Origin of the sequence: Cystobacter fuscus DSM 2262, assembly GCF_000335475.2 — a bacterium.
GTDB lineage: Bacteria > Myxococcota > Myxococcia > Myxococcales > Myxococcaceae > Cystobacter > Cystobacter fuscus.
Genome location: NZ_ANAH02000011.1, coordinates 57,672 through 115,342, shown reverse-complemented (window position 1 = coordinate 115,342; position 57,671 = coordinate 57,672). Strand labels below are relative to the sequence as shown.

The 57,671-nt window shown below is 69.1% G+C and carries 48 protein-coding genes and 2 pseudogenes (2 of these 50 cut by a window edge); 25 read left to right on the top strand and 25 right to left on the bottom strand.

The genetic code is table 11. From position 1 onward, the window contains the following. From D187_RS20860 to D187_RS20850, 3 genes are all read right to left on the bottom strand, one after another. On the bottom strand, positions 1–387 hold the beginning of the coding sequence (locus D187_RS20860; protein WP_002626537.1) for a radical SAM/SPASM domain-containing protein. The gene continues 891 nt to the left of window position 1, outside the view; the window shows 387 of its 1,278 coding nt (coding positions 1–387); the start codon lies at positions 385–387; its stop codon lies off the left edge, out of view. Between the two features lie 15 nt (positions 388–402). Continuing rightward, complete coding sequence (locus D187_RS20855) at positions 403–591, bottom strand: hypothetical protein (RefSeq protein WP_002626536.1); 189 nt, start codon at positions 589–591, stop codon at positions 403–405. Between the two features lie 226 nt (positions 592–817). Continuing rightward, positions 818–2,596: a M20/M25/M40 family metallo-hydrolase gene (locus tag D187_RS20850; RefSeq protein ID WP_043430892.1), complete on the bottom strand. Its 1,779-nt coding sequence runs from the start codon at positions 2,594–2,596 to the stop codon at positions 818–820. Positions 2,597–2,913: 317 nt separating this feature from the next. Here D187_RS20850 and D187_RS20845 point away from each other — a divergent pair, with 317 nt between their 5' ends. The 7 genes from D187_RS20845 (at position 2,914) to D187_RS20815 (ending at position 12,204) form a co-directional block, all read left to right on the top strand. Beyond that, positions 2,914–3,267: an SET domain-containing protein-lysine N-methyltransferase gene (locus D187_RS20845; protein WP_002626533.1), complete on the top strand. Its 354-nt coding sequence runs from the start codon at positions 2,914–2,916 to the stop codon at positions 3,265–3,267. A gap of 244 nt (positions 3,268–3,511) precedes the next feature. Then, positions 3,512–6,475 (top strand): serine/threonine-protein kinase, encoded by a 2,964-nt coding sequence (locus tag D187_RS20840; protein ID WP_002626532.1) that lies wholly within the window; start codon positions 3,512–3,514, stop codon positions 6,473–6,475. An 8-nt stretch (positions 6,476–6,483) separates the two neighbouring features. Further along, the gene (locus tag D187_RS20835; RefSeq protein ID WP_155893477.1) at positions 6,484–7,686 is read left to right on the top strand and encodes a peptidase associated/transthyretin-like domain-containing protein; all 1,203 of its coding nucleotides are present in this window, start codon (positions 6,484–6,486) and stop codon (positions 7,684–7,686) included. A gap of 12 nt (positions 7,687–7,698) precedes the next feature. Beyond that, entirely contained in the window at positions 7,699–10,095 is a 2,397-nt protein-coding gene (locus D187_RS20830; RefSeq protein ID WP_051256451.1) for a DUF4215 domain-containing protein, read from the top strand. A gap of 162 nt (positions 10,096–10,257) precedes the next feature. Continuing rightward, entirely contained in the window at positions 10,258–10,962 is a 705-nt protein-coding gene (locus tag D187_RS20825) for a MotA/TolQ/ExbB proton channel family protein (RefSeq protein ID WP_002626529.1), read from the top strand. A gap of 3 nt (positions 10,963–10,965) precedes the next feature. Beyond that, positions 10,966–11,400 (top strand): ExbD/TolR family protein, encoded by a 435-nt coding sequence (locus D187_RS20820; RefSeq protein WP_002626527.1) that lies wholly within the window; start codon positions 10,966–10,968, stop codon positions 11,398–11,400. A 15-nt stretch (positions 11,401–11,415) separates the two neighbouring features. Then, positions 11,416–12,204: an energy transducer TonB gene (locus D187_RS20815; RefSeq protein WP_002626526.1), complete on the top strand. Its 789-nt coding sequence runs from the start codon at positions 11,416–11,418 to the stop codon at positions 12,202–12,204. A 28-nt stretch (positions 12,205–12,232) separates the two neighbouring features. Here the strand turns inward: D187_RS20815 and D187_RS20810 are convergent, their stop codons facing one another. After that, the gene (locus tag D187_RS20810; RefSeq protein ID WP_002626524.1) at positions 12,233–12,652 is read right to left on the bottom strand and encodes a hypothetical protein; all 420 of its coding nucleotides are present in this window, start codon (positions 12,650–12,652) and stop codon (positions 12,233–12,235) included. 154 nt (positions 12,653–12,806) lie between these two features. Beyond that, positions 12,807–13,625, bottom strand: a pseudogene (locus D187_RS20805) (endonuclease/exonuclease/phosphatase family protein); the annotation flags it as partial. A gap of 257 nt (positions 13,626–13,882) precedes the next feature. Here D187_RS20805 and D187_RS20800 point away from each other — a divergent pair. Both D187_RS20800 and D187_RS20795 read left to right on the top strand, forming a co-directional pair. Next, positions 13,883–14,254 (top strand): DUF4398 domain-containing protein, encoded by a 372-nt coding sequence (locus D187_RS20800; protein WP_043430887.1) that lies wholly within the window; start codon positions 13,883–13,885, stop codon positions 14,252–14,254. A gap of 26 nt (positions 14,255–14,280) precedes the next feature. After that, complete coding sequence (locus tag D187_RS20795; protein ID WP_043430885.1) at positions 14,281–15,369, top strand: OmpA family protein; 1,089 nt, start codon at positions 14,281–14,283, stop codon at positions 15,367–15,369. A gap of 71 nt (positions 15,370–15,440) precedes the next feature. Here D187_RS20795 and D187_RS20790 read toward each other — a convergent pair whose 3' ends face one another. The 4 genes from D187_RS20790 to D187_RS20775 all read right to left on the bottom strand — a co-directional run bounded on the left by D187_RS20790 (position 15,441) and on the right by D187_RS20775 (position 20,889). Then, a complete protein-coding gene (locus D187_RS20790; protein ID WP_002626515.1) occupies positions 15,441–16,640 on the bottom strand; it encodes a BMP family lipoprotein in 1,200 nt (399 codons plus the stop codon). Between the two features lie 63 nt (positions 16,641–16,703). Continuing rightward, positions 16,704–17,636 (bottom strand): ROK family protein, encoded by a 933-nt coding sequence (locus D187_RS20785; protein ID WP_002626513.1) that lies wholly within the window; start codon positions 17,634–17,636, stop codon positions 16,704–16,706. Positions 17,637–17,702: 66 nt separating this feature from the next. Next, on the bottom strand, positions 17,703–19,073 hold the full coding sequence (locus tag D187_RS20780) for a phosphomannomutase/phosphoglucomutase (protein WP_002626511.1): 1,371 nt from the start codon (positions 19,071–19,073) through the stop codon (positions 17,703–17,705). A 205-nt stretch (positions 19,074–19,278) separates the two neighbouring features. After that, on the bottom strand, positions 19,279–20,889 hold the full coding sequence (locus D187_RS20775; protein WP_002626510.1) for a Na+/H+ antiporter: 1,611 nt from the start codon (positions 20,887–20,889) through the stop codon (positions 19,279–19,281). 144 nt (positions 20,890–21,033) lie between these two features. Here D187_RS20775 and D187_RS50160 point away from each other — a divergent pair, with 144 nt between their 5' ends. The 5 genes from D187_RS50160 (at position 21,034) to D187_RS20750 (ending at position 26,205) form a co-directional block, all read left to right on the top strand. After that, entirely contained in the window at positions 21,034–22,662 is a 1,629-nt protein-coding gene (locus tag D187_RS50160) for a sensor histidine kinase (protein WP_002626508.1), read from the top strand. Next, a complete protein-coding gene (locus D187_RS20765) occupies positions 22,662–24,212 on the top strand; it encodes a hybrid sensor histidine kinase/response regulator (RefSeq protein WP_002626507.1) in 1,551 nt (516 codons plus the stop codon). Before D187_RS50160 ends, D187_RS20765 begins: the two co-directional genes overlap by 1 nt. Positions 24,213–24,361: 149 nt before the next feature. After that, positions 24,362–24,829: an ABA4-like family protein gene (locus D187_RS20760; protein WP_002626506.1), complete on the top strand. Its 468-nt coding sequence runs from the start codon at positions 24,362–24,364 to the stop codon at positions 24,827–24,829. A gap of 16 nt (positions 24,830–24,845) precedes the next feature. Then, positions 24,846–25,829, top strand: coding sequence for a hypothetical protein (locus D187_RS20755; RefSeq protein ID WP_002626505.1), 984 nt, complete (start codon positions 24,846–24,848; stop codon positions 25,827–25,829). 19 nt (positions 25,830–25,848) lie between these two features. Beyond that, positions 25,849–26,205, top strand: coding sequence for an RpnC/YadD family protein (locus tag D187_RS20750; RefSeq protein WP_002626504.1), 357 nt, complete (start codon positions 25,849–25,851; stop codon positions 26,203–26,205). 2 nt (positions 26,206–26,207) lie between these two features. Here the strand turns inward: D187_RS20750 and D187_RS57970 are convergent, their stop codons facing one another. The 3 genes from D187_RS57970 to D187_RS20735 all read right to left on the bottom strand — a co-directional run bounded on the left by D187_RS57970 (position 26,208) and on the right by D187_RS20735 (position 30,488). Then, positions 26,208–27,326, bottom strand: coding sequence for a leucine-rich repeat domain-containing protein (locus tag D187_RS57970; protein WP_245591774.1), 1,119 nt, complete (start codon positions 27,324–27,326; stop codon positions 26,208–26,210). A gap of 81 nt (positions 27,327–27,407) precedes the next feature. Continuing rightward, positions 27,408–29,231 (bottom strand): serine/threonine-protein kinase, encoded by a 1,824-nt coding sequence (locus D187_RS20740; protein WP_002626502.1) that lies wholly within the window; start codon positions 29,229–29,231, stop codon positions 27,408–27,410. Positions 29,232–29,423: 192 nt separating this feature from the next. Continuing rightward, positions 29,424–30,488, bottom strand: coding sequence for a mannose-1-phosphate guanylyltransferase (locus tag D187_RS20735; RefSeq protein WP_002626500.1), 1,065 nt, complete (start codon positions 30,486–30,488; stop codon positions 29,424–29,426). 107 nt (positions 30,489–30,595) lie between these two features. Here D187_RS20735 and D187_RS20730 point away from each other — a divergent pair, with 107 nt between their 5' ends. The 4 genes from D187_RS20730 (at position 30,596) to D187_RS55315 (ending at position 37,752) form a co-directional block, all read left to right on the top strand. After that, entirely contained in the window at positions 30,596–33,343 is a 2,748-nt protein-coding gene (locus tag D187_RS20730) for a GDSL-type esterase/lipase family protein (RefSeq protein WP_002626499.1), read from the top strand. Position 33,344: 1 nt separating this feature from the next. After that, positions 33,345–34,769, top strand: coding sequence for an MBOAT family O-acyltransferase (locus D187_RS20725; RefSeq protein ID WP_002626498.1), 1,425 nt, complete (start codon positions 33,345–33,347; stop codon positions 34,767–34,769). Positions 34,770–35,080: 311 nt separating this feature from the next. Continuing rightward, entirely contained in the window at positions 35,081–37,441 is a 2,361-nt protein-coding gene (locus tag D187_RS20720; RefSeq protein ID WP_043430883.1) for a hypothetical protein, read from the top strand. Between the two features lie 128 nt (positions 37,442–37,569). After that, on the top strand, positions 37,570–37,752 hold the full coding sequence (locus D187_RS55315) for a hypothetical protein (RefSeq protein ID WP_002626496.1): 183 nt from the start codon (positions 37,570–37,572) through the stop codon (positions 37,750–37,752). 95 nt (positions 37,753–37,847) lie between these two features. On the opposite strand, the gene D187_RS20710 is transcribed toward D187_RS55315, so the two are convergent. Further along, positions 37,848–38,405, bottom strand: coding sequence for an imm11 family protein (locus D187_RS20710; RefSeq protein ID WP_043430881.1), 558 nt, complete (start codon positions 38,403–38,405; stop codon positions 37,848–37,850). Further along, positions 38,387–38,731 (bottom strand): hypothetical protein, encoded by a 345-nt coding sequence (locus D187_RS20705; protein ID WP_043430879.1) that lies wholly within the window; start codon positions 38,729–38,731, stop codon positions 38,387–38,389. The genes D187_RS20710 and D187_RS20705 overlap by 19 nt, the downstream gene beginning before the upstream one ends. A gap of 155 nt (positions 38,732–38,886) precedes the next feature. On the opposite strand from D187_RS20705, the gene D187_RS50155 reads away from it, so the two are divergent. Beyond that, positions 38,887–39,654, top strand: coding sequence for a hypothetical protein (locus tag D187_RS50155; RefSeq protein ID WP_002626493.1), 768 nt, complete (start codon positions 38,887–38,889; stop codon positions 39,652–39,654). A gap of 55 nt (positions 39,655–39,709) precedes the next feature. Here the strand turns inward: D187_RS50155 and D187_RS20695 are convergent, their stop codons facing one another. After that, positions 39,710–39,886: a hypothetical protein gene (locus tag D187_RS20695; protein ID WP_002626491.1), complete on the bottom strand. Its 177-nt coding sequence runs from the start codon at positions 39,884–39,886 to the stop codon at positions 39,710–39,712. 167 nt (positions 39,887–40,053) lie between these two features. On the opposite strand from D187_RS20695, the gene D187_RS20690 reads away from it, so the two are divergent. Further along, positions 40,054–41,136 carry an SMI1/KNR4 family protein gene (locus tag D187_RS20690; RefSeq protein WP_002626490.1) on the top strand — a complete coding sequence of 361 codons (1,083 nt, stop codon included), beginning with the start codon at positions 40,054–40,056 and terminating at the stop codon, positions 41,134–41,136. A gap of 178 nt (positions 41,137–41,314) precedes the next feature. Further along, a complete protein-coding gene (lepB, locus tag D187_RS58795) occupies positions 41,315–42,163 on the top strand; it encodes a signal peptidase I (protein WP_002626489.1) in 849 nt (282 codons plus the stop codon). 68 nt (positions 42,164–42,231) lie between these two features. On the opposite strand, the gene sitI6 is transcribed toward lepB, so the two are convergent. From sitI6 to D187_RS20670, 3 genes are all read right to left on the bottom strand, one after another. Next, on the bottom strand, positions 42,232–42,951 hold the full coding sequence (gene sitI6, locus D187_RS20680) for a SitI6 family double-CXXCG motif immunity protein (RefSeq protein ID WP_043430994.1): 720 nt from the start codon (positions 42,949–42,951) through the stop codon (positions 42,232–42,234). 16 nt (positions 42,952–42,967) lie between these two features. Beyond that, complete coding sequence (gene sitA6, locus D187_RS50150) at positions 42,968–43,699, bottom strand: SitA6 family polymorphic toxin lipoprotein (RefSeq protein ID WP_051256449.1); 732 nt, start codon at positions 43,697–43,699, stop codon at positions 42,968–42,970. Between the two features lie 171 nt (positions 43,700–43,870). Beyond that, positions 43,871–44,215 carry a hypothetical protein gene (locus tag D187_RS20670; protein ID WP_155893476.1) on the bottom strand — a complete coding sequence of 115 codons (345 nt, stop codon included), beginning with the start codon at positions 44,213–44,215 and terminating at the stop codon, positions 43,871–43,873. A gap of 113 nt (positions 44,216–44,328) precedes the next feature. Between D187_RS20670 and D187_RS20665 the strand changes: the two genes are divergently transcribed. Both D187_RS20665 and D187_RS20660 read left to right on the top strand, forming a co-directional pair. Further along, positions 44,329–44,592, top strand: coding sequence for a hypothetical protein (locus D187_RS20665; protein ID WP_002626481.1), 264 nt, complete (start codon positions 44,329–44,331; stop codon positions 44,590–44,592). Positions 44,593–44,685: 93 nt separating this feature from the next. After that, positions 44,686–45,477, top strand: coding sequence for an SDR family NAD(P)-dependent oxidoreductase (locus tag D187_RS20660; protein WP_002626479.1), 792 nt, complete (start codon positions 44,686–44,688; stop codon positions 45,475–45,477). 91 nt (positions 45,478–45,568) lie between these two features. Here D187_RS20660 and D187_RS20655 read toward each other — a convergent pair whose 3' ends face one another. Together D187_RS20655 and D187_RS20650 are read right to left on the bottom strand one after the other, a co-directional pair. Then, positions 45,569–46,003, bottom strand: coding sequence for a hypothetical protein (locus tag D187_RS20655; protein ID WP_002626477.1), 435 nt, complete (start codon positions 46,001–46,003; stop codon positions 45,569–45,571). Between the two features lie 292 nt (positions 46,004–46,295). Further along, the gene (locus tag D187_RS20650) at positions 46,296–47,981 is read right to left on the bottom strand and encodes a toxin-antitoxin system YwqK family antitoxin (RefSeq protein WP_155893475.1); all 1,686 of its coding nucleotides are present in this window, start codon (positions 47,979–47,981) and stop codon (positions 46,296–46,298) included. A 226-nt stretch (positions 47,982–48,207) separates the two neighbouring features. On the opposite strand from D187_RS20650, the gene D187_RS20645 reads away from it, so the two are divergent. Both D187_RS20645 and D187_RS20640 read left to right on the top strand, forming a co-directional pair. Continuing rightward, positions 48,208–49,479, top strand: coding sequence for a M16 family metallopeptidase (locus tag D187_RS20645; RefSeq protein WP_043430867.1), 1,272 nt, complete (start codon positions 48,208–48,210; stop codon positions 49,477–49,479). Beyond that, the gene (locus D187_RS20640) at positions 49,476–50,786 is read left to right on the top strand and encodes a M16 family metallopeptidase (RefSeq protein ID WP_002626471.1); all 1,311 of its coding nucleotides are present in this window, start codon (positions 49,476–49,478) and stop codon (positions 50,784–50,786) included. Before D187_RS20645 ends, D187_RS20640 begins: the two co-directional genes overlap by 4 nt. Positions 50,787–51,027: 241 nt before the next feature. Here the strand turns inward: D187_RS20640 and D187_RS59720 are convergent. The 5 genes and pseudogenes from D187_RS59720 to D187_RS20620 all read right to left on the bottom strand — a co-directional run. Next, positions 51,028–51,162 (bottom strand): annotated as a pseudogene (locus D187_RS59720) (carboxypeptidase-like regulatory domain-containing protein); the annotation flags it as partial. A 19-nt stretch (positions 51,163–51,181) separates the two neighbouring features. Continuing rightward, entirely contained in the window at positions 51,182–52,519 is a 1,338-nt protein-coding gene (locus D187_RS20635) for a PI-PLC domain-containing protein (protein WP_002626470.1), read from the bottom strand. Between the two features lie 347 nt (positions 52,520–52,866). Continuing rightward, a complete protein-coding gene (locus D187_RS20630) occupies positions 52,867–54,924 on the bottom strand; it encodes a membrane dipeptidase (protein ID WP_002626468.1) in 2,058 nt (685 codons plus the stop codon). Positions 54,925–54,952: 28 nt separating this feature from the next. Then, complete coding sequence (locus tag D187_RS20625; RefSeq protein ID WP_002626467.1) at positions 54,953–55,723, bottom strand: hypothetical protein; 771 nt, start codon at positions 55,721–55,723, stop codon at positions 54,953–54,955. A gap of 27 nt (positions 55,724–55,750) precedes the next feature. Then, on the bottom strand, positions 55,751–57,671 hold the 3' portion of the coding sequence (locus D187_RS20620; RefSeq protein ID WP_043430864.1) for a TonB-dependent receptor. The gene runs 1,268 nt beyond the window's last position; only the last 1,921 of its 3,189 coding nucleotides appear in the window; the start codon falls outside the window, past its right edge; its stop codon occupies positions 55,751–55,753.

Below are 57,671 nucleotides of genomic sequence, written 5' to 3'. Positions count from 1 at the left end.
CTTGCCACGGATGCGATCATGCGTGGCCGCCAGCCCATCCACGGACACGGAGACGTGCGCGATGCCCACCTCCTTCATCTTGCGCGCCGTCTCGCGCGAGAGGCCGTAGCCTCCCGTCACCATGGTGCAGCGCATGCCGTGGGCGGAGATGGCCCGCGCGATGTCGAGCCAGTCCGGGCGCAGGAACGCCTCGCCGCCCTCGATGGTCACCTCCTGGATGCCGGACTCGGCGAGCTGGCGCACCAGGTCCAGCGCCTCCTCGGCCGACAGTTCATCCTCGCGTTTGCTCCCCGCGCGCGAGCCGCAGTGGCCGCAAGCGAGGTTGCATTTCAGGGTGAGCTCCCACACGGCGAGCGCCGTGCGGGGTTGGATGACCGGGGGCGGCATGACGCGAGCAGAAGCCTAGAGCGAGTCCTTGCTCAGGTCCGTGGGGGGAGGCGTGGGCGGAGGCGGGGGCAGCGCGTAGCGGGCGCTGCCGCCGCGCACGGTGTCCAGCGAGCCCTCCTCGATCTCCAGCACCTCGCGGGTGCGCTCCTTCTGGCGCTCGATGACCTGCGTGCGGGGCAGCTTCTTCTCGACCTTCGTCGTCATGGCGGACCCTCTCACTGATGGTGGAGACGGGAATTCTAGGGAAAACCCAAGCCCTGGGTCAAATCCCGGCCCGGAAGACGGACGCGCGCCCGGAAGAGCCCATCGACAGGCGGCGCGAAACACGACGCCCCGGACCGTGGCTCGAAAAGGCCAGGGTACCGGGGCGTCGTGCTTCCACCAGCGGACGAGCGGCTCCCTCGAGGAGGAGGGAGCCGCCCGGACGGCGTCACTGCACCGCGAAGATCAGGTCGTCGCGGTCATCGTAGGCGCCGCTGCTGCAGGCGGACGCGCTGCCCTGGTAGCGGAAGTTGGCGCGGATGGCCTGCACGCTGCCCGCGGGCAGGGTGTACGTGGCGGAGATGGTGGTGGTGCCGGTGGAGCTCGGGCTGTACGTGCCGATGAGCGTCCAGGTGGGGCTCGCCACGTTCGTCGTGTAGTAGAGGTCCAGCTTGTCCGAGGACGTGGAGTAGGCATACACGGTGGCGTCGATCTTCACCGTCTTGCCCGCGGCCAGGTTCGTGCCGTCCGTGGTGCTCACCTTGAGGGCGTCGTTGGACTCATCCGAGTGGTAGGTGCCCGAGGAGCCGTCCGCGCAGCTCGAGTTGATGGTGTTGGGCGCGTTCGACTCGGGGCCCCGGCTACCACGGCCGTTGAGCAGCGTGCCCGAGTCGCAGCCGATGCCCGCCGCGGCGCAGCGGGGCGCCTTGTACGTCGCGTCGTAGGTCGCGGTCGGGATCGTCCCACCGCCACCGCCATCGCCGCCCGTCGGAGGAGGCGTGACGCCCGTGGTGGCGCCCTTGGCCACCTCGGCCACGAACGAGGCGCCCAGCTTGGCGAACTTCACCGAGTTGGCCGCCGTGCCGCCCATGTACGCCAGCGTGTCACCCGTGGTGTGGATCTTCGGGTTGCTCGTGCTCATCGACGCCTCGAAGGGCATCGAGGCCGGGTAGCCCGCGCTGGTCCACGAGGCGTGGTCCGAGCAGCCGTAGCCACAGGTGATGTTGGTGTAGGTGAGCCCCGGCTGGTACTTGGTGATGAGGCTGGTGGTGAACGCGTTGAGCGTGGCGTTGGTGTTGTCCGTCACCATGCTGAAGTCGTAGCTGGAGCCCTTGTAGTTGGTCATGTCCAGCTGCAGCACGCCCACCACGTTCACGCTGCTCGCCTTGAACGAGTTGGCGATGGCCTTGGAGCCGTACAGGCCCACCTCCTCGCCCGCGTACGCCATGAACTTCACCGTGCGCGCCGGCTTGTAGCCATTGAGCACCGCCACGCGCAGCACCTCGGTCACCGAGGCCACGCCCGACGCGTCGTCATCCGCGCCCGGCGCCGTGCCCGTGGAGGGGCTGCTCTGGTTGATGGAGTCCAGGTGGCCGCCAATCACCACCACCTCGTTGGGCAGCGTGGTGCCCTGGATGGTGGCGATGACGGAGGGCTGCTTCCAGGTGTGCGCGAACTGCTCCACCGTGATGTCCGAGCGCCCGGCGGCGATCGTCGTCCACTTGTTCTTGAGCCAGGTGGACGCGTCCACGCCGTTCTGCACGTTGTAGTAGCGGTTGGGCCAGTTGGTGGACAGCGAGTTGATGGTGCCGCGGATCTCCGTCTCCGTCACCGAGCCCAGCAGCGCGCTCACCGACTCGGGGTTGTTGATGTTGTAGCTGATGAGCGAGGCGGCCAGCGTCGGGGGAGCGTTGGCGGCCTCCATCGCCGCGAGCGCCTCCTCCTGGGAGTCATGGGCGATGAAGCCCGCGCAGCGGTTGAGCTTGTCGTGCACCGCCAGCGCCAGCTGCTCCACGTGGGACTCGCTCACGCGCAGCACCGCCACGCCGCCCTTCTGGACCGTGGGCGCGGCCAGCTTCAGCCCCTTGCCCTGGAAGACACCCCGCACGGGCTCCAGCGCGTCCGTGCCGATGGTGATCCACACCTGCTTCTCCCGCGGGGCCTCCGCCAACGCGGGCGTGGCACACGCGAGCCATACGGCGACAGAACCGAACTTGCTCATTCCCATGGACTTCTCCTCGGGTGCTTCTTCAGGGGGGTAGTGCAAACCGGAGCAGTCCGGTTCTCACTAAAGGTGGACTTATCCACCAATGCAGGAACTTATTGCACCCACGGCCCTCCTGGGAAGATTTCGAATCGTGAAGTCTCCGACGAAGGTCGGCGGACGTTGGAGGTCAGAGCATCAAGCCCCCCGGGAGGGAGGGGTGCGCGGAGGCGGCGCTCCCGGGTGGGGCCATTCGTGATAGCAACCCCCGAATGCAGCCAGGCGAGCCGCTCTTCGTTCATCCAGGATTGAAGGTCAGACCGTGTGAGTGGGGGTACGGGGTGTTCTCGGACGAGGCCATCCCCGAGGGGACCATCCTGGAGGAGTGCCACTATCTCAAGGCGCCCTTCCGCACGGTGCGCACCTCACCGATGTCGGACTACGTGTTCAACATCGAGTGGGGCCCCCACGAGGAGGACCAGGGCGGCGAGTGGGTGGCGATCGTGTTCGGCTTCGGGATGATCTACAACCACTCGCAGGAGCCCAACGTGTCGTACTACCGGGGCTACCAGCGCGGCCCCTCGCCCAAGGACGTGTTCACCTTCTACGCGCTGCGTGACATCGAGCCGGGGGAGCAGTTGTGCATCAGCTACGGGGAGAACTGGTGGAACACGCGCGGCCAGCAGATGCCCTGAGCCCGGGCCGCTCGCCCGCCTGAGTGCTCCCCCCGTGAACGGCCACCGGACGGCGCGCGCGTCCCGGAAGAGGCGCCGGGAGGGGAGGCATGGGTGCTTCCGTACGCCCGTCCGTGTATGATTCCAGCGCGTCTGGATCAACACGGGGGGTGGCTCCACGGGCTTCGTGCTCCGCGACAATGGACGGCGCCTCCCCTTCTCAACCCCCCGGTTCGGGAACGCGTCGCAGGGAACGTCGCCGGACATGAAGAACAACGAAGCCATCGCCCAGAGCAGGTCGCTGCCGCCGCGCCCCAGGGCCGTGGCGGGAGCACTGGACGAGCGGAGGGTGGCCGCGGAGCTGGAGGCGCTCTACCCACCGGCGCCCGCCGTGCCGGAGCCGCCCCCGGGCCCGCCCGCCCCCGCGTCCTTCGACGACACGCGCCCCGGCAAGCGGGTGCACAAGCTGCGCCCCGGCGTGAACCTGCAGCACTACGAGCTCATCCGCGAGCTGGGCAGCGGCGGCATGGGCACCGTCTTCCTCGCACGCGACGTGCGGCTCGGCCGGCGCGTGGCCATCAAGTTCCTGCACACCCAGGACCCCGAGCTCACCCAGCGCTTCATCCTCGAGGCGCGCGCCACCGCGCGCTGCAGCCACGAGAACATCGTCATCATCCATGAGGTGGGCGAGTACGAGAACAGCCCCTTCATGGTGTTGGAGTACCTCCAGGGCCAGCCCCTCACCAAGGCGATCGGCACGGCCCAGCTGCCACCCACACGCGCCGTCGAATTGATGGTGCCGGTGGTCAAGGCGCTCGCGTGTGCCCACGAGCAGGGCATCGTCCACCGCGACCTCAAGCCGGAGAACATCATCGTCACCGACTCGGGCGCCATCAAGGTGCTCGACTTCGGCATCGCCAAGACGCTCCAGGGCGCGGAGACGTCCGACTCCGCCGCGTTCCCCGGTCCGCTCCGGGTGCCCTCCGGCGGCCCCCAGGAGCAGGGCGAGCTCACCCACTTCGGTGCCCTCATGGGCACCATGGCGTACATGTCCCCGGAGCAGTGGGGCATCGGCGTGCCGGTGGATCACCGCACGGACATCTGGGCGGTGGGCATCCTGCTCTTCCAGATGCTCGCCGGGAAGCACCCGTTGGAGCCGCTGCGCGGCCCGCAGCTCATGGTCACCGGCGTGCTCGACGATCCCATGCCGCGCCTGCGGCAGATGGCGCCCCGGGTGCCCGCGGAGCTGGCGGCCGTCGTCGACCGCTGCCTGCGCAAACACAAGGAGGAGCGCTTCGCGGACGCGCACTCGCTCTTGCGCGCCCTGGAGCCCTTCCTGCCGGGGCGCGTCGGCCGCGAGCTGAGGCTCGACGAGAGCCCCTACGCGGGCCTGTCCTCCTTCCAGGAGGCCGACGCGGACCGCTTCTTCGGCCGCACGCGGGAGATCGCCGCGCTCGTCAACCGCATCCAGGACCGGCCGCTGCTCGCGGTGGTGGGCCCCTCGGGCACGGGCAAGTCCTCCTTCGTGCGCGCGGGCCTGGTGCCCGTGCTCAAGCGCTCGGGCACCGCCTGGGACGCGATCGTCATCCGCCCCGGCCGCCACCCCCTGTCCGCCCTGGCGAGCACCGTGGTGCCCCTGATGAGCTCCACCACCACCGTGGAGGAGGACATCCAGGAGCAGGAGCGGCTCATGGAGCGGCTGTACGCCGAGCCCGGCTACGTGGGCAGCGTGCTGCGCAGCCGCGCCCGGCGCCAGAAGCGGAGGATCCTCGTCTTCGTCGACCAGTTCGAGGAGCTCTACACGCTGGTGCCCGACGCGCGCGAGCGCCTGGCCTTCACCGCGTGTCTGACGGGCATCGCGGACGACGCGACGAGCCCCATCCGCCTCGTCGTCTCCCTGCGCTCGGACTTCCTGGACCGGGTGCCCGAGGACGAGCAGTTCATGGCGGAGCTGGCCCAGGGGCTCTTCTTCCTCACCTCGCCCTCGCGCGAGGGCCTGCGCGACGCGCTGGTGCAGCCCGCGGAGATGGCCGGCTACCAGTTCGAGACGCCCGCCCTGGTGGACAACATGCTGGAGCACCTGGAGGCCACCCAGGGCGCGCTGCCCCTGCTCCAGTTCGCCGCCACGCAGTTGTGGGAGGAGCGGGACAAGAAGAAGCAGCAGCTCACCGTGGACGCCTACAAGTCGATGGGCGGCATCGTCGGCGCGCTCGCCAGCCACGCGGACAGCGTGCTCGCGGGCATGTCCGCCCCGGAGCGCGCGCTGGTGCGGGCGCTGTGTCTGCGCCTGGTGACGCCCGAGCGCACCCGCGCCCTGGTGGCGGTGGACGAGCTGCGCGAGCTGACGAAGGACACCGCGGAGATGCAGCGGCTCATCGACCACCTGGTGCAGGCGCGTCTGCTCGTCGTGCAGACGGGAGGCGGCGCGACGGGGGCCACGGTGGAGATGGTCCACGAGTCGCTCATCCACAGCTGGCCCACGCTCAAGCGCTGGCTGGACGAGGGCCAGGAGGACTCGGCGTTCCTCGAGCAGCTGCGCCACGCGGCCCGGCAGTGGCAGGCGAACAACCAGGACTCCAACCTCTTGTGGCGCGGCGAGCTGGTGGACGAGGCCGCGCACTTCCAGCGGCGCTTCCGCGGGGAGCTGCCGAAGCAGCAGCGCGACTTCCTCGCGGCCGTGTCCGCGCAGGCCAGGAAGCGCCGGCGGCTCAGGAGCGTGATGGTGGCCGGCAGCACGACGTTCCTGGTGCTGCTGGTCATCGCGGCGGCGGTGGCGCTGGTGGTCATCCGCAACTCGCAGCGCGAGGCCCAGCGGCAGGCGGCGGCGGCCCAGGCGGCCGAGGCGGTGGCGCGCGGGGCGGAGACGGCGGCGCGCGCGGCGGAGGCCGAGGCCCGCCAGCGGCTCGCCGAGGTGCAGGCCAAGGAGCTGGAGCGACAGAAGGCCCAGAAGGCGGCGGAAGAGGCCAACGAGCGGGTGGAGCTGTCCAACGCCGAGCTGCTGCGCAAGAACGACGAGCTGATCCTCGCGCTGCAACGCGCCCAGGTGGCGCGGCTGCGCGCGAAGACGGCCCGCAAGCGCGCCGAGCACAGCGCCGTCACCGCGCGCGACGCCCAGGAGGACGCCATCCGCGCGGCGAGCGAGCTGTCCAGCCTGCTGCACCGCGAGCAGCAGCGCGCGCAGCGTCTGCAATCCCAGCTCGGCGGCCCCGTCATCGAGGTGTTGAAGTGAGGCACGCCGTGACAAGGGGGCGCGTGGCCCTGGCCATGTCGGTGGCGCTGCTGTCCCCGTGGGCCCCGCCGCCACTGGCGGCGCCACGCTCCCGCGCTCCCCAGCAGACCCTCTCCGCGCCCGAGGGGAGCCGGGGAAAGCAGACGGGCTCCCGGAAGGCCCGCGACAAGCGGTCGCCGAAGGCGCCTGCCGCCCCCGGGCCGTCCTCGTCCGAGCCCCCGCCCTCCGCCCTCGCGCCCGACGCCCCCACGCAGCCCCGTCCGGAGGCGACTCCGCCCGCGCCGCCCCCGAGCCCCGCCCCCGAGCGCCCCTGGGCCCAGGGCGTGCCGCTCGAGAATCAGCAGCGGGCGCTCGAGCTGTTCCAGGCGGGCAATGCCCTGCTCAAGGACGCCGTCTTCGTGAAGGCCAGCGAGAAGTACCGCGAGGCCCTCGGGCTGTGGAGCCACCCGGCCATCCACTACAACCTCGCGCTGGCGTTGATGAACCTGGACCAGCCCCTCGAGGTGCACGAGCACCTGGAGGCCGCGCTGCGCTTTGGCGTCGAGCCGCTGGAGGCGGAGAAGTTCGAGTACGCGCGCAACTACAAGCTGCTGCTCGAGAAGCAGCTCGCGCGTCTGGACGTCACCTGCGACACGCCCGGCGCCACCGTGCTGCTGGATGGCAAGCCCCTGTTCCAGGCCCCCGGGAACTACTCGGGCCTGGTGCGTCCGGGCGCGCACACCCTCACGGCGACGCGCCAGGGCCACCTGCCCCAGAACCTGAACCGCACCCTGCTGCCCGGCGAGACGGCCCACGTCGCGCTGCGGCTGTACACCACCGAGGAGCTCACGCGCTACCGACGCCGGTTCCCCGTCGCCATGCCCTGGCTGGTGATGGGCGCGGGGGCGGCGCTCGCCGGAGGCAGCGCCTGGATGCACGTGCGGGGCCGCAGCCACTTCCGCTCCTTCGACGAGGGCATCGCCGCGTGCGGCGGCTGCGTGCCGCCCCTCTCCCTCGCCACCCAGCTCGAGCGGGGCTACCTGCTACAGACCTCGGCCATCGTCGGCTATACCGTCGGGGGCGCGGCCTTCATCACGGGCGCGGTCCTCACCGCGCTCAACCAACCCCAGGCCTACCGCATCGACCCGGCCCAGCTCGCCCAGCCCCAGGTGAGCATCAGCCCGCTGCTGGGTGGCGGCTCGGGCGGAGTCCAGGCCCTGGTGCGCTTCTAAGAGAAGACTCCCATGAACCGAGTGCATTCCTCCGCCCTCCCCACCCGCCGCGACCGCCCGTGGCCCTGGGCCGTGCTGCTCGGGGCGCCCTTCCTCGTGCTCTTCTTCACCGCCTGCTTCGAGCCCACGAGCGTCATCTGCGCCACCGGGCTGGTGTGCCCCGCGGGCCAGCAGTGCGCCGCGAACCAGGACGTGTGCCTCAAGACGGACTGCGGCGATGGCCGCCTCCAGCCGGGCGAGGCCTGTGACGACGGCAACCTGCTCGAGGGCGATGGGTGCAACCGGGACTGCCGCTCCATCGAGGTGTGCGGCAACGGCATCGTGGACGTGAGCCAGGGCGAGAAGTGCGATGACGGCAACACCCGGGACGGCGACAAGTGCGGCGCCGACTGCAAGTCCAACGAGGCGTGTGGCAACGGCATCACCGACACCCAGGTGGGCGAGCAGTGCGACGACGGCAACAACGACAACGGCGATGGGTGCAGCGCCGACTGTCTGTCGCTGGAGGTGTGCGGCAACGGCTACACGGACGGCTCGCGGGACGAGCAGTGCGACGACGGCAACACCGAGGGGGGCGACGGGTGCAGCGCCGACTGCAAGTCCAACGAGATCTGCGGCAATGGCATCGTGGACCAGGCGCGCGGCGAGGTGTGTGACGACGGCAACACCGAGGAGGGCGACGGGTGCAGCGTGGACTGCAAGTCCGACGAGACGTGTGGCAACGGCATCGTGGACCGGGCCGTCGGCGAGCTGTGTGACGACGGCAACACCCTGCCCAACGACGAGTGCAGCTTCGACTGCCGCTCGGGCAAGGGCTGCGGCAACGGCATCCGCGACGATGACGAGGAGTGCGACGACGGCAACACGTCCAACAACGACAACTGCCTGAACTCCTGCCTGCTGGCGATCTGCGGCGATGCCGTCGTGGATCGGCAGCAGCCGCGCCTGGAGGACTGCGACGACGGCAAGGAGACGAAGCAGTGCAACCACAACTGCACCTGGCGCGTGTGCGGCGATGGGCTGGTGAACGCCACCGCCGGGGAGCACTGCGACAACCCGGGCGCCGTCGACAGCCTCGGCTGTGACAGCGACTGCACCATCGCCGTGTGCGGAGACAACCACGTCAACACCGTGCGCGGCGAGCAGTGCGACACGGGAGGCAACTCCCCGACCTGCGACGCCGATTGCACCCCGGCCGTCTGCGGTGACCGGTTCCTCAACCCGGCGGCGGGCGAGCAGTGCGACACCGGCGGCTTCTCCGCCTGGTGCGACAACGACTGCACGCCCGCGGCCTGTGGCGATGGCCTCGCCAACCTCCAGGCGAACGAGCAGTGTGACGACGGCAACCGGAGCGACGAGGACGACTGCCTCGGCACGTGCCGGCCCAACGTCTGCGGCGACGGGCGGTTGAACCGCAACGGCCCCAAGCGCGTCGAGGTCTGCGACGACGGCAACGCCATCACCGAGACCGAGTGCCCCTACGGCACCCTCCAATGCACGGCGTGCAACGCCACCTGCTCGGAGAGCCGCACCCTGAAGGGCCGGGCCTGTGGCGATGGCGTCGTGAACGACGCGCGCGAGAAGTGCGACGACGGCAACACCACCACCGAGACCGCCTGTCCCTATGGCGTGCCCCAGTGCACGGCCTGTGACGCGGTGTGCTCGGCCGTCCTCACCCTCACCGGCCCCCGCTGCGGCGATGGCGTCGTGAATGGCCCGAACGAGAAGTGCGACGACGGCAACACCCTCACCGAGACCACCTGCGACGACGGCACCGCCCAGTGCACCCGGTGCGACGCCACGTGCTCGGCCATCCTCACCCTCACCGGCCCCGTCTGTGGAGACGGCGTCACGAACGGCCCGAGCGAGAAGTGCGACGACGGCAACACCCTGGCCTGTGGCACCTGCGACAACACGTGCACCCGCGCCCAGCTCTCCCAGGCCAGTGGCCTGCTCACCATCCAGAACCGCGGCGTCTTCTTCCGGGAGGGGGACACCTTCACCCTCGACGACGGCCTCCACCCTCCGGTGGTGTTCGAGTTCGACCGCGATGGCTCCGTCGCCCCGGGCCACCAGAAAGTGCCCGTCACCAACGGCCTCCCCACCGACCAGGTGGCCCAGTCCATCTACTCCGCCATCAACGGCGTGGGTGGTGACTTCCAGATCTCCGCTTCGTCCGTCGAGGGCAACTACGTCTTCCTCACCCACGACCAGCACGGCGCCTTCGGCAACAGGCCCATCCTCGAGAGCACCGACAGCACCGGCGACGTGAAGGACGCCCTCATCGCCACCGGCATGGCGGGCGGCAAGGGCTTCGACTGTCCACAGGCCACCGGCTGCGCGCGCAACGAGGACTGCGCGCCCTCCCTCTCCTGCTCCCCCACCACCCACACCTGCGTGCCTCCCTGAATCCCCGGGCAGGTGGGAGTCCTACACCTCGCACCTGAGCGCACGTGAAGACTGATTCATTTGACTTTCCAACCAGGGCGAAGAATGAACGCGGCGCGTTGATGTTACACGCGGCATGTTTTCTCCCGGCACGCTCCTCCCTCGTCATTCCTCGGGTCTCGCATGATGTCCTTCGTCCTCCTGGCCCAGACGGGCAATGAGCAGGTTGGCTGGCTGAGCCGCAAGCTGCTCGGCGTCACCCTCACCAGCGCCGAGTGGGTGCTGTGGGTGCTGGTGGTGCTCTCGGTGTTCTCCATCGGGCTGATGCTCGAGCGCACGGTGTACTTCGCCACGCACCGGCTGCCGGACTCCGAGGCGCTCGCGGTGCGGCTGGCCCGGGGCGAGCTGGAGGCGGTGCGCGCCGCGGTGGGTGAGCGCAAGGGAATGGAGGCCGCGGTGCTGCGCGAGGCGCTGGCCTCGGTGGAGCAGGGCCCGGACACGGTGGAGCAGGTGATCGCCTCCACGGTGGCGCGCGAGCGTCCCCAGTACGAGCGCTACCTGTCCTTCCTGGGCACGCTGGGCAACAACGCGCCCTTCATCGGGCTGTTCGGCACGGTGCTCGGCATCATCAAGGCCTTCCACGACCTGGGCAACATGGGCGCCAAGGGCGCCGCCATCCAGCAGACGGTGATGGCGGGCATCTCCGAGGCGCTCGTCGCCACGGCGGTGGGTCTGGCGGTGGCCATCCCCGCGGTGGTCGCCTTCAACGTCTTCAACCGCCAGCTCAAGACACTCACCTCGCGCACCAACGCGCTGGGCCATGCGCTCGTGGGCAGCCTCAAGGCCCGCAACGGCTCGCGCCCCGGTGCCTCCACGGAGGCTCGCTAGTCCATGGCCGGCGGCGCGCAGGACAACGACGAGGAGATCACCGGCATCAACGTCACCCCGCTGGTGGACGTGGTGCTCGTGCTGCTCATCATCTTCATGGTGACGGCCAACTTCATCGTGCGCGAGACGGTGGAGGTGGACCTGCCCCGGGCCGCCAACGGTGGCGAGACGGTGCAGGGGCTCGTCAACGTGGTGGTCGACAAGCAGGGCAAGCTCTTCTTCGACGGCGCGGAGGTGAGCGAGGACGAGATGCGCCGCCGCGTCACCGAGGCGCTGGCCAAGGACAAGGAGACGCGCGCCATCATCAGCGCGGATCAGAGCCTGCCGTATGGCCGGGTGATGCGGCTCATCGACGTGGTGAAGGGCCAGGGCATCGCCAAGTTCGCGCTCAACATCGAGAAGGACGTGGCGCCCACGGCCTCTCCCGCCACGCCCTGAGGAGGGCCCCCGGACATGAGCCAGGCCACCCTCTCCGCCCTGCCCCCTCGCCGCTCCCGCGACTGGGTGCCCATGTTCCTGCTCGTGTCGCTGGGCGCCCACGGGGTGGGCTTCGCCCTGCTCTCGAACGTGGCGGAGCGCCCGGCGCCCGACATGCAGCGGCCCGTGGAGATACAAATGGTGGAGGTCATCAAGCCGCCTCCCCCTCCGCCACCTCCGCCCGAGCAGGAGCCGCCCAAGCCGCCCCCGCCCAAGCCGAAGGCGCCGCCCCCGGTGAAGGTGGCCCGGGCCGAGAAGCCGCCTCCGCCGCCTCCGCCAGACGCGCCGCCCCCGCCCCCCAACGACGCGCCTCCGCCCGAGCCATCCGCCAAGCCGGTGCCGCTGGTGGTGGGCCTGTCGCTGTCCTCCACCACGGCCGCGGGCGGCTTCGCCGCGCCGGTGGGCAACACCGTCTATGGCAAGACGGGCAACACGGCGGCGGATCCCAAGGACGTGAAGGGGTACTCGGCGCCCAAGTACGTGCCCGTGTACCAGGTGGATACCCAGCCCACGGTCGCCTCGGAGGTGAAGATTCCCTACCCCGACGAGGCCCGGCGCGCGGGCGTCGAGGGCTCGGTCACCATGTCCATCACCATCGACGCCGAGGGGCGCGTGGTGAAGGTCGTCGTCGTCAAGGGGCTCGGCTACGGGCTCGACGAGGCGGCGCGCGGCGCCCTCCTGCGCTTCCGCTTCAAGCCCGCCATCAAGAACGGCGAGCCGGTGTCCACGGAGATGAAGTACTCCTACACCTTCGTGCTGGACTGACGGGCCCGCGCCGGGCCCGCTCGGGGCCTCAGCTCACCGCGGGCTTCGTGCCCGGCGCCAGGTGCACGTTGATGCTCTTGCTGCCCGACACCGACAGGTACGTCTCCACGTTGCCCTTGCCGCCCGGCTCGAAGGAGATGACCTGCTCGTGGGAGCCGAACTTCGCCTCGATGCTCAGCTTGCTGCCCGCGGTGGTGTAGGTCGCCTGGGCGGCCCTGGAGCCATTGAGGTTGATCTCCGCCTTGCCGCCCTCGAGCAGCTTGAGCGTGAGCGACAGCTCGCCCTTGTAGAAGGGGGTGTCGATCTTCCCCTTGAAGGCCGCCTGCTGGGGACCGAGGTCCACGAACTCGCCGCCGCCCACGTTCACGAAGAAGACCACCTGCGCGAAGATGTTCAGCGGCGTGCCCGAGGCGGTGCCTTTGCCAATGAAGTTGCGAAAGTCGACCATGCTGTCTCCCGCCGGAGTGGAAGGGGAGCGGCGTGCCGCCCCACTGGAGAGTCCACATCGTATGCACGCCAGTGCCTCGCGCCCGACAGGCTTTTGACGCGCGGGGAGCGGGTGTCAGGGGGCCAACGGGCCGACCCGGCGCGCGCTACGGCGCGGGGACGAGGAAGTCCTTGATGACGGCCATGTGCTGCATGTTGGTGGCGCCGCTGTCCGCGCTCTGTGCCGGGGAGATGTCCGACAAGGGCGAGTACACGCGCGTGTCCACCACGAGGCCCCCGCTGAAGGAGCTCGCGCCGATGACGGTGGACGTCTGGTAGGCGCGCAGGTTGCTGCTCACCAGCACATGGTCATACGGCTTGGCGCGCGTGGCGTTGGTGTTGCCATTGCCATTCCTGTCCGCCGGGTAGGGGCTCGCGGTGGAGACCACGGAGGAGAAGGTGGAGAAGAGCGCCTCGCTCCGGGAGTCGGAGTTGAAGTCGCCGCCGATGGCGATGAAGGAGCCCGCGGGCACCTTGGACTTGATGAAGTTGACGAGGTTGGTCGCCTCGGTGTTGCGCACGGAGCTGCTCGTGGTGAGCAGGTGCACGCTCACCACCCAGAGGTCCGTGGGGCCCGGGATGTCGATGCGCGCCCAGGCGAAGTCGCGGTTGGTGACCTGCGTGTCGTCCCACTCGCCCGAGGCGACGATGGGGTAGCGGCTGATGACGCCGTTGGGGATCTGCGCGCCGGCCTCGCGGTAGTAATAGAAGCTCGAGCCGAAGGCGGTGTTGACGAAGGAGCGGATGGCGGTGGCGGAGTTGTCGCCGTAGTTGAACTCCTGGATCATCACCACGTCGGGCTTCGTTCCCTGGAAGATGCGCGTGCCGTTGCCCGGGTCGTAGCTCTGGTAGTTGCCGCTGGAGATGTTGGCGGCCATCAGCCGCACCCGGGTGCTGGCGAGCGGCGCGCTCTGGGAGACGGCGTCCGAGGCCATCGGAGCGTCCGACCCGATGTCTCCTCCGCAAGCGGAGAGCGAGAGGGAGAGAAGGGAGAAGAGCAGACGCGAGCCAACACGGCTCTGCTTCGAGGCGAGGGAGCTGAGGGGCATGAAGTTGTCCGGTGGGAGGGCGAGGAGGCAAGCCCATCAGACAAGGAAGGAGGGCAAGCCAGCAAGGGGGCCCCTGGGTTGTACCGCTGCTCACCCATGCACATCTCCACGAGCGTTGGCCTCGAAGCCAGGGAGCGACAGCGATGCGAAAGGCAATGGCCGGCGCGGCGGTGTGCGTGCTGGGACTGACAGGCTGTATGGGCGCCCCCTTGCGGTACGGTCCGTCCGAGCCGCTCGTGGACACCCAGGTGCCCATCCAGCAGGCGGAGGAGGCGGGTGCCGCCCAGCATCCCGATGCGGCGCAACACCTGGAGTGGGCACGGCAGCAAACGCAGGGTGCGCGCCGGCTGATCGAACAGAACCGGCGGGATGAAGCGGCGCTGTTCCTGAAGCGGGCGGCGGCGGACGCGGAGCTGGCCCTGGCGCTGGCACGCGAGGCCCCGGCCCGCGCCGAGGCTGATCAGGTGCTCCAGCAGGTGCGTGAGCTCCAGCAGACCACGGTGCCAGCGCAATGACGACGGGAATGCCCAGGGAGAGAGCCATGCGGGGATGGAAGGCATTGACATGGGGAGTGCTTGGGACCGTGGCGCTCTCGGGGTGCGCGGCCATGACACCGCGCGAGCTGGTGGATGCGCGCGGTGCCTATCAAGAGGCCTCCGCGGGCCCGGCGGTGCAGTACGCCCCGGACGCCCTCGGACAGGCCCGGGAAGCGCTCGACGAGGCCAACCGCTCCTATGATCGCGAGAAGAACACGGAGCGCACGCGCACGCTCGCCTACGTGGCGCTGCGCCGGGCGCAGATCGCCGAGTCCCTCGCCCGCACTGCGGTGGCCCTGCATGAGCGGCAAGAGGCGGAGCAACAGCTCGCCCTGATTCGGACAGAGGACGCCGAGCGCGTGCGGCGGGAGCTGGCGCAGTCGCGCCAGGAGCTCGCCGAGGCGCAGCGGCTGCGCGCGGAGGCGGAGCAGCGCCAGGCGGAGATCCAACGCCAGCAGGAGGAGACGGCGCGCCTCCAGGCCGAGCAGGACGCCCAGGCCCGAGCCCAGCGCGAGGAGCAGGAGCGCCAGGCGAAGCTCACCGAGAGCCAGAGCCGGATGGAGCAGCTCAACGCGCAGCTCGAGCAGGAGCGCCAGGCGCGGCTCCAGGCGGAGCAGCGCGCCGCGGCCGCCGAGGCCGAGGCCCGCGCCCAGCGCGAGGTGGCCGACGAGCTGCGCAACATCCGCCAGGTCCAGGTGAAGGAGGAGTCGCGGGGCCTGGTGCTCACGCTCTCCGGCAGCGTGCTGTTCCGCTCGGGCAGCTCGGATCTCCTCGTGTCGGCCCGGCGGCGGCTCAACGAGGTGGCCGAGGCGCTCAAGAAGGCGCCGAACCCGCTCGTCATCGAGGGGCACACCGACAGCCTGGGCTCGGCGGAGCTCAACGAGGAGCTGTCGTATCTGCGCGCCGAGGCCGTGCGCGACTACCTCATCGGCCGGGGCGTGGACCCCGAGCGCATCCGCACCGAGGGGCGGGGCAAGGACGAGCCCGTCGCCTCCAACGCCACCGCCGAGGGCCGCGCCAACAACCGCCGCGTGGAGATCATCCTCGAGCGCGGCGTGGGTGGCTCGGGCGCGCGGCAGGACCCCAAGCCGTAGCCAATGAAAAGGCCCCGCCGCCCGACAGGGGCCGCGGGGCCTTCCGCGCTCACGCGAGCGCGCCCGGAGACTCAGGGCTTGGCGGGGGCGAGCTGCGAGGGGTGGCTGGGCACCTCGATCTCACCGGCGACGATCTTCGCGCGCAGCTCCTCGACCTTCTGCAGGGCCGCCTCGCGCCCGGGGAACTCCACGCGCACGGGGGCGTAGGTGACGCCACCCTCCTTGAGGCCCAGCACCACGTCGCCGCCCGTCAGCTTGCCCTCGCGCAAGTCACGCACGGCCTCGTACACGGCCAGGTCCACGCGCTTCACCATCGAGGTGAGCATCGCCTCGGGCGCGAGCGGGGACTGATCCGAGTCCACGCCGATGACGAACACGTTCTTCTTCGCCGCGCGCGCCTCCTTCACCGACTGGATGACCCCCAGGCCGTCCGAGCCGGCCGCGTGGAAGATGATGTCCGCGCCCTTGGAGACCAGATCCTGAGCCACCGCCTTGCCGGCGGACACGTTGTCGAAGCTGCCGGTGTAGTTCACCAGCACCGTCGCCTTGGGGTTGGTGGCGGCCACGCCCGCGCGGAAGCCCGCCTCGAACTTCTTGATGAGGGGCACCTCGATGCCGCCCACGAAGCCCACCTTGCCCACCTGCGTGACGAGCCCCGCCAGCGCGCCCACGAGGAAGCTGCCCTGCTCCTCGCGGAACACCGCCGTGCGCACGTTGGGCAGCGTGTACGGCTTGCCATCCGCGCCGACGATGGGACTGTCGATGAGCAGGAACTTCGCCTCCGGGTTGCGCTTGGCCACCGTCTCCACGGCGCCCTCGAGCATGAAGCCCACGCCCACGGACATGTCCACGCCCTGGTCCACCAGCAGCTGCAGGTTGGGCTCGTAGTCCTCGGCCACCTTGCTCTGCAGCACCACCGGGGTGACACCCACCGGGGCGATGCCGCGCGAGGCCAGGTCCTGCACGAGCGTCGCCTTCAACTCCTCCGGGGAGGCGTCCGCGTAGCGGCCCGACTCCATCTTCTTGCCGGCGGCCCACAACTCCAGCCCGCGCAGCGCCGAGTCATTGAAGGAGTGATCTCCCCGGCCGCCCACGTCCGTCACCAGGCCCACCTTCAAATCCTTGGCCTTGGGGGCCTCGGGGGGGGCGGAAGGAGCGGCGGCGGAAGGAGCCGTGCCCGCCGGCTTCTCGTCCGACTGCTTCTTGCAGCCGGACACGAGCACCAGGGCGGACAGCAGGGACAGGCGCAACAAGGAGGAGGAAGGGGCCATGGTCGGCCTCTAGCAGAGCCGCGCCCTCCCCATCAAGTCACCCCGGCCCCTCAACCGAGCCACTCAACCGAGGAGCGCCGCTCCGATGATGCCGCTGTCGTCGCCCAGCTCGGCCTCGGTGATGAGCAGCCCCTCGCGCGACGTGCGGGAGGAGAACTGCTGCACGCCCTCCACCACGCGGCGGCGCAGCCCCGGGCAGTGCGTCAGCACGCCGCCGCCCAGGATGAGCCGCGCCGGGTTGAGCACCGTCACCTGGTTGGCCACGGCCATCGCCAGGTACAAGCCGATGCGCTCGTACAGCTCGCGCGCCACGGCGTCGCCCCTCTCCGCCGCCTGCTCCAGCGTCACCGGCGTCACCAGGTCGGGGTTGCCCCCCGTCAGCTCACGCACCATCGGCGCCTTGCCCGAGGCCAGCAGCTCGCGCGTCTGCGCGATGATGTTGTGGCCGCCCGCGTAGGCCTCCAGGCAGCCCTTCTCGCCGCAGCCGCACAGACGCCCGTCCGGCACCACCTTGGTGTGGCCCAGCTCTCCGGCCACCCCGCCGCCGCCCTGGATGAGCTTCCCATGGGAGATGGCGGCGCTGCCCACGCCCGAGCCCACGAACACCGTGTACATGTCCTGGGAGCCCCGCCCCGCGCCCGCGCGGAACTCGCCCCAGGCCGCCGCGCGCAGGTCGTTCACCAGCCGCACCGAGTGGCCCAGGCGCTGGGCCAGCAACGAGCCCAGCGGCACGTTGCGCCAGCCCAGGTTGGGCGCCACCGCCATCACGCCCGAGTCCCCTTGAATCTGCCCGGCGGCGCCCACGCCGCACGTGCGCACGTCCGCGGTGCCCGCGTCCTTGAGCGCGTGCAGGGCCGCCTGGGCGATGGCTTCCACCACCGCCGGAGGCGTGCGCTCCTCGAGCGCCACCTTGTTGGCGGCGATGATCTTCCCCTGCTCATCCACGACCGCGGCACGCGCGAACGTGCCACCGAGATCGATACCAAGCCTGGCCATGTGCGTGCCTTCTCCGTCCGTCACGGAAACCCGTGCCCCGGGTAGGGGCGTCCGGGCCCCTTTAACTCAGGCGCCAACCTCGCGCTGCATCTTCTCCACCGTGCCCTCGATGAGCTGGCGGATCTCCTCCAGCCGCTCGGGGGTGCGCGCCTCGAAGCGCAGCACCAGGATGGGCTGGGTGTTGGAGGCCCGGATGAGCCCCCAACCATCCGAGAACGTCACCCGCACCCCATCCACGTCCACCAGGGCGTGGCCCGCCTTGCGCAGCCACTCGGTGGCCCGGCGGACGATCTCGAACTTCTGCTCCTCGCGCGTGTCCACGCGCAGCTCGGGCGTGGCGTACGTCCGGGGCACGTCCGCGAGCAGCTCCGACAGCGTCTGCTTCTCGTGGGTGAGGATCTCCAAGAGGCGCGCCGAGGAGTACACGGCGTCATCGAAGCCGAAGTAGCGGTTCTTGAAGAAGATGTGGCCGCTCATCTCCCCGGCCAGCTCCGCGTGCTCCTCCTTCATCTTCGCCTTGATGAGCGAGTGGCCCGCCTTCCACATCACGGCCTTGCCACCGTTCTTCGCGATGTCGTCGTAGAGCGTGTAGGAGCACTTCACCTCGCCCACGATGGCCGCGCCGGGGCTCGCCTTGAGCACGTAGCGGCTGAAGAGGATCATCAGCTGGTCGCCCCAGAGGATGTTGCCCTGGTCGTCCACCACGCCGATGCGATCGCTGTCGCCGTCGTAGGCGATGCCCACCTCGGCCTTCTCGCGCTTCACCGCGGCGATGAGGTCCTGCATGTTCTCCACCACCGTGGGGTCCGGGTGGTGGTTGGGGAAGCGCGCGTCCATGTCGCAGAACAGCGGCACCACCTCGAAGCCCATGCTCTCGAAGAGCGGCACGGCCACCGCGCCCCCCGTGCCGTTGCCCGCGTCGATGACGATCTTCATCCCCTTGCGGCCCACCTTCACCGTCTGGGTGACGAAGTGGTTGTACGGGGTGATGATGTCATAGGGGCTCACCGTGCCCGGCAGCTCGGCGCACTCGAAGTCGCGCTCCTCGATGAGCTTGCGCAGCGCCTGGATCTCCGGGCCGTGGAAGGTCGTCTTGCCCGCGCCAATCTTGAAGCCGTTGTACTCGGGCGGGTTGTGGCTGCCGGTGATCATCGCCAGGCCGTCCACCGGCAGGGTGTTGGCGGCGAAGTACGTCAGCGGCGTGGGCACCACCCCCACGTCGAACACGTTGAGCCCCGTGCTCGTCAGGCCCCGGCACAGCGCATCGCGGAAGGTCGTCGAGGACTCGCGGCAGTCCCGGCCCACCACCACGCTGCGCCCACCCTTGCGCCGCACCACCGTGCCTAGTCCCTGCCCGAGCAATTCCACCACTTCGGGCGTGAGATCCTTATCGACCAGTCCACGGATGTCGTACTCGCGAAAGATGTGCGCGTTCATGAGGCAGTGTTTTTCCTGAAGCCCTCGAGGGGAGTCCGGTTCGAGGGCGGCGCACTGTACACAAGCGCGGATCGGGCGGGTATCCAAGCGCGGTTGGATCAGCCGCCCCTCCCCCCGGCCGCTCCCCGGCCAGGAACAAATCCTTCACCCCCGGAGTTTGACGCGGGGCGCCACCTACACGTTCCCACTTCCCGACTCCCGGCGCTCAGCCCCCCACCGGCTCGGCGACGGAGGAGGAGGACTGCTCCAGGGGCACGTGGCCCTCGGCGTCCTTCACCCCGGCGAGCCGCTGGTCGAGCTCGGCGCTCAGGTGCTCGAAGACGTCCCGGCCGATGGCTCCCTTCTGGTAGCTCTTGAGCAGCGCGTCCTTCTCCACGATGAGCATGCGCCGCACCGCCTCCTCGTGCTCCTCCTCGTGGAAGCGCGTCGTCTGCTGCTTGAGGGCGGACAGCTCCCGCTCGGCCTCGGCGGCCTTGAGCTGGTAGTCGCGCTCGAGCTGCTCGAGCACGTCCGCGGGGATGTCGCGCGTGCGGCGCATGGACTCCAGCGACGTGAGGGCCGCGTGGATGGCGCTCATCCGCCCCCGCGCCCGCTCGTACTTCTCCTGGTAGACGTCCTTGACGACCGTGATGCCCAGCCGCTTGAGCAGCGGCGCCATGGTGAGCCCCTGGACGATGATGGAGAGCACCACCACGCCGAACGTCATGTTCACCAGCAGCTCGCGGTGGGCGAAGTCGTCGGGGAGGCCCAGCACCAGCACCATGGAGATGGCGCCGCGCAGGCCGCTCCAGGTGAGCACCGCGCTCCAGCTCCAGGGCATGCGCTCGGAGGTGAAGCGCAAGAGCCCCGACACCAGGAACACCACCACCGCGCGCCCGGCGAGCACCGCCCCGTACGCCAGCAGGATGGGCTTCCACGACGCGAGCAGCGAGGCGAGCTGCACCTCCAGCCCGATGAGCAGGAACACCACCGAGTTGAGCGCGAACGCCAGGTACTCCCAGAAGCTCGCCACCGCCACGCGCGTGGTGGGGCTCATGCTCAGGTGCGCCGTCCAGTTGCCGCACAGCATGCCGGCCGTCACCGTGGCGATGACGCCCGAGTAGTGGAAGTGCTCGGCCACCACGAACGAGCCGTAGGCCGCGATGACCGTGAGGGTGATCTCCACCATGGCGTCATCCACGCGTTGAATCACCTGGGACACGCCGAAGCCCACCGCGCCCCCGATGAGCCCGCCCATGCCCGCCACCCGGATGAAGTCCAGCGTCGCCCCCCCCACGGTGAACTGCCCTCCGGACGCCACCGCCACGATGAGCGTGAAGAGCACCACGGCCGTGCCGTCGTTGAGCAGGCTCTCGCCCTCCACCAGCACCGCGAGCCGCTTGGGCGCGCCCAGCACCTTGAACAGTCCCACCACCGCGATGGGATCCGTGGAGACGATGACCGCGGCGAACACCAGCGCGGACAGGAAGCCGAAGCCGGGCACCAGATTCATCCCCCCCACCACCGGCGACAGGAGCAGCGCGGTGATCGCCACCGACGCCACCACCCCGGGAATGGCCAGCGCGTGGATGGCCAGCTTGTTCTTCCAGAACTTGCGGAACTCCACGTGGAAGGCCGCCTCGAAGATGAGCCCCGGCAGGATGATGGCGAAGAGCAGCTCCTTCGTCAGATGCGGCGGCTCGAAGGCATGCACCACCCCCAGCGTCAGCCCCGCCACCACCAGCGCCACCGTGTAGGGAAACTTGAAGTAGCGCGCCACGATCGCCACCGCCGTCGCGATGGAGAAGAGCAGCACGAAGCCCAGCTCGAAGTTCATCGTCCCACCAATTTTGAGGTCAAAACATACTACCCCACCACGAGGCCGGGTGGAACAGACGCGGAGACGCGAAAGGCGGGCGAGGAGCCGGGCGCGCTCCGGACATTGGCGCCCGGAAGGAGGATGGGGCATTGCTGCCAGGGCATGAGCGCCTCGTCCTCCTCGACCGACCTCTCCGACACACTGGCCGAGGGCCTCTTCCAGCACCCCGCCCTCTTGCGAGCGCTCGTCGACACGCTCTCCGAGCGGGTCATGGTCTCCGACGCCACGGGGCGCATCATCTACTTCAGCCCCTCGGCCCTCGAGTTCCAGGGGCTGGGACTCAAGAGCATGACGCAGGAGGAGTGGTACCAGCACTTCCGGTTCTCCGACCCGGACACCCGCGCCCCCGTGCCACCCGAGCGGCTGCCGGTGAACCGCGCGCTGCGAGGCGAGGAGGCCCCCTTCATCGATCTCTTCGTCCAGGCGGATCACCTGCCCACGGGGTACTACGTGCGCGTGAGCACCCGGACCGTGAGAGACGGGCAGGGGCGCCTGCTCGGCGTCCTGCTCTTCCTGCGCGACATCGCCCAGGAGCGGCGGGCCCAGGCCGAGCAGCGCCGCACCGAGCAGCGCTTCCACCTCATCGTGGAGGCGGCCCAGGAAGGCATCTGGATGCTGGACAGCGCGGGCCGCACCACCTACGCCAACCACTACATGGCGCGGATGCTCGGCTATACGGTGGAGGAGATGTTGGGCCAGCACGTGCTCGCGTTCGTCGACGCGGACAGCCACCGCCAGGTCACGCTCAACCTCGAGCGGCGCATGCAGGGGTACAGCTCCGTGCACGACATGGCGCTGCGCCACAAGGACGGGCGCTCCATCTGGACGATGCTGTCCTCCAATCCCCTGCGCGACGAGGAGGGCCGCTACACCGGAGCGCTCGCCACCGTCACCGACATCACCCAGCGCCGCGAGGCCGAGCAGCAGGTGCGCCGGCTCAACGAGGAGCTGGAGCGCCGCATCGCCGAGCGCACCGCCCAGCTCGAGTTCTCCAACCGGGAGCTGGAGGCGTTCGCCTACTCGGTGGCACATGACCTGCGCGCCCCCCTGCGCGCCATCTCCACCTTCAGCCTCGCGCTGAGCGAGGACTGCCCGGGCCAGCTCGACGCCACGGGCGAGGACTACCTCCAGCGCATCCGCGGCGCGGCGCAGCGCATGTCCGAGCTCATCGACGGCATCCTCACGCTCTCACGAGTCACCAGCACGGGGCTGCAGGAGACGGACGTCTCCCTGTCCGCCCTCGCGCGTGCCACCGCCGAGCAGCTCCAGCGCGGGCAGCCCGAGCGCACCGTGCACCTGCGCATCCAGGAGGGGCTGGTGGACCGGGGGGACGCGCGCATGCTGCGCTCGGTGCTGGAGAACCTGTTGGGTAACGCCTGGAAGTTCACCCGGGAGAGCCCCCGGGCGGAGATCGAGTTCGGCGCCCTGCCCGGGGAGGGCGGCCCGGGGCGCGTCTACTTCGTCCGGGACAATGGGGCGGGCTTCGACATGGGGTATCAGTCCCGGCTCTTCGGCGTCTTCCAGCGCCTGCACGGCCCCCAGGAATTCGAGGGCAATGGCGTGGGTCTGGCCACGGTGCGGCGTATCATCCAGCGCCATGGAGGCCGTGTCTGGGGCGAGGGGCGGGTGGGTCAGGGCGCCACCTTCTTCTTCACCCTGCACGACACCTCGAGTGGAGGCGCCCCCCCCTCCACGGACGGACAAAGGGACGCTGGACGAAGGAACAGCTGATGGCCACCCCCCTGAAACTGCTGCTCGTCGAGGATCTCGAGGACGATGCCCTGCTGGTGCTGCGCGAGCTGCGGCGCGGCGGCTATGACATCACCCACACCCGCGTCGAAACGGCCGAGGCCTTCACCCAGGCGCTCGACCAGGGGCCCTGGGACGCCATCATCGCGGACTACGCCCTGCCGCGCTTCGACGCGCTGGCCGCCTTCCGGCTGGTGAAGCAACGGGGCCTGGACCTGCCCTTCCTCATCGTCTCCGGACAGATGGGCGAGGACACCGCCGTGGCGGCCATGAAGGCCGGCGTCCACGACTTCCTGCTCAAGGATCGGCTCGGGCGGCTGGGGCCCGCCATGGCGCGCGAGCTCCGGGAGGCCGGCGTGCGGGCCGAGCGCCGGGGCATGCAGGAGCAGTTGCTCTTGTCGGACCGGCTCGCCTCGCTGGGGCTGCTGTCGGCCAGCGTGGCGCATGAAATCAACAACCCGCTCGCCTCGCTCATGGCCAACCTGGACTTCCTGCTGGAGGAGCGCGGCGAGCACGACTCCGGGCCGGCCGAGGGCCCCGACTCCGAGCAGGCGCAGGCGTTGATCGACTCGCGCATGTGCGCCGACCGCATCCGGGAGATCGTGCGCGACATCAAGGTCTTCTCGCGGCCGGAGGACAAGCAGCGCGGGCCCCTGGACGTGCACCGCGTGCTCGACTCGTCGCTGCGCATGGCGTGGAACCACGTCTCCCACCGGGCGCGCGTCATCAAGGAATACAACGCCACGTCCCAGGTGATCGGCGGCGAGGGCCCTCTCGGGCAGATCTTCCTCAACCTGCTCATCAACGCCGCGGACGCCATCGCCGACGGTCCCGGCATCGCGCGGGAGATCCGCCTGGTGACGCGCGAGGAAGAAGGCACCGGTCAGGTGCGCGTGGAGGTGCACGACACCGGCCGGGGCATCCCCCCGGAGCTGCGCGAGCGCATCTTCGAGCCCTTCTTCACCACCAAGCCGGTGGGCGTGGGCACGGGCCTGGGGTTGTCCATCTGCCGCCGCCTCGCGCTGGAACTGGGCGCCCAGTTCGGCGTGGAGAGCGAGATGGGGCGCGGCAGCGTGTTCCACCTGCTGCTGTCCCGCGCCGACGCCCTGGAGCCCCAGCCCTCGCGCGAGCTGCTCGCCCCCACGCAGCCCAGGTGCGTGCTCGTCCTGGATGACGATGCCATGGTGGGACGGGCGCTCCAGCGCCTGCTCGGAGCGCCCTGCGACATCCACGTGCTCGTCCAGGGCACCACCGCCCTGGCACGGGTGGCCGCGGGCCAGCGCTTCGACGCCATCCTCTGCGACCTGCTCATGCCGGAGATGGACGGCCCCCAGTTCTACGAGATGCTGCTCCAACTGGCGCCCGACCAGGCCCAGCGCGTCATCTTCATGACAGGGGGGGCGATCACCGAGAGCACCCGCGCCTTCCTCGACAGCACGGGCCGGCCCTGCCTCGACAAGCCCATCGAGTTGCAGAAGTTGCGCGCCCACATGGCCGCCCTGCCCCCGCTGGAAGCGCGCGCCCGCGCCTGAGCCGCCCCCCTCCCTCCAGGAGGACGAGGGCTCCCATCCGCCCGCATGTTGACGGCGAAAACATGAATGTTGACGACGAAAACATAGACGCTTACAGTGTCTACATCATGAGGGCGTGAACCGCTGCCGCGTCCCTGCGAGGGTGGACCATGAGCGATGACGTGTGGTTGAGGATCCTGAATGTCCCGGTGCTGCTGGGGTGGGCGGCGATGGTGTTCGCGCCCCGGACGCGGGTCACCCGGTGGTACCTGGAGAGTGACGTGCTGCCGCTGGTGATTGGCGGGGTGTACCTGCTGAAGGTCGCGCCGCACCTGCCAGGGCTGCTGAGCCAGTTCGACACGCTGCCGCACATCGAGGCCGCGCTGCGGATGCCGGGCATGTTGCTCGCGGGGTGGATCCACTACCTCGCGTTCGACTTCCTGGTGGGACGGGTGGTGCTCGCGGATGCGCAGCGCCGCGGCATCCCGCACCTGCTCGTGGTGCCGTGCCTGCTGCTGACCTTCATGCTCGGGCCGACCGGCTATCTTGCCTACGCCGTGGTCCGGCTCGCCACCCGGCGCTTCCTGCCCGCCGTGGCGCCCCTCCCCTCCGCCGCTCAACCCGCCCCCGCGCTGTAGCCCCAGGAGACACCCCATGTCGACCACGACCTACTCGCCCCGTGACGTCTGGAATCGGGCCTGGGCGCTCTCGCCCGCCCTCACCGTGAAGACGGTGCTCATGTTCGTGGGCGCCGTGCTCACCGCCCTGCTGCTGGGGGTGGATGCGCGCCAGCTCGTGGGCGAGCCGCTCTGGCTCAAGCCCTTCAAGTTCTACGTCTCGCTCACGATCTTCGAAGCCACCCTGCTCTATTTCTTCTCCTTCCTGCCGGAGCGCCGCCGCTTCCTGCGCCGGGTGGGTGTCGTCATCGCCGCCTGCGGCTACCTGGAGATGGTGGCCATCACGCTCCAGGCGGTGCGCGGGGTGCGCAGTCACTTCAACACCGCGACGGCGTTCGACCAGGCCGTCTTCTCCTCCATGGGCATCGCCATCACCGTCATGTGGGTCACCGTGCTGGTCTTCGCCCTCGTCCTGTTGCGCTCGAAGCTGGAGGATCGGGTCCTGGCCTCGACGCTGCGGATGGGCCTGCTCGTGACGCTGGTGGGCATGGGGCTCGGGTTCTTCATGACCACGCCCCACGGCGAGCAGCTCGAGACGCTGGCCTCCGGCCAGAGGCCGCTCGAGGTGGGCGCGCACACCTTTGGTGGACGGGATGGGGGCCCGGGCCTGCCGCTCGTGGGGTGGAGCCGCACGGCGGGAGACATGCGGCCCGCGCACTTCGTCGGGATGCACGCCCTCCAGGTGTTGCCGCTGCTCGCGCTGGGGCTCGCGCGCCGCAAGCAGCGCTCCGAGTCGCGGGAGCTGGCGTGGGTGCGCGCGGTGGGAGTGGGCTACCTGGGCATCACCCTGGTGCTCGGGCTCCAGGCCCTGCGTGGCCAGTCCATCGTCTCCTGGGACTCCACGGGTCTCACGAGCCTGGGCGCGGTGGTGGGAGCGAGCCTCCTCACGCTCGCCGCCCACCCGCTGCGCCGCCGCGCGCCCGGGTCCCTCCCGCCGCCCGCGCCCGCAAGCATGGGATGAGCGAAGAAGGTGTCACCTGGTGGTGCTCATCCGCTACCTGCTGTGGATCGGGGACGCGGCCGTCCATGAAGCCACCGGGCGGGTGTTACATTCGGTGCTGGATGAGCAACGCGCGGAGGAGCTGATGCGGAGCTATGGCGAGGAACTCATCGAGCGTGGTCGCCAACAAGGTCTGACGAAGGGCCGGGAAGAGGGTCTGATCCGAGGGCGTGCCGAGTACGTCCTGCGGGTTCTCGCCACGCGGGGTCTGTACGTCGACGAAGCGGCCCGGCAGCGCATCCTCACCTGCATGGAGCTGGCGACCCTCGACCGCTGGTTCGATCGGGCCCTGAACGCCACGACCCTCTCCGACGTGCTGGACGACCTGACGCAGTAGAGTCAGAGCGTCCCCACCTTGCAGTCCGGAAGCGCCCGTCGCAGCCGCTCGATCTCCTCGGGAGGAATGGGCGTCCAGTACAGGTCCAGCGTCTTGAGGCTCTTCAGCTGGAAGAGACAGGCCGGGAGGGATTTGAGCGCCGTCGCCTGCAGGTCGAGGAACGTCAGCCGCTCGAGCCGACCCAGTTCCTCGGGGAGCGTGGTGAGCCCCGTGTTCTTCAGGTTGAGCGACTCGAGCGCTTGGAGCTGCCCCACCTCGGGAGGAAGGGAGAGCAGCTCGCGATTGAAGGACAGATCGAGCTTCTTCAGCTTCCGGAGCTGGCCCAGTTCCCCGGGCAGTTGCTTGAGCCCCGTCGAGCCCAGCCACAGCCGCTCCAGCTCCGAGAACTCACCGATCGACGCCGGCAGCGTCCCCAGCTTCCGGCCGTTCAGCGTGAGCTCCTTCTCCGTCCTGGGAAACGCGGCCAGCACCCCCTCCGCGCTCCCCTTCTTGGGAAGCTTCACCGCCACCTTCATCTCGAGGGACTCGCCCTCGAGGCCCAGCGGCTCTCCCAGCGCCTCGTCGTCCCCGCCCTCCCCGTCCAGCGCCGAGAGCGCTTCGCCCAGCGCGTCCATTTCCGCCTCGAGCCAGGTGGAGAACGGCCCCAGCTCGCTCTCGGGCAGGCTGTCCTCCACGTTCCAGACCACCAGCTCACCGCCGGCCTCGCTCTTGCCGAAGCAGTACCCGTTGACGTCGTTGATGTCGCGGGAGGCGAACATCACGAAGCGGTAGGTGTGGGTACCGGCTTCTCGTTCCGAGCGCACCGCATCCCACGGACGGCTGGGCTCCCCCATCTGCTGGGAGAGATTCAGCATCCATCGGGGAGGAAGAAAGCCCAGCGCCGTGTCACCGGTGTTGACCCACCGGTAACCCAGCTCCTTCACGAACTGGAGATAGTCCTGGGGGAGCAGCGGGGAGGGCTCGAACGCGTGCGCGAAGGACATGCCACGCGGCTCGAGTTCCGCGGGGTAGCCCCCGATGGAGGCCTTGCCGAGCGCCTTGGAGAACTGCTTCTCCAGACGCTTCCACTCCTTCGCGAGCGGGGTGTCACCAGACTTCTTCACCGCCTTCTTCGCCACCATCGCTCCCTCGAATCATGCAGCCGGGCGCCCCTCGGCCGGGGCTCATGCTCTACCCGCTGTGCATGGATTCGTGAAGCGAACTCACGAGGACGCGGCGCTCTGCTCCGCGCCAGCGGCCTGCATCCGGGAAGCGTGAACCCGCCTGGCCAGCGCGTGGTAGTAGCGGTGGAGGCCCACGTTGAGCGGATCCACGCGCAGCGCCTCCGTGTAGCGCGCCAGCGCGCCCTCGAGCACGTGCTGCGCCTCCAGGACGACGCCCCCGTCGAACAGCTCCCGCGCGCGCGCCTCCGCGTCCGGCCGGGCGGCGAGGAACGCCTGACGCAGGCGGTTGACCGACGCATGCGGCACTCCAGCCGCGAGGCAATGCGCCACGCCGTGGAAGTTGCCCCGGGACGCATCGAAGCGGGCGCGCGCCAGCGGCTCCCCCAGCGTGCGCCGGGCGGCCTCCAATCTGCCGTGCAGGGCTTCCAGCGCCTGGCGCTGCTCGGCCGGCAGCGGCCGGTGCCAGAAGGGCGCCAGCCGGCGCTCGGCCAGCGCGAGGCGCCGCGTCACCTCGGCGAAGTCCGCATACGGTGGAATGGACAGCAGCGAGTAGGGATCCTGTCCGCACGCGCTCGCCAGCGTGAGGATCCGCGCGAGCTCCGCATCCGGCGGGGTCTCCGGCGGCGGCGGCGCCAGGGCCTGGGCGATGAGCCGGCGCACGTCCTCGGAGGGCTCGGAGAACTGGAGGATGAAGCCCTGACGGCCTCCCCACGTCCGCGCCTCCTCGGCGGGCAGCAGGCGCACCACGTCCGCCATGCACGCGAGCACCCACCCATTGAGGGACAACTCCACCTCCAGGCGCGCGCCCAGGCGGGGCAGCTCCCCATCACAGGCGATGCGCAGCCCGTCATCGCTCACGTCGTTCACGAAGACCGGCACCAGTCCGCTTCCCCCGGCCCCCTCCACCCGCACCTGGAAGGCCGCGGGCGCCATGCACCCGAACGCGGGCCGCCGCATCGCCTCGTTGAGCGCCGCCCGGAAGGCGCGCGCGGTGGCGAAGCGATCATCCGGCCGCAGCGACAGGGCCTGCATCAACACCGCGGAGAGCGCGGCGGGCACCTGCTCGTCCAACTGGTGCGGCGCCAGCGGCACGCTCGGCTCGTGCACGAGCAGCATCTCCCCCATGCGGCCCCCGCCGCCGAAGGGAAGCCGTCCCGTCAGCAGCCGGTAGCCCAGCACCGCGAGCGAGTACAGGTCCGCGCGGCCATCCGGCTCGGCGCGCACCCACAGCTCGGGCGCGAGGTAGGCCGGGCTGCCCACCACCATGCCCGCGGCGAGCTCCTCCGGCGAGAAGCCCTCGGCCAGGGTGCTCGCCATGCCGAAGTCGAGGATCTTCACGCGCCGCGAGCCGTCGCGCGCGGTGGTGAGCACCAGGTTCTCCGGCTTGAGGTCGCGGTGGACGATGCCGCTGGCGTGCGCGGCCTCCAGCCCCTCGAGCACCTGGAGCAGCAGGAACACCACTTCCGCGGGCGGCAGGGGCAGCGGCAGCCGCGACAGGGCGAGGCCGTCCACGTACTCCATGAGCAGACAGTGGTGGCCAGTGGGCGCCTGGCGCACGTCGAGCACCCGCGCCACGTTCGGATGCACGAGGTTTTTCAGCGTGCGCGCCTCCGCGTAGAAGCGCTGGAGCACCGCGGGTGTGCGCGCCAGGTGGCCATGCAGCACCTTCACCGCGAAGAGCGCCCCACTCGACGGGTGCTCGGCGAGGTACACGCTCCCCAGCGTCCCCGTGCCCAGCTTGCGCACGAACACCAACGGCCCGTACCCCATGCCGGACAGCGTCTCGCTGTCGCACGGGAAGTCGTCGCCGGGGGTGCAGGGCGCCCCCGCTTCATGCTCTGTCAGACATCGTTCACAACCCATCGCCGCCCCCGGCCGCGCCCGTCTGGCGGGTCGCGTGGCACGGAAGCATTGCAACCTCCGTGCACTCCTTGCCGTGGATGGAAGCGAACACGGCAAGTCCCGGAAGCAGGCGAAATAGCGGACGGACGGTGAACCGGCTCCGTCATTCCTACAAATCCGGCCCTGAAAAAAACGCAGAGTGCCCGGGGGAACTCAGAGGAACTTGTCGCGCTTGCGGGCCTTGAGGGCCTCGACCACCTTGCGCACGTCCTGGCTCTTGTCCTTGGGGACGACGAGCACCGCGTCGCCCGAGTCCACGACGACCATGTCGGTGAGGCCCACCACCGCGAGCGGCCGCTTGTCGGCGAGCACCACGCAGCCCTTGCAGTCCACCACCACCGCCTCGGGGCCGGAGACGACGTTGCCATGCTCGTCCGCGGGGCGTACCTCGGGGATGGCCGAGAAGGAGCCCACGTCGGACCAGCCGAAGTCGCCCGGCAGCACCGCCAGGTTCTTCGCCTTCTCCATCACCCCGTAGTCGATGGAGACCGAGGGCAGCTTGGGGAAGACGCGCTTGAGCGCGGCCGGGAAGGTGCGCTTGCCCACCGTCTTGCGCAGCGCGTCCAGGCCCTTGCGCATCTCCGGCATGTGCTCGTCGAAGGCGGCGAGGATGGCGTCCGCGCGGAAGACGAAGATGCCCGCGTTCCACACGTACTCGCCCGAGTCCACGTAGCGCCGCGCCGTCTCCGGGTCCGGCTTCTCGCGGAAGGCCTTCACCTGACGGCCGCCACCCGGGAGCGCCTCGCCCACCTGGATGTAGCCATAGCCCGTCTCCGGCCGCTGGGGCGTGATGCCCAGCGTGACGAGGTGCCCGCCGGCCGCCACGCGCGCCGCCTCGGTGAGGACCTTCTGGAAGCCCTTGGGGTCCGCCACGTGGTGGTCCGAGGGCAGCACCACGAGGATGCCCTCGGGGTCCTTCGCCGCCACGGCCAGGGCCGCCAGCGCGATGGCCGGCGCGGTGTTGCGCGCCACCGGCTCCACGAGGAGGTTCTTCTTGGGCAGCCCCTTCACGAGCCTGGCCGCCTGCTTCGCGTGCGAGGGACCGCAGACGATGAGCGTGTCCTTCACCGTGGCCAGGCCCTTGAGCCGGGCGACGGTGTCGGAGATGAGCGGATTCTTCGAGGCGAGCGGGAGGAACTGCTTGGGACGGGCCTTGCGCGACAGGGGCCAGAACCGGGTGCCGGAACCACCGGCCATGATGACGGGATGGATTGCCATGGGCGGCGCAACATAGCGCCTCGCCCGACGCCTGCCAGCGGCTCGACTGTCTGGTTACCCAACGAGTTCGGGCAGGAGTTTTGACCCGGGGGCCAAAAGCCAGTCTCATGTCGCCCGCGTTGGAGTCCAAGCACACATCGGTCGGGTTGACGCTCGCCCTCACACTGGCACTCGCGGTGGGGCTGTCGCTCGCCCCGGTGCCGGAGGCATGGCGTCCCATCCCCAGCCTCGCCCAGGGTCCGGTGGTGCCACGACTGGTGGCGCTCGTCACCACGTCGAGCGCCGCCTCCAAGCGCAAGGCAGTGGGCGTGGAGCCCGACGCGGAGCGCAACACGCCCGAGGTGCCCATCCTCCCCGAGGAGGACGAGCCCGAGCTGGCCTCGGCCGGGAGCACCGACGCGGGCGTCCCGCTCGAGCCCGTGGCCCCGGTGGCCCAGGCCGAGGCGGACTCGCTGGGACTGTCGGGCCTGGGCGCCGCCACGCGCGAGGACGCCCTGCGCCTGGAGGCCCTGCGCGAGAAGATGGAGGCGCGGCACGTGGACCTGGAGCCCGGCTGCCGGCGCCAGGGGCCCTCGGGGTGCGAGGAGAGCGGACTGGCCCCCTTCTTCCAGGCACTGCGCGCGCTGGACGAGGGCCGCCGCACCGTGCCCGTGCGCGTGGAGCACCTGGGTGACTCGCTCATCGCGTCCGACCACATCACCGACGTGGCGCGCGAGCGCCTCCAGGAGCGCCATGGCTCGGGGGGCAAGGGCTTCCTCTACATCGATCGCCCTACGCGCTCGGGCCGGGGCACGCGCGCGGGGCAGGCCTCCGCGGGCTGGGAGTTCACCCGCATCATCGACCGCGCCCCGCCAAAGGATCGCCTGCCCATGACGGGCGTGGCCTTCGCCGCGAACGCGGGGGCCCAGGACGTGCGCTTCTCCGTCGAGGACGCGCGCACCGCGGAGCTCTTCTTCCTCGCTCAACCCGGCGGCGGCTCCGTGCAGGTGTTCGTGGATGGCAAGCCGCTGCAACGCGTGCAGACGCGCTGGAGCCCGGCGGAGGTGGCCTCGGCCCGGGTGAAGCTGCCCGAGGGCGCCAAGACGCTCACGCTCAAGACGCGCGGCAAGGTGGAGCTGCATGGCGTGTCGCTGGAGAACGGCACCCCGGGCGTGGTGTACGACACCCTGGGGTTGCCGGGCGCCTACGCGGGCGTCTTCCTGCGCACGCACCCGCCCTACTTCCGCTCGCAGATGCGCCAGCGCAAGCCGTCGCTGGTGGTGCTCATGTTCGGCGGCAACGAGGCCTTCCGCCTGTCGCGCGAGTGGACGAAGCTCGAGGAGATCAAGCAGGAGGCCGAGCAGTTGGTGAAGCGCGTGCGCGAGTCCGCGCCGGACGCCGCGTGCCTCGTCTGGTCTCCCATCGACGCGGCGGTGCGCACGATGGGCGGCGAGCTGGTGCCGCGCCGGGGCTCGCGCGCCGTGGCGGACGTCTTCCGCGAGGTGGCCCGGGACGGCGGCTGTGCCTACTGGGACGCGCTCAGCGCCATGGGCGACGAGGGCTCCGCCATCCGCTGGCTGTCCGCGGGCCTGCTCAACGAGGACCTCATCCATCCGCGCGCCAAGGGCTCGAACCTGCTCGGGCACCTCTTCGATCTGGCGATCCAGCGCGCCTATGCCGCGAGCGCCCCGCCCCGCGTGGCCCTGGTGGACCCGCCGGGACTCCAGCACGCGGACAAGGCCCTCGCGGCCACCTTCAAGCACCTGCTCGCGCTGGAGAAGGGCGAGGGCTCGCGCGTGGGCATCCTCCAGTTCGGCGCCTCGCCCACGGACACGCGGCCCTTCACGGAGGCCGTGCGCGGCGCGCTGACGAAGCGCTTCGGCGACGCGGGCCGAGGCTTCATCGCCGCGGGCCCGGCCTCGGAGGGGCTCGCCGCCGTGGGCGTGACGCGCGAGCTGACGGGTGACTGGACGATGGAGGACGCGCTGAAGGCCGCTGCGCCCGGACAGGCCTTTGGCCTCGGGGGCGTGCGCGCGGTGGGAGCGCCCCAGGCGGCCTCGCGCATCCGCTTCTGCGAGGGATGCCCCGCGGCCGCCACGCCGCCGGCGCGGCTGTCGCTGTACACGCTGGATGGGCCCGGTGCGGGAGGCCTGGAGGTGACGGTGGACGGCGCCGCCATACCGCCCGAGCCGCCGCCGCCCGAGCCCTTCACCACGCCCACGGTGCGCGTGCGCTCCTTCCCCGTGTCCGGCCCCGCGCACGAGGTGGTGGCGCGCAACACGGGCGGGGGAAGCCTCACGGTGCTAGGAGCGGCGCTGGACCTGGAGCAGCCGGGCATCGGCTATGACGCCGTGGAGCTGCCGGAGGCCACCGCCACCACCCTGGCGGGCCTCGAGTCCCAGGCGCTCGCCGCGCAGCTCTCCTCGCGCCAGCCGCGCCTGCTCGTCTTCGCGTATGGCCAGAACGAGAGCGCGAGGAAGGACCTGGATGCCCAGGGGCTGCGCGCGGAGTACGGCGCGCTCATCGCCCGGCTCAAGAAGGACGCGGGCGGAGCCGAGTGCCTCGTGCTCGGCGCGCCGGACCGGCAGGAGTTGAAGCCGGACGGGACGTGGGAGGACGCGCCGGGGCTGGCCACGGTGGTGACGGTGCTGCCCGAGGTGGCGCGCGAGCAGGGCTGCGCGTACTGGTCCGCGCGAGCCGCCATGGGCAAGGGTGGCATGGCGCGCTGGCAGGCCGAGGGCCTGGGCCACACCGACGGAAGCCACCTGACGCCCGAGGGCGAGGAGAAGCTCGCGGGCCTGTTCCTGAACGATCTGCTCGCGGCCTACGAGTCCTTCAAGGCCCAGCCTCCGGCGCTCGCGGTGGAGGGCCGCTGACGTGTACTTCCACAGCCTCCAGTTCCTCTTCTTCCTCACCGCCACCTTCGCCCTCTACTGGGCGGTGCACCGCCACAAGTGGGCGCGGCTCGGCGTGTTGATGGGGGCGAGCGTCCTCTTCTATTCCATGTGGACGCCGTGGCCGATCCTGCTGTTCGCGGGGGCCACGGCCATCAACCACCTGTGCATCAAGGGCATCCGGCGCTTCGATTCGCAGGGGGCGCGCCGCGCGCTGCTCACGCTCTCCATCGTCAGCACGCTCGGGGTGCTGTGCGCCTTCAAGTACGCGGACCTGTTCCGCGAGAGCGCGCGGGCGCTGCTCGAGCCCCTGGGCGTGGCGGTGCGCGCCGAGCCCTTCGGGCTGCTGTTGCCGGTGGGACTGTCCTTCTTCACCTTCCAGGCGCTCAGCTACGTCATCGACCACTATCGGGGGGAAATCCCGAAGGAGCGCACGTACTTCGAGCACCTGCTCTACCTGCTCTTCTTCCCGCACCTGGTGGCGGGGCCCATCGTGCGCGCCTCGCACCTCATCGAGCGCTTCGACGACGTGCCCTCGCTGACGGCGGAGCAAGGGGGCCAGGGGCTGTACCGGATCGCGGTGGGACTGGCCAAGAAGCTGGTGATCGCGGACGTACTGGGCAGTGGGCTGGTGGATCCGGTGTTCGCCACGCCGGAGGCGTACACCTCGGCCGAGTGCTTCGTGGCGGCGGTGGCCTACAGCTTCGAGCTGTATTTCGACTTCTCGGCGTACTCGGACATCGCGATTGGGACGGCGGCGCTCTTCGGCTTCAAGTTCGAGGAGAACTTCAACCGGCCGTACCTGGCGACGAACCTGTTCGAGTTCTGGAGCCGCTGGCACATCAGCCTGTCCACGTGGCTGCGCGACTACCTGTACCGGCCGCTGGGCGGCAACCGGGTGTCCAAGCCGCGGGCGCTCTTCAACCTCATGGTGGTGATGGGGCTCGGAGGGCTGTGGCACGGGGCGGACTGGCGCTTCGCCATCTGGGGCCTGGCGCACGGGGCGATGGAGTGCGGCATCCGGGTGTGGTGGTGGGTGACGGGCAAGCCGCCGAAGGAAGGGAAGGTGGCGATGGTGCGCGCGGGCTTCGGCATGCTGGCCACCTTCCTGGTGGTGGTGCTCACGCGCGTCGTCTTCCGCTCGCCCACGCTCGAGCACGCGGGGGAGATGTACCTGCGGCTGATGGAGGGCAGCATGGGCCTGGCCAACGTGAGCACGCTGGTGTGGGTGATATTGGCGGTGGCGGCGGTGAGCCACGTGACGCCCCTGCGGCTGTTCCACCAGGCGGGAGAGTTGTTCGTGCGGATGCCGGTGCCGGTACGCGCGGTGGTGCTGGTGGCGGTGGGCCTGGGCGTGCGCCACCTGGCCTCCGTCGAGACGCGCCCCTACGTCTACTTCCAGTTCTGAGCTCCGCTTCAGGCGCTGGAGTTCAGGTGCGCTTCTCCTGAAAGGGCTCGGCGACGACCTGAGACGCGTCCTCATGGACGATGGACCCGGGCCGCCATTCGCGTGATGTCCTGCTGCCGCGTGCGCTACACCTTTTGACGCACCGCATCCCCAGGCCTTGCAGGCCTTGCAGGGCGCGGTTGCATGAACAGGCCTTGCAGCTCGCCTTGGCAAGAAGGCGTTGCACTGCAATGCTTTCAAGGAGTTACGCGGCGGACCAGAGCGTATGACGGTTCGAGCTTCCTCGGGACGCGGGAAGCGGAGGGCGCACGATGACTCTGGGAAAGCGGTTGGGCGGGTATGTGGAGCAGCTCGGACTGAAGCAGACGGCCGTCGCGGCGAGGTGGCTCGAACGGTGGAAGGAGCAGGGGAACAACGGCCCTACATGGAGCGATACCACCATCGACTCCCACCTCAGCCGGGCCTTGAATGATTCGCAGCAGGGCATCCGGTTCTTCTTCCAGGACCGCTCCCGGGGAGCCCTGCTCCTCGAGGTGCTCCAGGCCCCGCCGGGCGACCACGAGGAGGTGTTCAAGCTGGCCGATTCCGCCCTTCGGCAGGAAGGGGCGCCCGCACGAGTCGTCATCGACGCCACGGGCTGGGCCGCGAGCGTGAGGAACGCCGACACCCTCTTCGCGGAGCTCAAGCGGCTGCTCGTGACGGAGGGCCCCCATCCCATCGACCTCATCCTCCTTGAGGAACAGTACGATCGGCTGCCGCGCAGCTTCGATTCTTTCGAGAAGGAGAAGAAGCTGCGGCTGGTGCAAGTGAAGACGCCCGAGCAGGGTTGGGAAGCCGCACAGGCAAGGGCGGAGGAGCAGGGAGTCTTGCTGTCCGCTCGGCGCTTCCCGGTCTTTGAGCGCTGGCTCGCCGCCGACTTCGATGGCCAAGCCTTGCGGATCGAGCCCAAACAGGGTCTGGAGCAGCTGCGCACCCGAGGCGCCCTGCCATCGCTCGAACCCGTGACGCATGACCTGACCGAGGTAGTGCCCACCGGGGAAGAGCACGGCTCCGGACTCAAGACGTACTCGGCCTGTGAGCAGCACCGCTGGATGCGAGTGCTGCGCTCGGAGGAGGCGTCGGCGCGCAGCGGCGCCGATGCCCGGACCCGGCAGGGACTGGCGCGCTACCTGGACATCACCGCCACGTCCACGGAGCAGGAACGCCTGGACGCGAAGGTGCGGGCCCTGCAACAGGAGCTGCCCGGGTCGGTGAAAATCCAGGCCGTATCCGCCGAGGAGCTGAAGTCCCAGCAGGACCGCGCCCACCGCCGTCAGCTGGCGCCCACCGTGCTTCAGGTGGGGAGCGTCGTGCACCTGCTCAACGTCCCCGACGGGGCCCGGCTCGCCCAGTCGCGTCCCTGGGTGAGCGTCCACGACATCGTCCCGGACCCCACCGCGCTCAGCCTCCTGCTCGCCGAGGTGGACCGGTGGTCCGAGTTCGACTTCCTGCGCGATCCCTACCTTGACCACCTCATCAGCCGACTGGACCCCGAGGAGAAGCAGCGCACCGCCTTCCTCCATGCCCGCGCCGGGCTCCTGTTGACGCCCGCCCTGAAACCCCAGACGGTGGCGCCCGAGGCGCACTGGCGGCCCCTGCTCGAGGAGCTGCTGTCAGGCGACCCGCCCGCCGCTCAACTGCGGGTCCATCTGTCCAATGCGGTGCTCGACGAGCGCGATGACGAGCACGATGACGAGCGCGATTACGAGATCAAACGGACGTACTTTCTGCTGATGCAATCCCGTATGGAGCACCTCAAGCAGATTCCAGTCACTCCCCTGCGGCACGTTCCTCCTTTTGGAGACACGCTTATTGATCGGACGGACAATCCACTCATTGGCACAGGCGGCACTTCATCGCGCGCCCTCTTCGTTAGTAGCCAATACTCCAGGCCCTCCGTCCTGGTCGCCAACACTGCCTCCCGGGCGAGAGACTCGGAATTCTGGCTGGATGCCTACGAAGCCAGTGAAAGCCACTCCACCGAAGCGTTTTCCTCTCGTTATGACGACAGGTATAACCGTCGATACCTGCCGCCGCTGCAACACTGGCAAACCACGCCCCTGCACATCGCTCCCGAGTACTGGGAAATGGCGGACCGCGAGCTGGCTCTGGCCTGGCTTGCCCTGCGCATGGCCCTCCTGAATCCACGCGCCATCCGGCTGCCCGATGGAGCCGTCCTCCTGCAATTGGGCGGCTCGTTCTTCGCGGAGTTGCGTGTCACCCGTCTGGCCCAATCCGCCATGTCGTCGCAGGTCCAGGCCTGCCTGTTCCTCGATACCAACATCCAAGCGTTCAAGCGAACCACCCAACCAGAGGGCTACCTCATGACGGACGAAGCCTTCCGCATCTCGGACCTCGTCACGACTCATACGGTCACGGGCGGCTATGACTTCGGCGCCAGGCTGCCCAAGTGGATCCACATCCTGGGCGAGCGGACTTGCGCCGACATCCGCTTCCGAGGATCGGCCCTCTTCTCCGAGGCCACGCCCTCGCCGCTCCATCCCGCGGCGGTCGCGCGCATCGATCAGGAAAAGAAGCAAGCCGCGCAAGCACTCGCGGCGGCCAAGGCCAGCGCTGATGCCGAGGACCGCGCAGCCGCCGATGACGATGACGACTACGACTCCGAAGACTGAACCGGGCCGAACCGGCTCCCGAGGAGGGAGCGGCTCTCCCAAGGAGGAGAGGGCGAGCGTGGCGACAGAGGCAGTAGCCAGCAAGGAACCGATGACGGAGAGGACGCCGCGAGTGGATTCTCGCGCAGTTGCTCAGCAGGACGTTCGACTTCGACGTGTTCGTCGGCGTGAGGTGTGGAGGCAGGCGGCGGCTCTTGGCGGACGTGAAGGGAGTGGCAGGGGTGCGTGCGGTGGTGCTGGTGACGGTGGGCCTGGGCGTGCGCCACCTCGCGTCCGTCGAGACGCGCCCCTACGTCTACTTCCATTTCTGACCGCCGCGTCGGGCGTTGGTGCTCAGGTGCGCGTTGCCCAGCGTCAACTCCCCGGACACAGGGGACCTGCTCCACTGCCTCCCCGCCTGGGTGATTCAAACCTCCTCGAACCGGGCACCCGTCACGCCCAGTCCTTGCATCGCCTCCTTGATGCTTTCCGAGACGATGAGGGCAATCTCCCATCCCCAAGGACGGAAGATCCGGGCGTCTCCGACCTGTGTGGGAGCAATTCTCAAGCCGTACACGGAAAAGTATCGCCCAGTCTTCTCTGGAACTCCGTCTTCGGGCGTCCAATAATTGACCTCTTCGCAAGCGGCATCATCGATACAATTCACAATGCTCAGCACATTCAAGAGGCAATATGGCTCGGGCTGTGTCTCAACGTTCGCCGGGATGAGCTGGACATCGACTGGCGCCAGCTCGGCCAGGACCGAGGCCACCTTCTTGTGGACGACCGGCGCTGTATCCGCCAGGGAGAAGTCGAGCGCTCTTCCGGGCTGGAGGAAGGGAACTCGAACAGGCCCGTTGACGCGAAGTGGATGACCCTTGAGAAATACGCCACTCAGAGGCTGGCCCGTTCGCTCATCGGTCGGGGTTTCCAGTATCCATCCACCAGGGACATTCACGTCGTCCATCAGCTGGAAGTAGCGCATTCGCTGGGTGTTCCTATCTTGCCGCTGGCGTCGTCATCCACTGGTTCAGCCTTGTTCCAGGAGTCGAGCACTCCAGCAGTGGCCAGTGTCCGTCCTGTCCGCGCGACGAACTGGTCGTAGTCCGCCAGGGCCTTCTCCGCGCCCGCGAGCTTGTCGCTGAGCAGGGCCCACTGCTCCGGCGTGAGTTGGCCACGGGTCGCCGTCAATGCCGCCTTCGCATGAGCCAAACGCGTGGCGATCTCCGCGCTCGTGTCGCCGTAGGCAGGGCTTGCCCCGAGGAGAAGCGCGGCCACCGCAAGCCATGTCCCGATTACCTTCGCCAACATTCCGGCCTCCTCGGCGTTCGCGAGCGTAGCCGCTCAGCGGGGCTCGGAGCCATCTTCACCGTTTGCCGTCATGGCACCGTGGTCTCCGTCCCACTTCCACCCGACGTGACGTCCGCAGTAGGCTGCGCCGCATCACCTCTTGAGAGGGCTCTCACATGGGCGACAGCCACGACCGGACGGGTGGAAGACTCGGGCCGTATCTCCTCCACACTCGCTACCAGAATCTCGATGAGCCCGGCGGCCAGGTCTACGCGGCCCACCACGTGGACACCGGCCGGCCCGCGCTCGTGCTCGTGCCGGAGCCCGAAGACACCTGGGCACCTCGCAGCGACTGGACCGCGCGAGTCACCTCCCAGGTGTCTCCTCCCTTCCTCGCCACGGAGCTGGAGCGTCCTCCTCCGGCCGACGCCGACGCCCTCTCCGATGTGGACCTGGGATTCATCCGGCTCGCAGGGGCCATGGCGGCCGTGGAGGACCGGGAGGAGGCGAACACCGCGTTCACCCAAATGCCCACGCCCCAGCCCAGCGAGAGACACACGACACGGGTACCGGGCTGTCCGCACGTGAGGACGGGTGCACTCGTCGCGGGAATGCTGGTGCTGCTGGCCATGGTGCTCTGTCCCCACGGTCTCGGTTCTCCGGGGCGGGGAGCGGACATGACCGAGCCCACGCCCGCCGAGCCCACCTTCTGGGCCGACCAGGCAGACGTCGATTCCGCCATTGCCTACCCCATGCCCAAGGACCCGTTCCCCGGGCAGCTGAAACCTCCGTGTGGAGATGGGGCCTACGTGGAGATCCGGGGTGCCTGCTGGTACCAGGGGAAGCAGGATGCACCCTGCCCCAAGGGCACTGCCGAATACGAGGGCAAGTGTTACATGCCCGTACGCGCCAAAAAGCCGGAGCCGCGCTCGCTTGAGCCCTGACACCGCGACCCACCGCCGAGCCGTTCGCGCTCTCCGAGGATGGGTGAGGCGCTCCCTACGAGTCGTTGATGAGGCAGATCGAGTGGGCGTTGTAGTTGGCCTGGCCCGCCTCGAACCTGCCGTCCGTGTACTTGAAGATGAGCACGTGCGGGACATCCGCTGCTTGCTTCTTCGGGTCGCAGGCATAGATGTAGCCGAGCCCCGGACGGCGGACGACGGCGGTGCGAATCACGAGGTCACTCAAGGGTGTCTTCGACTGGGGACCGCGAGTCTTCATGCCGTGCAGCGTGCCAGACGGCGGGCCGGACTCCCGAACTTCCGACCTCGAGCGCATGAGGCCAGGGTCAGCCACTACAAGACGCTAGGCGGTGGGTGGTGGAGCGCCTAGCGTCCGGTGCCATGTCGACCGACCCGCGCCCCAAGGACGTCCCCCCCGAAGCGACCTTCGATGCCAGCGCCAACCTCTGGCGAGACGGAGGCCCGAACGACGCGCGCGAGCGCCTGTGGATCCATCCGTCGGGCCTCTTGCTGCTCGACGCCACCCGCATGGACGGCAAGCTCGACGGGGAGATCAAGTGGTCGCTCGCCATCCACCAGATGTCCGAGCACGCGCCGCGCGTGGCCATGCAGGCGGCGCTCGGCCTGCCGAAGGGGCCGACCAACACGATGATCGCAACGTTCGCGAACGGTGCGCTGGTCGCGGTGCGCTTCCGCGCCGGTTTCGACTTCCCGGACACTCTGCGGGTCGAGCTCCGTGACGGCGTGATTGACGGCGCCGTCGAGTGGGTCATCGGGCCGGTCAGCGGTGCACTGTTCGAGCACGCCGGCACCACGCTCCTGCCCAAGGTCTTCAAGGTTCCCAAGCCGTGGCCCCATCGCCTGACGGCGGTCTTCGTCAAGGGCAAGCTGAAGAGCATGACGTACTTCGCCAAGGACGGCACCCCCATCGACACGGGCGCGACCCCGCTCACCGAATGGGGGGAGAACGTCGAGGCGAGCGCCCTCACCGGCTACATCGAGCGCGGCGACTTCGCGGCGGACGCGGCGCGCTTCTTCCCGAAGGCGCCCCGCATGTCGAAACCCAGCAGCGAGAAGGTTCGCGTCGTTCCCGCGGGCCGCGCGCTCGACGACGTGGTGACCGGCGGGGGTGTACCGTCGATGACCGTCGCGTTCGACTTCAACAGCTATGGCTTCGACTGCAAGAAGGAGGATTTGTACGGAGCCAACGACGACAAGTACGTCGGCATCGCGAGCGACGGCTCTGGCGAGATGTTTCTTCTCGACGTCACCACGGGCGAGGTCGTCCGCTACGCGCACGAGGAAGGCACTGTCGCGCCGGCCTTCACGTCGCTCGACCAGCTCGCCTTCTCGCTCCTCCGCGTCGAGGCGGCCGCCAAGAAGTTGCTCCCGAAGGCGAAGCTCTCGGCGCTGTTCAAGCGGCTCGGCCTCACGACGGCTGGAGCGCTCCTGAAGGAATACTGAGTGCGCGCCGCCAATCACTCGTTCTTCGACCGAAGAAGAAAGCCCCGAAGTTCGCGCTGGTGCTCCGAGGAGGTGTCAAAGAACTCGTTGCACTACCTCACGCCCCCCCCCGAGTCGTACCGACGAGTCGTCTGACACCCATCTCGCTGATCCGCTTCGGAGCCGTTCCCCTCTCCCCATGACGACGATCTCCTCGCCCCCTGTCTCTCGTTGGCGCCGCTTGCTGGCGGTGCTGCTCAGCATCACCCCGGGCTGTGGCCACGTGCTGTGGGGCCGCTGGCGGCGAGGGCTCGTGTGGCTGGGAGCCTTGTTGTTGGCGCAGGCCTCGCTGCCACTCACGGGCTTCGCCGGGCTGCTGCTCGGGCTCGGGGTAATCCTCGGCGCGGCGGTGGACGTGGCGAGGCTGCCTCCGCCGGAGGCGGGCGTACCGCGGCTGGGGCGGGTGCTGTTGACCCTGGTGGGCTTCTGGATGGGGTCCGGCATCGTGGCGAGCACCTCCCGGAGGTGGCTAGCCGAGCCCTTCACCATGCCCTCCGCCTCGATGCAGCCCACGCTCCTCCCGGGAGACCAGTTCTATACGGACAAGCGGGTGGCGAGTCCGTGGGGTCGGCCGTTGGAGCGAGGCGAGGTCATCGTCTTCCAGCATCCCGCGCAGCGCGAGCAGCGCTACGTCATGCGCGCGGTGGCGTTGGCGGGTGAGGCGGTGGAGGTGCGCTGCGGACGGCTCTCCATCGACGGCCAAGCGGTGGACAGCCGCCCCTCCAGCGAGGAGTCCTCCTGCCTGGACTCCATGGACTTCCCCACGGGCGACGGGTGCCCGGAGGGCATGGAGACACGCGAGACGGGGTGCGTGGTGCCCGAGGGACACGTCTTCCTGCTCGGGGACAACCGGGACAACTCCTGGGACTCCCGCTTCTGGGGGCCACTGCCGGTGGAGAACGTGGTGGGTGCGGTGCGCTTCATCCACTTCTCGTGGACACCAGGAGAAGGAGTTCGTTGGGCGCGGCTCGGCACCACGGTGCGCTGACCCGGCGCGCCTCCCCATCTGCACCGTTCGTGAAGTAGTTGCCGCTGTTCCGCACCGGGCTTCCCGGCTCAGCGGCTCTTCTTCGAGGGCAGCGGCTTGAAGGCAACGCCGTCCAAGCCCAGGTGCTGGCAGGCGTCGGCGAAACGCTCGGTGCAGACGATCACCGTGGAGAAATCCTCCAATCGAAATAAATCCAGGTCCCTCTGGAGGGTGGTGGCGTCCACCAGGAGGTCATCGGGCAGGGGAATACGGCCCCGACCACAGCGTGAGCAAGGCAGTTGATAATGAGGCAGGCAATCCCGGTGCAGTCGGCCCATTGGGAGGATTTGCAATTCGAGCAACTCAGGCGAGTTGCGCTGGCGGAAACGCACCTCGGTGTGGCACCCCTCGAATCCTCGCAAGCCCTCGGCCTGAAGCTTCACCAGCGCCTCGCGCCGCGCCAGGAGCCACCAGGGATAAGGAGACACCAGCTGCCCGAAACGACCCTGGCCCCTACCCACCAGTGGGCCAAAAGTCGTACCCGGTTCCAACAGCGCACCAGGAGGCAGCAGGGGACGAACCAACTCACACAGCCGTTCGTACTCCTCGATGGGCTCGGGCCGAGCCTTCTCGAAATCGGCCAAGGCGGCCACTGGGGTCAGGTCTACGCAGGGATAAGCGAACCCGGCACTCCAGGTGGACTTGCAGACTGGGCAATTGCGAATGCCTGGCAGCTTCCACTTGTGTGCGGCGTCAACGAAGCCCGTGTGCCCCGCGGCTCTGTCCTCGTCAATGGTGAAATATCGCATGCGCGTGCTCGCCCCCCTACCGCTCATCGCAAGAGTAGGGCTCGAATGGACCATTCACTCCAAACCGCATCATGAGTTCACCCGCGAACCGCCAGATGTCCTCCGCGTTGGCGATGGTGCGGTTCTTTCTCATGAACTGCCGCCACGCTTCATTCCATTGTCCTCCCTTGGGTTCGCCACTATGCAGCCATTGGTGGAAACTCCTCGGCAGTCGGATGGTGAAGGCGTGGATATCAATATCCCTGCTGCCAAACCATTCGGCCAGTTCCTTTTGCTGCGGGAAGATGTGGTGCTTCTCGAGGGGCTCGCGCGGAGGGGAGAGGCACTGGTGGCGGAAGAGCCTGGGCGCGCTCAGCTCCCGCGTCTTCCAGTTGTGCCAGGGGATTTCGAATACAGGCTCAACCCCGGAGGGCACGGCGAGAGGATGTCCCCACCAGCGGCTCGCACTGGGACCCGCAACCAAGGGCACGCGGAACATCGGGGCGGGCGCGGACGCCGGGACCATCGCCTGCGCCAGCCGCACCGGGAGAGCCTCCGCCTCCACCACGTCCTGGCAACGCCAGATGGCGCAGTGCTCCTCGTCACACAGCGGCACCACGCACGTGGCGTCCGCGCGGGCCTCCGCCCATGAAGAGGACACGACCTCGGGCGCCCCAGCCTCCTCACGCACCATGGGCGCGGAGGAGGCACAGGCGCTCAGCAGCACGCCGAGGAGCGCAAGCCCCACTCTGGAGCACAGAAAACTCATGTGACCATCCTACGTTCGCCGCGTGGGCATCCCACGCTCGAAAAACGCCTCCCGGCTCAGCGGATCTTCTTCGATGGCAGACCCTTCCGTGCCGCCAAACTGTGCGCCAAACCAGTGGACAGGCCGTGCAGCCCTCTTTGGGCACACGCCCTCTCAGGCCGCGCGCCCTGCTCAGGCGCGCGGCAGCATCAGCGTCAGGGACCCCCCGGAGGAAGGCTCACCTCCGGAGGGCGGGCTCTCGACGCGCCAGGAGCCACGGTGCAGTTCCAGGAGGGTGCAAGTGACGACGGCCAGTACCGGGACCGTCACGCGCAGCGCCCGCGTCCGCCACGACGAGCCGCGCGGCTCGAACCGGGCGACGAGGTAGCAGGGCTCCTGGGTGAACTGGGGCGAGGGCACCAACGACGAGATGTGCGTGGCCTTCCTGTACGTCCCCCAGGAGTGACCCGGGCTGCGGACCTGCCCACTGAATTCGCGGACCGGGGGGCCACACGGGCCGTCCCGGGGGCGTGCCATTCGTGAATCGCGTTCACAGGTGTTGCCCACCGCTGGAGATGTTCGCGCGGGCAGGTGAGCGCTATTTCCCTGGGCGAGTCAGACATCACCTCCACCACCGCCAGAGGACTCGTATGAACCGCACCTTCAACCGAATCGCCGCCTCCCTGTTGGGGCTCTCCTCCCTCCTGCTCGCTCCCGGGTGCACCCATGCACATGCGGATGGGATTGTCTTCAAGAACCAGGGCGACCTGACCTGGGAGCAGATGCTGCCCGAGTTGGGTGGGGACTCACCCCGGTTCTCCATCCTGCGCGTCGACCCGGAGACCCAGGCGACGACGCTGATGATCGAGTTCCCCAAGGCGCTCTACATCCCGAAGCACACGCACCGGGGATGACGTCGGCAAGGGCGCCCCCGGCCTGTAGGCCCGCCCCGTTCCACCCAGACACTTTCCAACCCAAACACTTCTCGACACGAATCTGGAGCGACCATGGACTTGCAACTCAACAAGAAGACGGCGCTGGTCACGGGCGGCACGGCGGGCATCGGACTGGAGATCGCGCGCACGCTCGCGGTGGAGGGAGCCGAGGTCCTCATCACCGGCCGCTCGCGCACGAAGCTCGACCAGGCGGTGGAGGACATCCGCGCTTCCGGCGGCAAGCACATCCGCGGCGTGGTGGTGGATGTGACGGCCGCCGAGGGCCTGCCCCCACTGCGCGACGCGGCGCGCGACGTCGACATCCTCGTCAACAACCTCGGCGCTTATGAGAGCAAGGCCTTCGCCGAGATCTCCGATGACGACTGGCAGTCCTTCTTCAACGTCAATGTGATGAGCGGCGTGCGGCTGGCGCGGGCCTACTTCCCGGGCATGCTCGAGCGGGGTTGGGGGCGGATCATCTTCATCTCCAGCGAGTCCGCGCTCACCATCCCCCCGGACATGATCCACTACGCGACGACCAAGACGGCGCAGCTGTCCATCGCGCGGGGTCTCGCCCAGCTGGCCAGGGGCACGCGGGTGACGGTCAACTCGGTGCTGCCGGGGCCCACGCGCTCGGAGGGCATCGTCGACTTCCTGCGCAGCGTGTCCTCCAATCCCAGCGCCCCACCGGAGACGATCGAGGCCGAGTTCTTCAAGAATCACCGGCCGGCCTCACTCCTGCAGCGGATGATCGAGCCGCAGGAGATCGCGAGCATGGTGGCCTATCTGGCGAGCCCCCTGTCCGCCGCGACGAACGGGGCCGTGCTCCGTGCCGAGGGCGGTCTCGTCAATACCATCAGCTGAGCAGGGGCCGTGGCCAGATGGCGCAGTGCTCCTCGTCGCACAGCGGCACCACGCACGTGGCGTCCGCGGCCCCATACGCCTCTGCCAGCGACTACGGCGCGATGCCAGTTCCCGAGACCGTTCCTCTGAAGAAGCTCGAGCCGCTGGGGCCGAAGGGCATGATATAGATGGGCCCGGAGAACGCGCCCGCCGACCACGGCCTGAAGACCAACTGGAGTTCCCGCGAACCGCCGGGGGCCACCACCGGGTCCTGGGCAGAGGGGGGAACGAAGGGCGGGTTCACGGCGAAGGAGATCTGCACGGACTCCGTGCCGTTGTTCTGCACCGTGAAGGACAGGGGCGCGCTGGTGGTGCCCACGGTCTGCTGGCCGAAGTCCAGGGTGCTGGGGCTGATCACGACATCGTACTGCAGCTTGCCGTGGGACTGCGCGACGGCGTCGGCGGGCCCATGGGCGTCACTCTCTGGAGCGGGACCGCAGGCAGCCGAGACAAGACAGGTCAACACGACGAAACCCAATCGACGCATGTGTACATCTCCCTCGTGAGTCTATGTATGAATGAGGAGACCGAATGGGTTCCCGAGCAGGGACGCCATGGTATCTCTCACACGGAAACGCAAAGCACACGGCGTGCCAGAGGCGGGCACGCAGGCAAGCACGTGGGATTTCAAGACACCTGGAGTCTGGGACTCCGGACGGATGACGTTTTTCGTCAGCTCACTGACGAATCGGAGCAAGGGTCCCGGGAGGGTCATAGCGCATGGGAGAAGCGCGAGGCTCGACCGGGGTGCGAAAACCCGAGTTCCACGGGGCGCCTCGTCAGTGCACGGGCTCCAGCGAGAGTTCCACGCCGTCGGACTTCTCGCGGATCACGAAGCCGTTGGCCCGGGCCCGCCGCAAGGTGAGCGCATAAAGCGCCGCGCTCTTCGGGTCCTTCCCCGCCTTGTCCTTGAGCTGGGAGAGCCGCTTCCGCCACCACTCCTGTGTATGGCCTGCTCGCAATTCGGCCACGTCGGACGGGGCCGTCACCCGTGACGGGGCCAGCGTGGCATCTCCCATGAAAATGGCGGACACGCCCGCCGTCGCTTCGTCCGTGCTCAGTCCACCCTCGCTCCACTGCTTCACCACCCTCCCCTCCGCGTTCCGCCTCACCCACCACCCCGAGGGCCTCCCCTGGTTGAACGCGCCCTCCACCTCCACCAGCCCCGACTCGAACCACCTCGCGTGCCGGCCGTGCACCACGCCCTTCTGGTACGTCCTGCGGTACCTCGGGTTTCCATTCGGGTAGTACGTGGTGTTCTCCCCCTCGAGCGTGCCCTTCGCGTACCCCATCTCCAGCGCGCGCTGCCCGTCCGGCCAGTACAGCTTCCACTTCCCGTCCGGCAGCCCCTCCGCGTAGGACAGTTCCTCCAGCAGCACGCCCTGCTCGTTCCACGCGCGGAAGATGCCGTGCCGCTTTCCCTCCCGGTACTCGCCGCGCTCCAGCAGCCATCCGTTCGCGGCTCGCACGTGCTCGGCCCCTTGCTTGCGTCCATCCGGCAACACGCACGCGCTCACCCGCCGCTCCTCGAAGCCCTCCGTGTGGCTCAGCTCCGTTCCTGGCTCGCAGGTCCTCGCCTCCCTCCGCGAGAACCACACGCCCGAGATCGCCACCACCGTGGCCCCCAACGCCCCCGCCCACGCCGCCATGACGAGCGGTCTCCTCGCCCCGCGCAGGCGCGCCGCCGAGCCCCCTCCCCGTCCCATTCCACCCGAGGCCACGAGCGCCTCACTGGCGCGCATCAGCACCAGGAGAGCCCGTCCCATCCCGAACAGCACCACGGCGAAGGCCGCCACCGACAGCGCCCGCACCGCCAGCGCCGCCAGCAGGAGGAACTCCCCGGAGTCACGCGCCGCTCGACTCCCGAGCACCACCGCGAGCACATGGAGCACCACGGCCACCACCGTCTTCACCTTCAAGTGGAGACGGAGTCCTGACGCCTGCTGGGACTCGGCGGTCAGCTCCAGTTCGCCCAGCACGAGCGGCCCGCCCACCAGGTGCACTCCCGGCAAGAGCGCGAGTGCCACCCACTGCACCGCGTCCTGCACGAACGGCACGCGGGCACGCCGTGCCAGCTGGTGCCCCATGGACAAGGCCAGCGCCAACGAGCCCCAGGGCAGCAGTGCCAACACCCACGCGGAGGCCGGAAAGAAGTCCGAGGGTGCCCCGGTGAGCGCGGGCACCCACACGGCCATCGCCAGCAACGAGGGGAAGCGCTCCGGCAGCGCGGCCTGGGCGATCAGCACGACGCCCGTCCCCACCAGCCCCAGCACGCCCAGGGCGAACAGTCCCCGGGGCGTCACCCGATGATGCACCACCGGCTCCTCGTCCTCCTCGACCGGCGTCACCGGCTTCGCGACAGGAGCCGCGGGGGTGGGCTTCCTCGCCTCGGGCCTGGGAGGAGGCGGAGGAGGAGGTGGCGAGGCGGATGGGTCCTTCCATCCCCCGTCCAGATCCAGCTCCAAGCCGGAGCCCCCTTCGTCTCCTTCCGCCAGGAGGACACCACAGCGGGCACATCGCCCCGCGTAGAGCGAAAGCGGATGATGGCAGGAGGGACAGGAAGACGAAGGCGCGGTGCTCATGGCAATCTGTGCAGGGGGGGCAGCTCGGCCCACGGGCCACACAGGACGTCATCCCCCACTCACGGCTAGCCTGCCTCGACCTTCCTTCCATTTCCAGCCCCACGGCTTCATGCGCTTCACACGTCTCGCGCTCCCCGTCTGCGCCACAGTGGCGCTCCTGCTGCTGGCACCCACGGTGCTCGCCGCGCCTTTCGAGGTGGAGCGCTTCCAGCCCTCGCCCAAACACCCCCTGCTGCTGCTCGCCCCGCGCGAGGCGAATCGCTCCACGCTCACCATCGTCTTCAACGTGGGCGCCGTGGATGACAAGCTCGTGAACGGGCTCACGCGCGTCTCCCAGCATGCGCTGCTGCACGCCAACTCGCGCGGCAGCTACGAGTCCCTGGTGACCGCCCTGTACGGCGCCGCCGCCACCCTCGAGCTGCGCACCGGGCTGCACGAGAGCCGCTTCACCCTCACGGCTCCCCCCCAGGACTTCGACGCGCTCGCCCGCACGCTGCTCACCTCCGTCCTCTCCCCCAAGCTCGACCCCCGGCGCTTCGAAGCCACGCTCGAGCGGGCCAGGCACGACTCGCAGCCGCTCGACCCGGAGGTGTGGTTGGAGTTGCTGCTCGCGCGCACCCTCATCGAGGACTCCCGCTACAAGGACCCCAACATCGGCTCCCTCTACAACGCCGAGGGCATCGCCCTGGAGGCGGTGCGCGAGCACGTCTCCGGGATGCTGGCACCGAGCAACGCCACCGTCATCGCCACCGGGCGCTTCAACGCGAAGGCACTGCGCCAGCTCGTGTCCGGCTTCCGTGGCGGTGTTGGCGTCGAGCACCCACGTCCCAAGCTCAAGCTGCCCTACCAGCGCCGCGCGCTCGCCTCGCGCGAGGTGCAGGTCCTCGCCTACCCCATCCACCTCCAGACGCCCCGCGAGGCGGCGGCGGCACGCGTCCTCGCGTCGTTGCTGGAGGAACGGCTCTTCCAGCAGCTCCGCAACTCCGCGGTGGGCTACGGCTTCACCTCCACGCCCCTGCTCACCCCCCGGCTCGATGCGCTCGCACTCGTCCTTCCGGCCGCGGAGGGTTCGGGCATCGATCTGGGCCCCTTCCTGCGTGAAGAGATACAGGCGGTGCTCCAGGGCCAGCTCGAGCCCGGTACCTTCGAACGCCACCAGCGGTCCACCCTCGTCCGGCTGCGGCTGGCCGACCGCGACCCGCGCCGGGTGGCCGAGGAGCTCCGGACCGCCCGTCAGCGTCCGGCCTGGTACGGCCCCGAGCTGCCCACGCACATCCAATCCCTCACCCCCGAGGCCCTGCGCGAGGTGGCTTCCGCCTGGCTGCGCGAGGAGTCCTCCATCCAGCTCCACTTCGTCACGGACATGGAGGGCCGGAAGTGAGCACGAATCCCCTGCGAACCCCCATGGCCTGTGTCCTGCTGGCCCTGGTGCTCGTCTCCTCCGTGGCCCTGGCGCGTGGCCGTGGCCGCGAAGCGGCGGTGGGGGCCCCGTTGCGTCCCACGGTGGAGAAGCTCGCCGATGGGAGCGAGCTGGTGCTCGCGCCGCGGCCCCGGGCGGCCTGGGCCTCGTTGCACTACGTGGTGCGCACCGGCTCGCGAAAGGATCCCGAGGGAAAGGAAGGGCTGGCGCACCTGCTCGAGCACGTCATCTTCCATGGCACCTACGACGTGCGGGGCGAGGACTTCCAGCAGGCGGTGAAGACCGCTGGCGGTGAGTTCAACGGCTTCACCACTGCCCACTCCACCACCTATGTGCTTCAGGCCCCGGCGGAGTCCTTCCTGCCGCTGGCGGACCAGCTCGTGCGCATCGTCACCAGCCCCAAGCTCGACCCGCGGCAGATGCAGCGCGAGGTGGAGATCATCCGCACCGAGAGTCAGGACCTCGGCCAGGGCCCGGGCTTCCACGAGCACCTCGAGAACTCACTCTTCTCGGGCTCGGGCGCCATCCTCGGCACCCAGCAGACGCTCGACAGCATCTCCCGGAAGGACCTGGCGGACTTCTACACGCGGTACTACACGCCAGCCAACACCAGCATCGTCATCACGGGCGGCGTGAAGCGCGAGGAGGTCCTCGGGATGCTCGAGCGGGCGGTGCGGCTGCCCCCTTCCCTGCCCGGAGAGTCCCCCCTCACGCCGGTGACACCGCCCGTGCTGCCCATCGAGCAGAGCACCCGCGCCAGCTTCAGCCTCATCGCGTATGGCTACCATGTGGCTCCGAAGGACAAGGGGGCCTGTGCTCGTGTGGCGGCCCTGCTGGAGCTGCGGCTGACGCGCGCGCTGCACGTCGAGGAGCCGCTGACGCTGGGCATGCAGGTGCGGTGCATGTCCCTGCGGGGCAACACCTTCCTGATGGCACTGGCCTTCAGCGAGTCGCTCAACGCCAACACGCTGCCGGAGCGGATGCAGCTCGCCTTCGAGCAACTGGGCAGGGAGCCTCCAACGGCCGCGGAGGAGAAGCTGATGGACCGGCACGTGCAGCGGGCATACGCCCAGCAGGTGGAGGATGATCTGCAACGGGGAAGCGAGCTGGCGCGAGAGGTGGCCCAACCCCGCGCGGGCCCCCTCGACCCGGCGCTGCTGATGTCCCTCCCCAAGCGCCTGCCGCGTGGGGCCATGCGGGACTTCGCGCGCCGCACCTTCCTCCCCGAGCGCCAGGTGGTGGTGAACTTCTCGCCCTTCTCCGGCTGAGGCCGGACCAGGACTTCCAAGGAGGACGCGCCATATCCACCCCGCGGCTGCCACCCGGACCGCGCCATCTCAAGCCGCCCGTGGAGCGGCCGTACTCCGGCATGTAGCCGCCGGTGGTGATGTTGATGTCCTGGTCGACGTTGCTGCCCATGGCCGTCGAGCCCACGTCGAGGGTCGGCGCCACGCCCTCGAGCTCGAGCGAGAGGGTCCGCGAGGCGTTCTCGGGGAGCAGTTCCACGTTGACGCGCAGGGTGCGGTCCAGCCGCAGCTGGATGTCCGAGCGGAAGTAGGGGCTGAAGGCTTCCTTGTCGAAGCGCAGGACGTACACGCCCGGCGGCAGCTGGGGAAGGCGGTACTGCCCCTGGGCGTCCGTCACCACCACCTCCCCTCGACGCTCAATAGAACGCGTTGAACCTCAACACTCGATCCACCAGGGCCGCCGACGGAAAGTCGGTCACGAACATCCCCCGCAGCGACTCCGTGAAGTTCAGGTTCGCCCCCAGCCACGGGTTGATGTCGTTCGCATAGCTCCGCGGCTGCTGCGCCTTCGCCGCGCTCGTAAAGTTGATCGACCAGCGGCCGGCGGGCGGCGTCGCCGCGGTCATGTCGGCCCACAGGCGGCGGATCGCGTCCTTTTTGCTGCTGTTCTGCACCAGCTGGTACTCGTCCTGGATGCGAACCGTCACGCCGCCCACTGTGTTGTCGAAGGTCGTGCCGGAACTGTCGGGCCAGTTCGTCAGCGCGATGCCGGGGGCAGTGGGGCGCGGGTCGGCGTAGCGGCGCACGAGCACGACGCGGCCGAAGGCCTCGCGCACGGTGGGGATGCGGTTCTCAGCGAACCAGTGCACTCGGTGCTTCACGCGGCTCGGGCGGTGCAGGACCACATCCTCGATGTCGCTCGCGAACTGCGCGACCTTCGCGGGGTCCTTGGGCGCGTTGCTGTCGCGGTTGATGGCGAGCAGGATGACCTCGCCGCTGTGCTCGCCGAGGAACTGGCCGGCGTCCTTCAGCACGTCGTCGAAGCTGAACCCGTTCTTGCCGCCGTGGTAGTTCTCGAAGTCGTCGCCCAGCCGCAGGTCGAAGTAGCGCACACCGATCTTCAGCTGTTCCAGGAACGTGAGATCCTGCGTGCGCGAATAGTTGGCCGAGTCCCACTTCCAGGTGGTGGAGTCGTGCGTGCCGACCATCGCAAGCTCGTTCAGCGGCGTGTCCTTGTTCACGAGCCGGGCCATCCAGGCCGACGCGATGAAGCCGTCCGAGCGGTCGAACTTCCAGAGCGTGCGCTGCTGATCGGCGGGCAGGGTAGTCCAGTCGCTCGGGATCGATGCGGCGAGCGCCGTCTTCCAGACCTGGATCGAGGTGCCCGCGCCGAGGTTGCCGTTCTCGCATTCCACGAGTCGCCCGCTGCCGTCGGCTACCTCGAGCGCGAAGCACGGGCCCACCGCATGCAGCCAAAACGGCGTGGCCGCGCTCTTGTTCTCATGCGGTCCGCAGACCACCAGCGCGCGGCCGTCGAGGCGCACCGGGCCCTCGGACGTGGCAAGGGTGACCGAGCCGTCGGGCCGCGCGTGCAGCTTGAACTGGAAGGCGCGTGCCTCCGAGCGCTTTGTCGGCAGCGGTTGGAGGGCGATGCCGACGCCGGAGGCCACCGCCTGCCAATAGCAGCGCGGCTCCTCCCAAAGCGCGGGCGCGACGTGGTAGGTGTGGGTGAGGTCGAGGGCGTTCGTGGTCATGGAGGCTCCCGCAAGTGTTCGAGGGAGCGCGAGTAGACGCCCGGAGAACGAGCGGGGTCAATGCATGACGGGAACCGGATCCCGAATACCATTGCTCCCACACAGGGCGGCTCCGCTGTCATGAGACGTCTGGAGGTGACATTCAAACCTCCTCGAACCTGGCATCCGTCACGCCCAGTCGTTGCATCGCCTCCATGATGCTTTCCGAGACGATGAGGGCAATGACGGCGCGCTGATCTGTCGCCCGAGCTGTCCCAGCGCATGCCCTTCCAACCCCCGCGCGGTGGCCCTGGCATCCCTCTCCCACCGGGTGCGGTCGCTCGCGGGCGCCCAGGCGGCGAGCGGGCTCACGGCACGGTGGCGCCCATGGCCTCGGCGCGCTCCCAGACCTGGAGGTAGCCCTCGGCTGAGTTCATCAGCGGCTCCAGATCCTGGCCGCGCAGGCCCTGGCGGCGGAGCTCCGCGATGAAGTCCGGCATCATGCCCGCGTGGGCCACGCCATCCTCGTTGATGTCGAACACCTTGTTGCCCACCACGCTGCGCTCCAGCTTCGTGACGCTGTTCTCCACGGCGATGCTCAGCGGGTAGCTCGTGCGAGCCACCTGCGCGGCGGAGCTGCCGCCGTGGCATGCCTCGGCACCAAAGCGGGGGCTCGGCAGGCCCGCGAAGCCGTTGAAGTCCGAGCCGAAGCCCACCGGCGCCCCGCCCAGCTCCTTCGACAGATAGAGGTACGCCTGGGCCCAGCTCTGCGAGGTGCTGCCGCACTGGTGCTCCACCACCGGCTGACCCGCGCCGCGCCAGGTGGGAACCTCGTCGCGATTGCCCTGGTCCAGGATGAGCGACACCATGCCGCCCACGTGGCGGATGCGCTGGAGCTGCTCCGACTTGAGGCTGCCCTCGTGGCGCTTGTTGCCACGGGCTGTCTCGAACAGCGTGGTGTGGCCGCTCACCACCGGGTAGCCGTAGGGCTCCACCATCCCCAGCGTGTCATCGAAGGCCAGCTTCGACATGTGGTCGATGTCGATCAGCATCTTCCGGCGCATCATCCCGCGCACCAGCGTGCGGCCCAGGGTCGTGAGCCCCTGCGCGCCACAGATGGGATCCCGGGCGACGTCTCGCTTGTAGACGTAGCCCTCCTGCTTGCAGTCGCGAGAGTCTCCCTCGGTCGTGATGCTGGTGAGCGCCGAGCCCGCGAAGGCGTTCTGCTTGAAGTGGACGGGGAAGAGGTGGCGCAGGCCCAGGGCCTGGTAATGGTCCAGCCGCTCCTCCACATACGCGCTCGAGCACGAGCTGTTGCGGCGGCAATCGAAGAGGTAGTCCACCTCGGCGCCCAGCACCACCGCCAGCTTGCCCTGGGCGATGACGGTGCGGGCCTCCGCGGGAGACTTCACGATGCGGAACCAGCCGCGTCCCGCGCCGCCCGCCTTGTTGTCGAGGTAGCTCTGCATGGCGTAGGCCTCGGCGATCTGGAGATCCACCGCCTCCATGTCCTCTCCCGTGCGGCCCGGCGCCTTGGTGGCGTAGATGGGGAAGCCGAAGAGATCCTGGTTGTTGACGGCCAACGTCACCATCAGCCGCAGGCCGCCCTGCACGGAGCGGTAGAGCCAATCCTCATACATGGACTGGTGCGTGTAGCTGTTCCAACGCGGCCAGCCGTCGTACTGCGGGTAGCCCCCCACCCGATGGCCCGAGCCGCCCGTGCCGTAGCCGAGGGTCGCCATGATGCTGCCCAAGGAGTCCCGGGTGCCCCCCGGCCCGTGGACACTGTCGCACCACGGCAAGGTGGAGCTGAGGGGACCGTAGGCCTTGCCGAAAAAAGCCTGGCCGCCGAAAGCGAGGTTGGCGAACGGGTGCGCATGGAGATCCGCGAAGCCCTTCGCAGGCGCCTTGCAGGTGCAGGTGACGCCGGTGTCGCCCTGCTCGGAGGCAACGTCGGTGCAGGCCAGGCAGGTGCCCGCATGAGGGCCACTGGTGACCAGCCCCTTCACACACGTGCCACGCTGGCCCCAGTTGGCGTCACGGTTGGCGCAGAAGGCCTCACAGCTCACCGAGCCGGTGTTCCCGGGCTTGGAGAAGGTGCCAGCCGGGAGGGAGGAGTTGCACTCCGTCACCGGGTTGCAGGTGGTGTCATTCACCTCGAACTCGCCCCACATGCCGGAGGTGCCCTTGTTCACGCAGCGGGTGGGGCGCAGGAAGGTGTAGCCGGCCACGGTGGCGCCGGTGGCCTGGCACGCGCTCTCCCAGGAGGTGTTGGGAGGGATGTTCATCAACTGCGCCGAGTGCTGGCGCCGGCCCGAGTCGGTGCACCGATCCTGTTTGAAGGTGCTCCAATAAGGAGCGGCGAGTGCGGGAGAGGCGGAACACAGCACCCACCCCATCAAGGCAAAGCGAAGCATCTTCATCATGGCGCGGTGACTCCAGAGGTACCTGGGACTACTCGAGAAACGGAAACGCCCTGGCGGGATTGGGCGAGCAGCCTCCGTGGAGGCACACCACGTCGAGCTCCGGGTTGATGCCCAGGGCCGGGTTCCGACAGTCGTCGGTCGTGCCGCACGGCACCGCGGGAGACAGGCCCAGCACCCGGTATTCGGCCGTGCAGGAGCCATCACCAAACACCAGCGAGCCCTCGAACGTGGTTCCCGGAGCCGACGGCGAGGAATACACGGACACGTTGGCGAACTGGTAATCCACCGTCCGCGCGGGCAAGGGACCGCCACTGGCGTCCGCCACGGCCCGGGCCTCGATCGTGATCCGGCTGAAGGACGGCGCCAGGCACACGTCCTGGTCGTCCGGCTCATCGGCGAACGCCGACAGGGCCGTGGCCAGCGCGGAGGCCCGGAGCGAGCCCGTGGGATCCGTCGGGCTCGAGGAGTCCGCCGGAGGATTCAGCGTTACCCGGGGCCGCCGGGTGCCAGACGTGTCGACGTAGGTCGTCAGTGCGACCGCCGCCAGGGGACGGAGGGCCACGGAGGTCGGTGCCTGGGGCTCCTCGCTCACGGGGACCATGTACTTGTACACCCCGAACTGGTCCGCGGTGAGGGTTCCGCACGACCGGGAGACAGCCTCGGGGTTCTTCGGAATGTACGTGACCTGCCAGAGCCCGTCCTGGATCTGGCAGCCGGGGGAAGGCTGTTGCACGGCGCAGCCAGACAGGGCGCCGACCGTGCTCGCCAGGACCATCAGGGTCGTCATCCGCATGTTCATCGCGCGTCGCTCCAATTCTCGGGAGGGCTAGAAGGTGTACTTGAGGCCCAGACGGATCTGCCGCGGGCTCTGGTAGGCGGTGGGCTGTTTGAAGTTCTTGTTCACGTCGTCCGCGGACAGCTTGCCGGCGGGCAGGCCCGTGGCGGGGTCGAGGACGGAGACCTGATCCGCCGTCAGGGTCCCTCCGGCCGTCTTGCCCCCCGTGATGGGGAGCACGCTCTGGAAGGTATAGGCCTCGTCCACGTTCGTGACCTGCTGGAAGTTGAAGAGGTTGAACACGTCCACGCTGAGCGACAGCACGTGCGTCTTGTTCAGGCGGTAGTTCAGCCCGACATTCGCATCGAGGGTGTTCACCCACGGCGTGCGGCCCGCGGAGCCACGGGCCAGGATGAATGCCTCGTTGGGGCCGTAGATCGGGTGCGCGCCGAGGTAGCTGATGGGAATGCCGGAGTTGCCGCGGTACGACAGCCCCAGGCTCGCGCTCAGCTCCCGGGAGAGCTCGAACTCCCTGGCGCCGAACAGCTTGATGGCATGGGGCCGGTCGAAGGGCAGGAGCCCCGCGCGGTTCTCCATCAGCGTCACCAGGTCGAAGTCCGAGTTGAAGTTCGGATCCAGTTGATTGGTCTCCGGGCGGAACAGGCCCGAGTAATTGCCATACAGCCGTGACCAGGTGTAGCTCGCCTGCGCCAGCCAGCCCTCGCTGAAGGTGTGGCCGAGGAACACCGTCACCGCGTCGTAGTCGCGCGTCCCCTTGGGGAACTCCTGGGCGAAGCCCACGCCCGGGTTGCCCAGGAAGCGCGAGTTGCCCCCATCCCGGCTCATGTCCTCGATGATCAGGTTCATCGAGCGGTGCATGTAGGACGCACCGACGCGGATGTGGGCCGGCAACTCGTACTCGGCGCCCAATAGCACTTCGTCCGAGGACTGGGGTTGGAGGGTGGGCTCCACGGGCACGAGGTCGGCCTTGCCTCCGAAGTGCAGGAAGCTCGGGTCGGAGAGCGCGAGGCCCGCGTCGCCGTTGAACAGCTCCAGGTTGGAGTCCGCCAGGCAGGTGGCCTGACCTTCCCGCGTCGGGAGGGTGGCCGGATCGCACCTGCCCACGCCCGCGGCATGCTTGGCCACATAGCGCGGCTCGAGCGGGAAGGCGCGGTCCAGCACGTTGATGGGCACCTGCTCGTAGTAGCGCGCGAAGTTGGCGTACAGCTTCATGCGGCCGTTGGCCAGCGGATCCACGACCACCCCCAGGCGCGGGGAGAGCTCGTGGGGCAGCGTGAAGGCCAGACTGCCGTCACCGGCGTAGAGCCACTGGGTGTCGTAGCGCACGCCGACGTTGAGCGTCACGCGCTGGCCGATCGTCCAGCTGTCCTGCAGGAAGCCGCCCGACGTGTTGCTGCCGGTCACCGTATGCAGGAAGGGCAGGCTGGTGGCCATGTCCGGACCGGACAGATAGCCATAGCGGCGGACGTCCACCCAGTTGGCCCCATTGGTGGCCTCGAGCAGGTACACGGACCCCGAGTAGGCCTTGAGATTGTCATAGCGCAGCAACTCCACGTCCGCGCCCAGCTTGAACACATGGGTACCCAGGGCCTTGAGCAGGTAGGTGACCTTGGCGTTGGCCTGGACGCGGTCCAGCCGGGCCGAGTTGATGTAGCCGGGCCCCCCCGCGAGGTACGAGGTCACCGGGCAGGCCAGGAGCCCCGTCGTCTCCCCGTTCTGGGTGCACGCCGCCCGGGCCTCGGTGAGCTCGGGCTCGTAGGCGTAGATGGGCCGCGGGGCCATGTAGTTGACCGCCGCCAGGCCCGCCAGGCCCGAGGTGGAGCCCACCCGCGAGCCGTCCGAGGGCAGCAGGGACGACGTCTGGTGGAACCAGCCGAGGGTGGCGTCGATGAGGAGTCTCTTGTCGGCGGAGGAGCCCGAGTATTTGAGCGCGGTGGACGTCGTGCTCGAC

Coding starts and splice junctions, on each gene's coding strand:
- D187_RS20855 (WP_002626536.1), bottom strand. CDS start 591: ATGACGACGAAGGTCGAGAAGAAGCTGCCCCGCACGCAGGTCATCGAG.
- D187_RS20850 (WP_043430892.1), bottom strand. CDS start 2,596: ATGGGAATGAGCAAGTTCGGTTCTGTCGCCGTATGGCTCGCGTGTGCC.
- D187_RS20840 (WP_002626532.1), top strand. CDS start 3,512: ATGAAGAACAACGAAGCCATCGCCCAGAGCAGGTCGCTGCCGCCGCGC.
- D187_RS20830 (WP_051256451.1), top strand. CDS start 7,699: ATGAACCGAGTGCATTCCTCCGCCCTCCCCACCCGCCGCGACCGCCCG.
- D187_RS20825 (WP_002626529.1), top strand. CDS start 10,258: ATGATGTCCTTCGTCCTCCTGGCCCAGACGGGCAATGAGCAGGTTGGC.
- D187_RS20820 (WP_002626527.1), top strand. CDS start 10,966: ATGGCCGGCGGCGCGCAGGACAACGACGAGGAGATCACCGGCATCAAC.
- D187_RS20815 (WP_002626526.1), top strand. CDS start 11,416: ATGAGCCAGGCCACCCTCTCCGCCCTGCCCCCTCGCCGCTCCCGCGAC.
- D187_RS20810 (WP_002626524.1), bottom strand. CDS start 12,652: ATGGTCGACTTTCGCAACTTCATTGGCAAAGGCACCGCCTCGGGCACG.
- D187_RS20800 (WP_043430887.1), top strand. CDS start 13,883: ATGCGAAAGGCAATGGCCGGCGCGGCGGTGTGCGTGCTGGGACTGACA.
- D187_RS20795 (WP_043430885.1), top strand. CDS start 14,281: ATGCGGGGATGGAAGGCATTGACATGGGGAGTGCTTGGGACCGTGGCG.
- D187_RS20790 (WP_002626515.1), bottom strand. CDS start 16,640: ATGGCCCCTTCCTCCTCCTTGTTGCGCCTGTCCCTGCTGTCCGCCCTG.
- D187_RS20785 (WP_002626513.1), bottom strand. CDS start 17,636: ATGGCCAGGCTTGGTATCGATCTCGGTGGCACGTTCGCGCGTGCCGCG.
- D187_RS20780 (WP_002626511.1), bottom strand. CDS start 19,073: ATGAACGCGCACATCTTTCGCGAGTACGACATCCGTGGACTGGTCGAT.
- D187_RS20775 (WP_002626510.1), bottom strand. CDS start 20,889: ATGAACTTCGAGCTGGGCTTCGTGCTGCTCTTCTCCATCGCGACGGCG.
- D187_RS50160 (WP_002626508.1), top strand. CDS start 21,034: ATGAGCGCCTCGTCCTCCTCGACCGACCTCTCCGACACACTGGCCGAG.
- D187_RS20765 (WP_002626507.1), top strand. CDS start 22,662: ATGGCCACCCCCCTGAAACTGCTGCTCGTCGAGGATCTCGAGGACGAT.
- D187_RS20760 (WP_002626506.1), top strand. CDS start 24,362: ATGAGCGATGACGTGTGGTTGAGGATCCTGAATGTCCCGGTGCTGCTG.
- D187_RS20755 (WP_002626505.1), top strand. CDS start 24,846: ATGTCGACCACGACCTACTCGCCCCGTGACGTCTGGAATCGGGCCTGG.
- D187_RS57970 (WP_245591774.1), bottom strand. CDS start 27,326: ATGGTGGCGAAGAAGGCGGTGAAGAAGTCTGGTGACACCCCGCTCGCG.
- D187_RS20740 (WP_002626502.1), bottom strand. CDS start 29,231: ATGGGTTGTGAACGATGTCTGACAGAGCATGAAGCGGGGGCGCCCTGC.
- D187_RS20735 (WP_002626500.1), bottom strand. CDS start 30,488: ATGGCAATCCATCCCGTCATCATGGCCGGTGGTTCCGGCACCCGGTTC.
- D187_RS20730 (WP_002626499.1), top strand. CDS start 30,596: ATGTCGCCCGCGTTGGAGTCCAAGCACACATCGGTCGGGTTGACGCTC.
- D187_RS20720 (WP_043430883.1), top strand. CDS start 35,081: ATGACTCTGGGAAAGCGGTTGGGCGGGTATGTGGAGCAGCTCGGACTG.
- D187_RS20710 (WP_043430881.1), bottom strand. CDS start 38,405: ATGCGCTACTTCCAGCTGATGGACGACGTGAATGTCCCTGGTGGATGG.
- D187_RS20705 (WP_043430879.1), bottom strand. CDS start 38,731: ATGTTGGCGAAGGTAATCGGGACATGGCTTGCGGTGGCCGCGCTTCTC.
- D187_RS50155 (WP_002626493.1), top strand. CDS start 38,887: ATGGGCGACAGCCACGACCGGACGGGTGGAAGACTCGGGCCGTATCTC.
- D187_RS20690 (WP_002626490.1), top strand. CDS start 40,054: ATGTCGACCGACCCGCGCCCCAAGGACGTCCCCCCCGAAGCGACCTTC.
- lepB (WP_002626489.1), top strand. CDS start 41,315: ATGACGACGATCTCCTCGCCCCCTGTCTCTCGTTGGCGCCGCTTGCTG.
- sitI6 (WP_043430994.1), bottom strand. CDS start 42,951: ATGCGATATTTCACCATTGACGAGGACAGAGCCGCGGGGCACACGGGC.
- sitA6 (WP_051256449.1), bottom strand. CDS start 43,699: ATGAGTTTTCTGTGCTCCAGAGTGGGGCTTGCGCTCCTCGGCGTGCTG.
- D187_RS20670 (WP_155893476.1), bottom strand. CDS start 44,215: ATGGCACGCCCCCGGGACGGCCCGTGTGGCCCCCCGGTCCGCGAATTC.
- D187_RS20665 (WP_002626481.1), top strand. CDS start 44,329: ATGAACCGCACCTTCAACCGAATCGCCGCCTCCCTGTTGGGGCTCTCC.
- D187_RS20660 (WP_002626479.1), top strand. CDS start 44,686: ATGGACTTGCAACTCAACAAGAAGACGGCGCTGGTCACGGGCGGCACG.
- D187_RS20655 (WP_002626477.1), bottom strand. CDS start 46,003: ATGCGTCGATTGGGTTTCGTCGTGTTGACCTGTCTTGTCTCGGCTGCC.
- D187_RS20645 (WP_043430867.1), top strand. CDS start 48,208: ATGCGCTTCACACGTCTCGCGCTCCCCGTCTGCGCCACAGTGGCGCTC.
- D187_RS20635 (WP_002626470.1), bottom strand. CDS start 52,519: ATGACCACGAACGCCCTCGACCTCACCCACACCTACCACGTCGCGCCC.
- D187_RS20630 (WP_002626468.1), bottom strand. CDS start 54,924: ATGATGAAGATGCTTCGCTTTGCCTTGATGGGGTGGGTGCTGTGTTCC.
- D187_RS20625 (WP_002626467.1), bottom strand. CDS start 55,723: ATGAACATGCGGATGACGACCCTGATGGTCCTGGCGAGCACGGTCGGC.